The sequence below is a fragment of the Desulfoluna butyratoxydans genome (genome assembly GCF_900699765.1).
Taxonomy (GTDB): domain Bacteria; phylum Desulfobacterota; class Desulfobacteria; order Desulfobacterales; family Desulfolunaceae; genus Desulfoluna; species Desulfoluna butyratoxydans.
The window spans coordinates 630,737-688,407 of sequence record NZ_CAADHO010000001.1 but is presented as its reverse complement, the minus strand read 5'-3'; the positions used below and the strand labels follow the sequence as shown (position 1 = coordinate 688,407).

44 protein-coding genes, 1 tRNA gene and 1 riboswitch (2 of these 46 running past the window's edge) are annotated in these 57,671 nt (G+C 56.6%); of the genes, 13 read left to right on the top strand and 32 right to left on the bottom strand.

From position 1 onward, the window contains the following. A protein-coding gene (locus tag MSL71_RS03015; RefSeq protein WP_180137181.1) for an aldehyde dehydrogenase crosses the window boundary here: on the bottom strand, positions 1–381 show its start. 1,116 nt of this gene lie to the left of the window's left edge; 381 of the gene's 1,497 nt are visible here — the first part of the coding sequence; the start codon lies at positions 379–381; the stop codon falls past the left edge of the window. Between the two features lie 37 nt (positions 382–418). On the opposite strand from MSL71_RS03015, the gene MSL71_RS03010 reads away from it, so the two are divergent. Continuing rightward, a complete protein-coding gene (locus tag MSL71_RS03010; RefSeq protein WP_180137180.1) occupies positions 419–775 on the top strand; it encodes a hypothetical protein in 357 nt (118 codons plus the stop codon). Here MSL71_RS03010 and MSL71_RS03005 read toward each other — a convergent pair. The 3 genes from MSL71_RS03005 to MSL71_RS02995 form a co-directional block, all read right to left on the bottom strand. Continuing rightward, positions 753–1,994 carry an L-serine ammonia-lyase gene (locus MSL71_RS03005; RefSeq protein ID WP_180137179.1) on the bottom strand — a complete coding sequence of 414 codons (1,242 nt, stop codon included), beginning with the start codon at positions 1,992–1,994 and terminating at the stop codon, positions 753–755. The two genes, MSL71_RS03010 and MSL71_RS03005, sit on opposite strands and share 23 nt — an antisense overlap. Positions 1,995–2,000: 6 nt before the next feature. Next, positions 2,001–3,152: an epoxide hydrolase family protein gene (locus MSL71_RS03000; protein WP_180137178.1), complete on the bottom strand. Its 1,152-nt coding sequence runs from the start codon at positions 3,150–3,152 to the stop codon at positions 2,001–2,003. 162 nt (positions 3,153–3,314) lie between these two features. Then, positions 3,315–4,697: a sodium/glutamate symporter gene (locus tag MSL71_RS02995; protein WP_180137177.1), complete on the bottom strand. Its 1,383-nt coding sequence runs from the start codon at positions 4,695–4,697 to the stop codon at positions 3,315–3,317. Between the two features lie 519 nt (positions 4,698–5,216). On the opposite strand from MSL71_RS02995, the gene MSL71_RS02990 reads away from it, so the two are divergent. Beyond that, positions 5,217–6,701 (top strand): sigma-54 interaction domain-containing protein, encoded by a 1,485-nt coding sequence (locus MSL71_RS02990; RefSeq protein WP_218950933.1) that lies wholly within the window; start codon positions 5,217–5,219, stop codon positions 6,699–6,701. 40 nt (positions 6,702–6,741) lie between these two features. Here MSL71_RS02990 and MSL71_RS02985 read toward each other — a convergent pair whose 3' ends face one another. After that, positions 6,742–7,263 (bottom strand): hypothetical protein, encoded by a 522-nt coding sequence (locus tag MSL71_RS02985; protein WP_180137176.1) that lies wholly within the window; start codon positions 7,261–7,263, stop codon positions 6,742–6,744. Positions 7,264–7,640: 377 nt separating this feature from the next. On the opposite strand from MSL71_RS02985, the gene MSL71_RS02980 reads away from it, so the two are divergent. After that, positions 7,641–8,756 carry an acyltransferase family protein gene (locus MSL71_RS02980; RefSeq protein WP_180137175.1) on the top strand — a complete coding sequence of 372 codons (1,116 nt, stop codon included), beginning with the start codon at positions 7,641–7,643 and terminating at the stop codon, positions 8,754–8,756. A 75-nt stretch (positions 8,757–8,831) separates the two neighbouring features. Here MSL71_RS02980 and MSL71_RS02975 read toward each other — a convergent pair whose 3' ends face one another. Further along, positions 8,832–9,158, bottom strand: coding sequence for a hypothetical protein (locus MSL71_RS02975; RefSeq protein ID WP_180137174.1), 327 nt, complete (start codon positions 9,156–9,158; stop codon positions 8,832–8,834). 1,504 nt (positions 9,159–10,662) lie between these two features. On the opposite strand from MSL71_RS02975, the gene MSL71_RS02970 reads away from it, so the two are divergent. Further along, on the top strand, positions 10,663–11,001 hold the full coding sequence (locus MSL71_RS02970; RefSeq protein ID WP_180137173.1) for a hypothetical protein: 339 nt from the start codon (positions 10,663–10,665) through the stop codon (positions 10,999–11,001). Positions 11,002–11,330: 329 nt separating this feature from the next. Here the strand turns inward: MSL71_RS02970 and MSL71_RS02965 are convergent, their stop codons facing one another. The 6 genes from MSL71_RS02965 to MSL71_RS02940 form a co-directional block, all read right to left on the bottom strand. Further along, positions 11,331–11,759 (bottom strand): very short patch repair endonuclease, encoded by a 429-nt coding sequence (locus MSL71_RS02965; protein WP_180137172.1) that lies wholly within the window; start codon positions 11,757–11,759, stop codon positions 11,331–11,333. Further along, positions 11,752–13,311, bottom strand: coding sequence for a DNA cytosine methyltransferase (locus MSL71_RS02960; protein ID WP_218950931.1), 1,560 nt, complete (start codon positions 13,309–13,311; stop codon positions 11,752–11,754). The genes MSL71_RS02965 and MSL71_RS02960 overlap by 8 nt, the downstream gene beginning before the upstream one ends. A 275-nt stretch (positions 13,312–13,586) precedes the next feature. Continuing rightward, entirely contained in the window at positions 13,587–15,674 is a 2,088-nt protein-coding gene (locus tag MSL71_RS02955; protein WP_180137170.1) for an AIPR family protein, read from the bottom strand. Further along, the gene (locus tag MSL71_RS02950) at positions 15,671–16,636 is read right to left on the bottom strand and encodes a PD-(D/E)XK motif protein (protein WP_180137169.1); all 966 of its coding nucleotides are present in this window, start codon (positions 16,634–16,636) and stop codon (positions 15,671–15,673) included. The genes MSL71_RS02955 and MSL71_RS02950 overlap by 4 nt, the downstream gene beginning before the upstream one ends. Then, positions 16,633–19,305 carry a Z1 domain-containing protein gene (locus MSL71_RS02945; RefSeq protein ID WP_180137168.1) on the bottom strand — a complete coding sequence of 891 codons (2,673 nt, stop codon included), beginning with the start codon at positions 19,303–19,305 and terminating at the stop codon, positions 16,633–16,635. The genes MSL71_RS02950 and MSL71_RS02945 overlap by 4 nt, the downstream gene beginning before the upstream one ends. Further along, positions 19,299–20,750: an ATP-binding protein gene (locus tag MSL71_RS02940; RefSeq protein WP_180137167.1), complete on the bottom strand. Its 1,452-nt coding sequence runs from the start codon at positions 20,748–20,750 to the stop codon at positions 19,299–19,301. The genes MSL71_RS02945 and MSL71_RS02940 overlap by 7 nt, the downstream gene beginning before the upstream one ends. Positions 20,751–21,481: 731 nt before the next feature. Between MSL71_RS02940 and MSL71_RS02935 the strand changes: the two genes are divergently transcribed. Further along, positions 21,482–21,754, top strand: coding sequence for a hypothetical protein (locus MSL71_RS02935; protein WP_180137166.1), 273 nt, complete (start codon positions 21,482–21,484; stop codon positions 21,752–21,754). Between the two features lie 267 nt (positions 21,755–22,021). After that, complete coding sequence (locus MSL71_RS02930) at positions 22,022–22,867, top strand: HNH endonuclease (protein WP_180137165.1); 846 nt, start codon at positions 22,022–22,024, stop codon at positions 22,865–22,867. A 355-nt stretch (positions 22,868–23,222) separates the two neighbouring features. Here MSL71_RS02930 and MSL71_RS02925 read toward each other — a convergent pair whose 3' ends face one another. Then, a complete protein-coding gene (locus MSL71_RS02925) occupies positions 23,223–23,729 on the bottom strand; it encodes a hypothetical protein (protein WP_180137164.1) in 507 nt (168 codons plus the stop codon). A gap of 398 nt (positions 23,730–24,127) precedes the next feature. Here MSL71_RS02925 and MSL71_RS02920 point away from each other — a divergent pair, with 398 nt between their 5' ends. Beyond that, positions 24,128–24,958: an alpha/beta hydrolase gene (locus tag MSL71_RS02920; protein WP_180137163.1), complete on the top strand. Its 831-nt coding sequence runs from the start codon at positions 24,128–24,130 to the stop codon at positions 24,956–24,958. Positions 24,959–25,151: 193 nt separating this feature from the next. On the opposite strand, the gene rnhA is transcribed toward MSL71_RS02920, so the two are convergent. Next, on the bottom strand, positions 25,152–25,859 hold the full coding sequence (gene rnhA / locus MSL71_RS02915; RefSeq protein WP_180137576.1) for a ribonuclease HI: 708 nt from the start codon (positions 25,857–25,859) through the stop codon (positions 25,152–25,154). 317 nt (positions 25,860–26,176) lie between these two features. Between rnhA and MSL71_RS02910 the strand changes: the two genes are divergently transcribed. After that, positions 26,177–26,252, top strand: a tRNA-Thr gene (locus MSL71_RS02910). A 262-nt stretch (positions 26,253–26,514) separates the two neighbouring features. Beyond that, positions 26,515–27,993 carry a rhomboid family intramembrane serine protease gene (locus MSL71_RS02905; RefSeq protein ID WP_180137162.1) on the top strand — a complete coding sequence of 493 codons (1,479 nt, stop codon included), beginning with the start codon at positions 26,515–26,517 and terminating at the stop codon, positions 27,991–27,993. Positions 27,994–28,092: 99 nt separating this feature from the next. On the opposite strand, the gene MSL71_RS02900 is transcribed toward MSL71_RS02905, so the two are convergent. Together MSL71_RS02900 and ribB are read right to left on the bottom strand one after the other, a co-directional pair. Beyond that, a complete protein-coding gene (locus MSL71_RS02900; RefSeq protein ID WP_180137161.1) occupies positions 28,093–29,529 on the bottom strand; it encodes a tetratricopeptide repeat protein in 1,437 nt (478 codons plus the stop codon). A gap of 295 nt (positions 29,530–29,824) precedes the next feature. Beyond that, on the bottom strand, positions 29,825–30,481 hold the full coding sequence (gene ribB / locus MSL71_RS02895; protein ID WP_180137160.1) for a 3,4-dihydroxy-2-butanone-4-phosphate synthase: 657 nt from the start codon (positions 30,479–30,481) through the stop codon (positions 29,825–29,827). Positions 30,482–30,692: 211 nt separating this feature from the next. Then, positions 30,693–30,845, bottom strand: a riboswitch (FMN riboswitch). A 435-nt stretch (positions 30,846–31,280) separates the two neighbouring features. On the opposite strand from ribB, the gene MSL71_RS02890 reads away from it, so the two are divergent. Continuing rightward, positions 31,281–31,949 (top strand): hypothetical protein, encoded by a 669-nt coding sequence (locus tag MSL71_RS02890; RefSeq protein ID WP_180137159.1) that lies wholly within the window; start codon positions 31,281–31,283, stop codon positions 31,947–31,949. A 41-nt stretch (positions 31,950–31,990) separates the two neighbouring features. Here MSL71_RS02890 and MSL71_RS02885 read toward each other — a convergent pair whose 3' ends face one another. From MSL71_RS02885 to MSL71_RS02820, 14 genes are read right to left on the bottom strand one after another with little or no spacing between them, the layout of a single operon-like run. Then, positions 31,991–32,953: a hypothetical protein gene (locus MSL71_RS02885; RefSeq protein WP_180137158.1), complete on the bottom strand. Its 963-nt coding sequence runs from the start codon at positions 32,951–32,953 to the stop codon at positions 31,991–31,993. Further along, on the bottom strand, positions 32,946–33,920 hold the full coding sequence (locus tag MSL71_RS02880) for a PP2C family protein-serine/threonine phosphatase (protein WP_180137157.1): 975 nt from the start codon (positions 33,918–33,920) through the stop codon (positions 32,946–32,948). The genes MSL71_RS02885 and MSL71_RS02880 overlap by 8 nt, the downstream gene beginning before the upstream one ends. After that, positions 33,920–34,753: an oxygen-binding di-iron domain-containing protein gene (locus MSL71_RS02875; protein WP_218950930.1), complete on the bottom strand. Its 834-nt coding sequence runs from the start codon at positions 34,751–34,753 to the stop codon at positions 33,920–33,922. The genes MSL71_RS02880 and MSL71_RS02875 overlap by 1 nt, the downstream gene beginning before the upstream one ends. Then, positions 34,750–36,792, bottom strand: coding sequence for a DUF3131 domain-containing protein (locus tag MSL71_RS02870; protein ID WP_180137156.1), 2,043 nt, complete (start codon positions 36,790–36,792; stop codon positions 34,750–34,752). The genes MSL71_RS02875 and MSL71_RS02870 overlap by 4 nt, the downstream gene beginning before the upstream one ends. Then, on the bottom strand, positions 36,780–38,213 hold the full coding sequence (locus tag MSL71_RS02865) for a DUF3131 domain-containing protein (RefSeq protein ID WP_218950929.1): 1,434 nt from the start codon (positions 38,211–38,213) through the stop codon (positions 36,780–36,782). Before MSL71_RS02865 ends, MSL71_RS02870 begins: the two co-directional genes overlap by 13 nt. 18 nt (positions 38,214–38,231) lie before the next feature. Next, positions 38,232–39,725, bottom strand: a complete 1,494-nt coding sequence (locus MSL71_RS02860; protein WP_218950928.1) for a DUF3131 domain-containing protein — start codon at positions 39,723–39,725, stop codon at positions 38,232–38,234. Next, positions 39,722–41,101, bottom strand: coding sequence for a DUF3131 domain-containing protein (locus MSL71_RS02855; RefSeq protein WP_180137155.1), 1,380 nt, complete (start codon positions 41,099–41,101; stop codon positions 39,722–39,724). Before MSL71_RS02855 ends, MSL71_RS02860 begins: the two co-directional genes overlap by 4 nt. Next, complete coding sequence (locus MSL71_RS02850; protein ID WP_180137154.1) at positions 41,098–42,912, bottom strand: glycosyltransferase family 2 protein; 1,815 nt, start codon at positions 42,910–42,912, stop codon at positions 41,098–41,100. The genes MSL71_RS02855 and MSL71_RS02850 overlap by 4 nt, the downstream gene beginning before the upstream one ends. Then, entirely contained in the window at positions 42,909–44,639 is a 1,731-nt protein-coding gene (locus MSL71_RS02845; protein ID WP_218950927.1) for a glycoside hydrolase family 9 protein, read from the bottom strand. Before MSL71_RS02845 ends, MSL71_RS02850 begins: the two co-directional genes overlap by 4 nt. Then, positions 44,636–46,915, bottom strand: coding sequence for a glycoside hydrolase family 2 protein (locus MSL71_RS02840; protein ID WP_180137153.1), 2,280 nt, complete (start codon positions 46,913–46,915; stop codon positions 44,636–44,638). Before MSL71_RS02840 ends, MSL71_RS02845 begins: the two co-directional genes overlap by 4 nt. Continuing rightward, the gene (locus MSL71_RS02835) at positions 46,912–48,582 is read right to left on the bottom strand and encodes a DUF4301 family protein (RefSeq protein WP_180137152.1); all 1,671 of its coding nucleotides are present in this window, start codon (positions 48,580–48,582) and stop codon (positions 46,912–46,914) included. The genes MSL71_RS02840 and MSL71_RS02835 overlap by 4 nt, the downstream gene beginning before the upstream one ends. A 15-nt stretch (positions 48,583–48,597) precedes the next feature. After that, positions 48,598–49,086, bottom strand: coding sequence for an ATP-binding protein (locus MSL71_RS02830; RefSeq protein ID WP_180137151.1), 489 nt, complete (start codon positions 49,084–49,086; stop codon positions 48,598–48,600). A gap of 20 nt (positions 49,087–49,106) precedes the next feature. After that, the gene (locus MSL71_RS02825) at positions 49,107–49,445 is read right to left on the bottom strand and encodes an STAS domain-containing protein (protein ID WP_180137150.1); all 339 of its coding nucleotides are present in this window, start codon (positions 49,443–49,445) and stop codon (positions 49,107–49,109) included. Positions 49,446–49,484: 39 nt separating this feature from the next. After that, entirely contained in the window at positions 49,485–51,938 is a 2,454-nt protein-coding gene (locus tag MSL71_RS02820; RefSeq protein WP_180137149.1) for a glycogen/starch/alpha-glucan phosphorylase, read from the bottom strand. Between the two features lie 738 nt (positions 51,939–52,676). Between MSL71_RS02820 and MSL71_RS02815 the strand changes: the two genes are divergently transcribed. Beyond that, positions 52,677–52,997, top strand: coding sequence for an RNA recognition motif domain-containing protein (locus MSL71_RS02815; protein ID WP_180137148.1), 321 nt, complete (start codon positions 52,677–52,679; stop codon positions 52,995–52,997). 72 nt (positions 52,998–53,069) lie between these two features. On the opposite strand, the gene arsB is transcribed toward MSL71_RS02815, so the two are convergent. Together arsB and MSL71_RS02805 are read right to left on the bottom strand one after the other, a co-directional pair. Next, entirely contained in the window at positions 53,070–54,254 is a 1,185-nt protein-coding gene (arsB, locus tag MSL71_RS02810) for an ACR3 family arsenite efflux transporter (RefSeq protein WP_180137147.1), read from the bottom strand. 26 nt (positions 54,255–54,280) lie between these two features. After that, the gene (locus tag MSL71_RS02805; RefSeq protein WP_180137146.1) at positions 54,281–54,715 is read right to left on the bottom strand and encodes an arsenate reductase ArsC; all 435 of its coding nucleotides are present in this window, start codon (positions 54,713–54,715) and stop codon (positions 54,281–54,283) included. Between the two features lie 392 nt (positions 54,716–55,107). Here MSL71_RS02805 and MSL71_RS02800 point away from each other — a divergent pair, with 392 nt between their 5' ends. Both MSL71_RS02800 and MSL71_RS02795 read left to right on the top strand, forming a co-directional pair. After that, positions 55,108–57,114 (top strand): methyl-accepting chemotaxis protein, encoded by a 2,007-nt coding sequence (locus MSL71_RS02800; protein ID WP_180137145.1) that lies wholly within the window; start codon positions 55,108–55,110, stop codon positions 57,112–57,114. A gap of 38 nt (positions 57,115–57,152) precedes the next feature. Beyond that, positions 57,153–57,671 carry the 5' portion of a DMT family transporter gene (locus MSL71_RS02795; protein WP_180137144.1) on the top strand. The gene runs 327 nt beyond the window's last position, so only the first 519 of its 846 coding nucleotides appear in the window; it begins with the start codon at positions 57,153–57,155; the stop codon falls past the right edge of the window.

Here is a 57,671-nt window from a genome sequence, read left to right as displayed (position 1 = left end):
GTAGCTGGTGTCGGGCAGGTCAAAGCCGATGCACTCCTTGAGGGGCTTGCCCACGTCCTTGCACTCCAGGGCGGCCAGCTCTTCGGCGTGCTCGTCGATGAGCCGTGCCCACTTCTGGATCACCAGCTTGCGGTCGTAGGGGGACATGCGGGACCAGGTGCCCTTTTCAAAGGTGTCCCGGGCCACGGCCACGGCTTCGTTGACCACTTCTGCGTCGCAGAATTCCACATGGCCGATGACGCTGTTGTCAAAGGGGTTCAAGGTGGGCGTCATGGTTCCCTGGGCGCTTTTCCTGTTGGGGATGATGGCCCTGGCTTCAAGGGTTCCGTTTTTTGCCTGTGCAAAGATATCCTCTTTGGATAACGGTTTGGCGTAGGTCATATTTTTTTCTCCGTTTAACTGTATGTGTGTCAAAAGCATGATTCAAGTGCCTCCGGCGGGTCGCTTTTTGAAAACCTTCCGCCTACGCGCCAATCTGACGACTATTATGTTTGGCTTCGCTAAGCCAGCCGTCATAATCATCGGAAAGGCAAGGGCGCTACGGCGCGACAAGCCGCAAAAACTTTCCGGTTGCATTGCCTTCTGGGCCCCAGAAGGCAGTGGCGATTCGTTTCGTAAAAAAACTTTCATTGTGGCAACGGCTCGCGAATATTCCGAAACCGCCCGGAAAACCTGTTTGTCAAACTTTTCAAAAGTTTGGCCCCCGGCAGGGCCGCCGGAGGCAGAACATGCCTTTATCCTTTCTGATAAAATTACGACTGGCACGGGGGCGTGACTGCCCCTGCGCACGACTGCTTTCCACGATAGACCATGGCCAGGCCGCCCACCGAGGTCTCCCGGTAGAGGGCGGGCAGGTCGTGGCCCGTGAGTTTCATGACGGAGACCACCTCGTCAAAGGAGATGAGGTGGGAGCCGTCGGACAAAATGGACATATGGGCAACGGACAGGGCCCGCGTGGCCGCGCAGGCGTTTCGCTCGATGCAGGGGATCTGCACCAGGCCGTCCACGGGGTCGCAGGTGAGCCCCAGGTGATGCTCAAGGCCCATCTCGGCGGCGTACTCGATCTGGCGCAGGGAGCCTCCCAAAAGTTGACAGGCCGCTGCAGCCGCCATGGCACAGGCCGAGCCCACCTCGCCCTGGCAGCCCACCTCTGCGCCGGAGATGGAGGCGTTGCGCTTGATGACGTTTCCGAACACTCCGGCCGTGGCCAGGGCCTGGACCATGTCTGCGTCGGAGTGGCCCTGGGTTTTTTGCAGGTAATAGAGAACCCCGGGCATCACCCCGCAGGAGCCGCAGGTGGGGGCGGTGACCACGGTGCCTCCCCCTGCGTTTTCTTCTGATACGGCCAGGGCATAGGCGGTGATGAGGCCGGTCTCCTGCATGGCGTCCCCGGCAGAGCGGGTGCGCTGGTACACGGTCCAGGATTTGCGGCCCAGGCCGATGGAGCCGGGCAGCACGCCCCGGGCGGTGAGCCCTTTTTCCACGGCGGCTTTCATGGCCTGCCACACCGCGGCCAGGTGATCAAAGGCGGCGGCGTCTTCGTGTGTCTCCACGTATTCCCAATAGGTGATGCCACGCCCATGGCAATGGTCCATGATCTCCCCGAGGGTTTGGTGGGGATACACGGGTTCCTCTTTGAGCGTCATCTCACCGGGGGTTCGGATGCTGCCCCCGCCCACGCTGAAGACAATTTGCTCTCCGAGCAGCTCCTCTTCATGGGACAAGGCTTCAAACTTCATCCCGTTGGGGTGCTGGGGCAGGCTGTGGTCCGGCTGCCAGGAGACGTCCAGGCGGTCCCGGCCAAACACTTCGTAGAGTGCCTGATCGGTGAGGTGCCCTTTGCCTGTGGCGGCCAGGCTCCCGTACAGGGTGACCCGGAAGCGGCTGGCCCCAGGATACCTGGAGGCAAACTGCTCAGCGGCAAACCTGGGGCCCATGGTGTGGCTCGACGACGGGCCGAGGCCGATGCGGTACAGTGCGCTTAAGCTCTCCATTCAACCTCACCGAAAAGATCGGGCAAAGGCCACGATGTCGTTGATCAGCACGTCGGGCTCCTCCAGGGAGGCGAAATGGCCGCCGTGGGAAAAGGCGGTCCAGCGCTGAATGTTGTAGAGGCGCTCGGCATAGGAGCGGGGGGGCCAGGGAAAGCTCTCGGCAGGGAACATGGCCGCGGCCGTGGGAACCTCCACCCTGGGGCGCTCTTTGGTGCCCAGGATGCGTCCTCCCTCTTCCCTGCGTCCGTAGTAGATCCAGGTGGAGGTGTTGAAGGTCTTGGTCACAAGGTAGACCATGATGTTGGTGAGCATGCCGTCCTTGGTGTGGGCGCTCTCCACGTTGTCGCCGTCGATGTCCGACCAGGCGTGGAATTTTTCCACGATCCAGGCGGCAACACCCACGGGGCTGTCCATCATGGCATAGCTCAAGGTCTGGGGCTTGGTGGCCTGCTGGGTCCGGTAGCCGTTTTGCAGGACCACCCTGGGCAGGGTCTCGCAGGATTTGGCCCAGGCTTCCTCTTCCGGGGTCTGGGGGCCGTCCACGTGTCTCATGGTGGGGAAGTTGATGTGGATGGCCCGGCAGTGATCCGCGTGATCGTAGCCCAGCCAGCTGGAGATGGCGCTGCCCCAGTCCGCGCCGTGGGCGTAGTAGGAGTCGTAGCCCAGCACATCGGTGACCAGGCTGTTGAGGACCCCTGCCATGGCGCGGGGGCCAAAGGGGCGGGGAGGGCGGCCGGAAAACCCGAACCCGGGCAGGGAGGGCACGATAACATCAAAGGCGTCTTCCACGCGCCCGCCGAACCGCTCGGGGTGGGCCAGCTTTTCGATGATGTCCAGGCTCTCCACAAAGGAGCCCGGCCATCCGTGGCTGATGAGCAGGGGCATGGGGTTTTCCCCGCTTCCCTTTTCAAGGATGTAGTGCATCTCGATGCCGTCGACCTCGGCCTTGAAGTGGTCGAAGGCGTTCATTTTTTTTTCTTGGGCGCGCCAGTCGTAGCCCTCAAGCCAGTAGGCGCAAAGCTCTTTCATGTAGTCCAGGTTGGTTCCATGGTCCCACCCTTCGTCCTGGGTCATGTCCTGCCATGGAAAGTCGGCGACCCGTCGGCGAATCTGTTCAAGGGTTTCTTCTGAAATATCAATTGTAAAAGGCGTAACCATACAACATGTCCTTTGCAGTCATGGGCCCCAGGGGAAAAAGGGGCTGCCATGACGTCTGTCTATTTATATCTACGGGGATGACGCAGGCCGACCATGTGTCGGCCTGTGGTCATCCGCTATACGGGGCGGCGTGCGCCGCCCGGAACGTGTGGCAACAAAGGGTTACCACGCGCGTTTTTGAACAAATTTAAAGAAGAACAGGGCAATGGGCATCACCACGATGTAGGCGATGAAAATGGGCAGCATGATGGACCCTTCCGTGGGGATAAAGGGCAGGTTCAGGTACACCAGCTGAATCAGGGGCAGGATGAACACGTTCATCACGGCCAGCTCCACGGCAGCGGGCGATTTGAAATCAGGGTCCACGATGCGGAGCAGCAGGATGCCCGAGGCCACGGTGCCGGTGTAGCACCCCAGGATGGCCAGGCCCCGCTCAAACCCGTACTCGGGCATGCGGCGGGCAAACCAGAGGATGAGGAGGTAGGTCACAATGGCGGCCACGGCAACGGTGCAGAGGAAGGGGACGATGATGGCCTGGATGTCGCTCATGGAGATGCCCATGAACACGGCACAGATCATGTAGTCGATGGTGCTGCTGGTGACGCCGCGGACCGTGGCGTTGTCCAGCACATGGAGGCGGTTGATCTTGTCCAGCACCTTGCGGGTCACAAGGCCCGCGATCATTCCCCAGGTATAGAGGAGACCGAAGCCCAGGCCGTTGATGCCCTTGGGCATGTTCACGGACCAGGCCAGGGCAAAGACGTATCCCACGCCGTAGAGGGCTCCCATGATGGCCAGGTGAAAGGCCAGGTTGTCGATGTTGGCCGGGTGGGTGGTGGTTCGGGTGCACTCGGTGGCCTCGCCTTTGCCCATCATGCCGGTGAGAAGGCTTGTGGGGAGAGACTTGGAGCTCTTGTCCGCAACCCATCCGTTTTTGATGCCCCGGTTGGCCAGGGGAATACCCAGGCAGATGGCGCAGAGGAATCCCATGGCACCGAAGGCAAGGCCCACGCTGCTGGCGCCGTGGACCCCGTAGGTGCTCTCCCAGATGGTGCCGAAGGCCTGGGCCGCCCCCGGAGACTGGGAGAAGCCGGAGCCCACCAGATAGCCGAAGCCGGTGAAGAACTCTCCGCCGGTGATCATCCTGGCGAACTCAAAGATGGATTTGCCGGTGACGCCCTGGACCGCGTAGACCAGGCAGTACATAAAGGCCATCCAAAGGGCGCCGTTCTGCAGCCATGTGGATTTGCCGCTGTCCACTTTTTTGTCCTGCTGCAGCAGGCCGATGCCCACAAAACCAAAGGCAAACAGGTGGAAGACCATCACCCCGAAGACCTTGGATGGAATGGTGACCCAGCCCTCGGGCGTGGGCATTCCGATGAGCCCGGTGTTTAAGAGGACAAATCCGATGACGCCGCCGATGAGGGACGACGGGATCAACCGGTTTTGCAAAAACGAAATCTTGTTACGTAAAAAAGCACCACCAACAAGCAGAATACTGATCCAGATAAAGGCGCCCACATATGGGTAGAATGTCGCTGACAAAAAGACCTCCTCTCGGCCCAGGGGGATGCGGTTCCCTGATCCGATAAAAAATGAATTCCCCGGTGTTACCCCACCGTGCTGCGCTGCCCGTTCAGGGTAACATTCTGCAAACCAACGCCCCGGAAGAATAGCAACAAGGATGCCAACCCCCTGAAAAATGAACAGACCCCCTTTAATCAGTTTGATTTAGGTTGTTTATGAATCCTTGTCATGGATTGCGCGTACCCTCGGCTCTGGCGCTTGTTTGTGCAGGAATGCCCGCATGATTTCACAAATCAATATAATTTAAAAGGGTTGTGGCGATGTGCAGAATTGCACGACGTGCAGAACTGCACAGGGCGCGGAGGGGGGGATTTATTTAACGTTCAACCGGCCCTGCCTCCATGGCCCAGGCCTCGACATTTTGAAGGCGGCGTGGTAACTCCTCATAAATTCAGATGATCGTCGGGCCTCTTTGGAACCGTTCCGGGCACCGGCGTTCCTGACTGCCTTGAAATCCCAAACGGCGCATGGATGGCAATGAGCGAAACAGCATACGAAGTCCCCTATTTTCAGGAAAAATACGGCCACCTCTTCAGCGAGATGGATGCGATATTCAACGTGCTCCACGAAGGGATCTGCATCAGCAACGCCGAGGGAGTGATCCTCAAGATGAACCCCATGTACGAGCGGCTGTGCGGGTTGCCCCCGGAGGCTCTCCTCGGGAAAGAGGTGCGTTTTCTGAACAGCAAGGAGGGGGTGTTTGACGAGGCAGAGCCCCACGCGGATCTGGTGGAGGAGCAGAAAGGGATCTTCATGGGGGCCGTGAGCCCGGTGATCCTGAAATCAAAGCGTCCGGCAAGCTCGGTGCAGCAGACCAGCGGGGGGCGGAAAAACCTGTTGCACGGCTACCCCGTCCTCAATGCCGACGGGGAGGTGGAGCTGGTGGTGACCTTTATTCGGGATATCAGCCACCTGACCCTGTTCAAGGAGCAGATCGAGTACCACAAGCACATCTTCCAGACCTTCTGGAGCAACATCCAGCATGGGGCCCGGGAGGTGTCCGCCCCGGACGCCGTTGTGGTGGAGAGCCCGGCCATGAAGCAGGTGATGGCCCAGGCCCGGAAGGTGGCCGCCACCGACGCCACGGTGCTCATCCTGGGGGACACCGGGGTGGGAAAAGGCGAGGTGGCGCGGTACATCCATTCCCGGAGCGATCGGTCCGGCAGCACCTTTTTCTGCGCGGACTGCACCAGCATTCCGGAGAACCTCATTGAGTCCGAACTGTTCGGGTATGCCCGGGGCGCGTTTTCCGGGGCAAGGCGGGAGGGAAAGCCCGGGTACTTCGATGTCGCGGCAGGCGGCACCATCTTTTTAGACGAGATCGGCGAGCTCTCCCTGAACGTGCAGGCAAAGCTGCTCCGGGTCCTTCAGGACCAGGAGATCATGCAGGTGGGGAGCCTGAAGCCCAAAAAGATCGACACCCGGATCATCGCGGCCACCAACGTGAACCTGGAAGAGGCCGTGGCCAAGGGCACCTTCCGCCAGGACCTCTACTACCGCCTCCAAGTGAGCGTCCTTGACATCCCGCCCCTCAAAGAGAGGCTCGAAGACATCCAGCCCCTGGCCCAGTATTTCCTTGAGCGCTACAACCTGAAGTACCGCAAGCAGTTTTACTTCTCCGACGACGTGATGCCCATGCTGTTGCGACACGGCTGGGCAGGCAATGTCCGGGAGCTTCAGAACATGATCCAGGGCATTGTCATCACCCTGGACAAGCGCGTCATCGAGCCCGAAGATTTTCCACGGCTCATGCCCAAAGAGGCCGTCCGGGGCTCCCGATCCTACGTACCGGTCCAGGGGCAGGGGGGAAGGCCCCTGAAGGAGATCATGGCCGAGATCGAGTACGACATCCTCAGCAAAGCCATGGAGGGTTGCCACTCCATGGAACAGGTGGCGGAGATGTTCCAGGTGAACCGCACCACCGTGTCCCGCAAACTCAAGGCAGGGAAGAAACAGGGATAAAGGCCCGCCACGCGGGCCGTGTTCTCAAGACATATCCAGGCTAATCGTCCATGCCGGACTCGGCCTTGATCATCTCCCACCCCTCATCCACCACACAGGTTGGGGCTTCCATGAAGAGCAGCTCCTTTGTGTTGAACAGCAGCTCCTCCCCTTCACTGTTCAGAAAACCCGCAAAAAAACCGGAAACATCCGGGCCGAGGTCAAGGGACGAGAAGAATTCGTGGAGCTCATCCGGGGAGTCTGTGTAGCTTTCCATGGGGTCTTTGCGGTTTCTCAGAAAGATGGTGATGGGGCCGTCGCTAAGTGCCTGGTCTTTGTCGGAGGTGGCGGGTTCCCACAGGACATTTACGGCCTGGATGTTGGAGAGGTTGATGGCGATGGTTTTGCCGTCAACGGTGTCGCTGACGAAAAAGCCCTCTGTCTCAACGCCTTCGCCGAACTGGAGGAGGGTGGAGGTGAATCGGTCTTTCTCTTCTTTGTGAAGGCTGACGAAGATGGGCTCGTCCACCGTGGCCAGATACAGTCTCAGGATGAAGGTGTTGGTCTGTTGGATGTCGTTCACGGTGAAGGCCTCCTGTTTTACCAATATGAGTGGGTACGTTCGAGTTGCAGGCCCACGATACGTGATGTGTTTTGTTTCAGCAATAACTCATTGGCCTGGCTGCCCACTGTTTTGTCGGTGGCATTTCCCCCTTGATTCACACGGGTGTTCCCCGATGGCGGATCCTCCTGTTTTATTTTGACTATCCATGGAATTTGAGTTGAAAACGCCCCGAGATTGGCGTAGGCAAAGCAAAAGGGGCGCTTTTAAGACGCCCCTTGTCATACAGGGGCGACGAGCCCTGAGGAAGATCGCGTTTCCGCCGCAATTCCCCGGCCGATGGTCCGCCGCCCCATGCCTTTGTGTGTTAATCCCCCCAGACCCTGTGTGGAGTGATCATGGACAACCCAAACCGACTTTATTTCATGGACAATTTAAGGAGCCTTACCATCATCCTGGTGGTGGCCCTTCATACATCCCTTTGCTACATGGCCTTTGCCCCGGAGTGGTGGTATGTGCTGGATCCCCAGCGCAGCCTCTTTTTCACCGCCGTGGTCATCGTGCTGGATGTCTTTATCATGCCCGTCATGTTCTATATTTCGGGGTATTTTCTCTTTGCCTCCTTAAGAAAACACGGCACCGGGCGCTTTCTTAAGGGCAAATCCATGCGCATCGCCCTGCCCTGGGTGGTGGGGGTGTTTGTCCTGGCCCCGCCCCTTGCCTACATGATCTACTTTTCGCGCCAGATCCCCGTCTCCTACATCGACTTTTTCACCCATGACTTCTGGGGCAAAGCCTATCAGCAGGCACACTACTGGTTCATCGGGGTGCTTATGGGGTTTGTTCTGGTGACAACAGCCCTGGCATCGGTTTTTCCCTCCCTTGTGAAAAAGCCCGATCACCAGAAAGCTCCCGGGCCTCTGTTTCATGTGGGCTTTGTGGCCCTCACTACCCTGATTTTCCTCGTCGCTTCCCTGTCTTTCCCCCTGGACAGCTGGATCCACCCCGGCTACGTGTTCGTGTTCCAGCCCGTGCGCATCGGCGGTCTGTTTCTCTTTTTTCTCCTGGGTATTTACTGTGAGCAAAACGGCTGGTTCACCCAGGGCGGTTATGAACCCAAAGCCCTTCCCTGGGGTGTTCTCGCATTGATCTCCGGGGCCCTGTACCTTTACATGAAGCTTGTCTTCCCCGAACCGAAGCTCACCACCCTGCTTCTCAAAGGGGCCAACGCCGCGCTTTTCAATCTATTCTGCTACACCTGCATCATCTGGCTCCTGGCCCTGTGCAAGACCTGCTTCAACCGCACCGGCACCGTGCTCAGGCACTTCTCCGATAACTCCTACGGCAGCTACTACGTGCATCAGTTCTTCGTGTTCGGGGTCTCCTACGGCCTCACCAAGGTGCAGCTTCCCATATTCCTTAAATTCGCGCTGACCCTCACCCTGGCCGTGACCCTCTCCTGGGGCACCTCGGCCCTGATGCGCAGCAGCGCTGCCATGCGCCGGGTGTTTTAACCCTCCCGATGTCCAGTGCCGGGGCCTGCCACAGGCCGTGCCCCGGCACCAGGCAACACGCGTCTCGGTGTCGTCTCATTGCCGCAGCACCGGATGCCCCTCCACTGGCCGCGGCCCCCGTCCTTCCGACATCTTCTCCTGTTCCTGTCTGTAAATCGCCACAATTCGATCGAGTTTTTCATACTGCCGGGCCAGCAAATCCTCGGCGATGGTCCGCACGCCCCACCGCTTGAAATCCACCTGAAGCCCGTTGCCCCCCGGAGCCTCAGCCCCGTCCAGCTCCACAAGAAAATCCCCCACCGACGCCAGCAACCGGTGAATGTCCTTAATGGCCTCACACAACTCCGTGATCTCCGACCCCGCAAAAATCCCGGGCTCGCTGCACGTTCCTGATCGTGTCATGATGGACTCCTTTTTTTTGTGAATGGCAAAAGGCAAAAGGCAAAAGGCAAATGGTAAAAGGTGAAAGGTGAATAGTGAATAGGGAATAGGGAATAGAAAAAGAGCATTCCCGCTATGCCGTGCCGTCCGGGGTACCTGCAACGCCCAAGCTCCGTGGCCCGTAGGGTGCGTCCCACGCACCGAAACCGAAGCGTGGCGTTCCCCGGCAACACCCCAAAAGCGGAAGCCTTTGGCACGCGATTATCTATCCCCCATGACCTATGACCTTTATCGCGTCCCACGCACCGAAACCGGAACGTAACGTTCCCCGGTAACATCCCAAGAACGAGACCCTTAGGGTCACCCCTGTTTCCTATCCCCTATGACCTATCACCTGTATCGCGTCCCACGCACCAGAACCGAAGCGTGGCGTTCCCCGGCAACACCCCAAAAGCGGAAGCCTTTGGGACCCGCTTACTTCCCCCCCCCCCTATGCCAAAGACCCAAGCTACCTCCAACGCCCGAAGATCCGTGGCCCGTAGGGTGCGTCCCACGCACCGAAACCGATGCGTGGCGTTCCCCGGCAACACCCCAAAAGTGGAAGCCTTTGGCACGCGATTATCTATCCCCCATGACCTATCACCTGTATCGCGTCCCACGCACCGAAACCGATGCGTGGCGTTCCCCGACACCACCTCGAAAACGAAACCCTTTGGGACACGATTTTCTATCCCCTATGATTTATAACCTGATATCTCGTCCCACATACCGAAACCCAATCATGGCGCTCCTCGACGCCCCGACATCATTCGCATGGTTTCATTGTCGGCCAACACCCAAGCGTACCAACAGCAACACCAAACACGGTTTTTATTCACAGCTTACTGAAAGAGGAAAATTTTTCAGGACCAGCCATGCCTCAAAAAAGAAAATTGGCCGTTCCCTGAAAGGGAAAAGGGAAGGCGCGACTCCGTCAAACACAGGTCGCGAAGAATGGGCGCATCGCTAAGAATACCAGGGCTGATAGAGCACGCGCAGAGACCCGGTGAAGCGCCTTCCCGGTCGTTAATCAGGGAAGCACGCGTGCATGGGCCATTTGGCACAGCAATAGCGTTTGTAAAAGGGGATTCGTGTACTGGGGATTAAGGAAAAATCGCCTTGAAAAGGAGAGGGGAGTGGTGTAAAAAACCGTTTAGCCATGATGACCTCTCTGGAAGGTTGTTTTGGTCAGGCCTGGCAGGATGTTAGCCGCATCCTGTCGGGTCGCATCATGTATCGATAATAACTAGTTATCGTCTCCCACCATAATTTCATCTTTTTTGCCTGTCAAGATTTTTATCCGAAAAATTCAACTGTTATTCATTTTGAGAGATATGGAATGATGCCGTGGGGCTTGTATGGTGGGGGGGGGATATCAGGCTTGTGAACCATCAGAACAGAGAGATATTTGCTGTTGAGCAGGCGTCAGACATCTGCTGATCATGAAATCGTAAAACGAAAACGAAAACGAAAAGGAGGATCTCCCTTGAGCCGTGATATAGCTGAGGAGGATTGGAAACTGCTCCGTGATTTGCAAGAGCTCTCCTTGAATACCGCCTGCGACAGGGTGCTGCAACGGGTTGCAGAACTTGTGGCTTCGCGAGGTGCTGAAAATCACACATACTATCAGACGCTGTGGACACTTATGCAGGATGAAGATGAGCAGATATCCCTCATGTTTGATAGCTTCAAGCGAAGCACCGCTGTGAACAAGGTTGCCATGTGGCGGAAAAACGGCCTGCTGTCCGAGGAAGTGTTCGGAAAGCTGACGAAGGAGACGCAAGAGCAACTTCTGGCGTATGAAAGCCTGTGGAAGCAGGGGTGAAACGATGGCCTGCCCGGTTGGTACGGGAGCGGTTCGTGGTGCTATTTTTGCGCGTAAAGCAATTCCCTCTCTCACAAAACTATCACAAAAGCCTATATCGCACATAAAACCGCTAAAGGGTAGGGTGCAGCTCAATCACAATTTATATTTGCATGCTATTGTAACAAGTAAGGAGTGATTTCGAATAATGCACTACGATGTTTTTGAGGCTCAGAAGAGATTAAAAGTATGTAGGTATGATAATCGAAAACAGAAAGTTGAGAAACTCAGTATAGCAGGTAAAGTGTCAAGAATAGCTATGTACGTTCAAATTCGGGATGAAAAGTATGTTATTGCTTTTGTGTATCTTTGCTATCAAATAACTTTTGTAAAGATTTTTTTAAAGAATTCTCGTCTTTTGTATTACATTCCCAGACAGTTATTACTGTCCATTGCATGCGTTTCAATGCTTCTTTAGCAGTTTTATCTCGTTGAATGTTTTTGCGGAACTTTTCTTCCCAAAAAGCAATTCTAGTTTTTGGTTTATAAGCATACTTGCAGTTTTTGTGCTGATGCCAAAAGCAGCCATGGACAAACACAACCGTTTTGTATTTTGCAAGAACGATATCAGGTTTCCCGGGAAGGCATTTAACATGCAATCGAAACCGAAAACCATTTTTATGAAGAAATGAACGAACACGCAGTTCAGGCTTAGTGTCTTTGGATCCTATGCGCGACATGTTCCAGCTTCGTTTATTTTTAGTAAGAGTGTCAACCAAAGTTGCTTTTTCCCTGAGTCAATACCTCTTTAACAATACAAGAAATTTTTGCAGCTAAAAGTGGCGGGACAGCATTTCCAACCTGTACGTACTGTTCTGTTCTATTACCGCAGAAGAAGTAATTGTCTGGAAAAGTTTGAAGCCTTGCTGCTTCCCGTACTGTTAGGCTTCTGCATTGACGAGCTTCATAGTGAATATAGTAGTGCCCATCTTTTGCAATGTGACTAGTGATGGTTGAGGACGGCTGATCTGCAAGTTGGACTCTGAACCTGTCATTGAAATGACCGGAATTATGATTTTTGTGATTAGGTTTTAAGAACTCAGGAAATTCATGCATTCTGGGAGAATGCTCATTTATTTCAGCAAAGCATGCAGCGTAAAAGTATCTGTGCAGATCTGCTCTCATATGAGTTCTTGATGAATGGTTCAATACCCCGTTGATTTTATAGTCTAAAAACCAGTTCCGAAGTTGTTTATTCATAGCACGATACATTGTCGAATTGACAAAGTTTCCACCCATATCATTAGGGGGCGTTGAGATATTATCCAACTTTTGTTTTATAGTTTCAGTAACATCCTTGCCCGCTATCTCAGATATTGTATCGATATTATCGGCCAATGGGAATGAGCGTATAGCTTCTTCCCAATCATTAGAAGTATAACTTCCCCGTGAAATACCACTTCTCAAAGGCGGAAGGTTTAGCACATCGGACACACTTAGTTTATTTTGTTCGACAAGAGTAGGCGGCACATATCCTTTGGGGCATAAATCCTCGCGTATCCCCAATAAAATTACCCTGTGCCGTGACTGTGGTATTCCGTATTTTTCTGATTTAATGATGAAATCTGTGTCTGAAAATACAGGATTACCATCTTTGTCGAATTCTTTAGCCTTTTTTGTAAGAGAAAAAATTCTATACTTACAGTCGTTGTTTTTCGATGGGTTGGTTAAATCTTTTCTAATTTTAGAAAAAATAGCACTGCCGTTTATTTTAGAAGAAAGAATCCCTTTAACATTTTCCATTACAAACACAGATGGTCTGTGAACATCGATAATTCTGAGATATTCCTGATATAAAAAATGTCGTTCGTCAGATTCTGGTCTATATCCTTTTATGCCTTTATTTCTGGATCTTCCAACCAGAGAGTACGCTTGGCATGGCGGTCCGCCAATAAGAACCCAGCACTTCTTTCCCTGTAACGCTTTCGTGATTTTCTCATCAAGTTTAATGTGGAATGACTTGTCTTGCCTGAGGGTTTCCATCCACGTTTCTTCTTCAGCCCGTCTACTTTGTTGTTCGTACTTTGGAAGCGTGTAAAGTTTTTCCGGATTTTCGTTGTTTTGTAAAAATGTGTAATATTCATCAGGGAAATCATTGTACCTAAACTGTCTTAAAAAACTGCGTAGTTTTAATGTTCGGAATGCAGGATAACTTTTTTCAACAGATAAGCAGATACGGAAAAAGGGGTTGCCTTCTTTCCAACCCTGTTGGCTGAATCCTTCACCGAGACCACCAGGGCCTGCAAAAATATCAATAATTGGTATGGACATGAATATGTTACGCATTTTTATAGTGTTGTTGACATCATTAAAAAACGGTTAGCAGCGTGGTAAAATAGATGATTAAGCACGGTAATGTCAATCAATCTTTTTTTGCTGGCTTTTTATCATGAAAATAAGGGGTTGAATGAAAGTGCCAAACATGAACCTAATTATAGATACACACGGCAGAGTATTTTTTAAATATGACACTTAAATCTATATTTTTAAGTGCTAAAGCCAATCATGTCATTATATGCTTAGGTGAAAATTCAAACTCGATATGATCAATTTTTTTTGCCAGAATAAAAGAAACCCTCTTCTTGCGCTCGATTCTCTGCATTGATTAGAATTAATGCCTGCTTTTCCGAGGGGATTTTTCTGGGAACCGAACAGGCGATATTTAAGATGCTCAACTCTTTGGGGCTAAGTTTTTTATTCGCCCTGTTCCATTCTCGAAATTGTTTCCAGTAATCTGTCCCTTTCTGAATAACATAGGTTTGATTATGAATTGTATCCTCTATTGCTTGATTACTTTTTCCGGATCTCTCTTTTTCTATCTGTGCTTCTTTAGTAATAAGTAATGGCCTTACATCATCATTAAGCTCAATATCGATTTTTTTTACCTCACTCCAACAAAATTCTTTTTTTGCCCATTCGCTTGTGTTTGATGTCATACCAACTGGCGGAAAACACAAAATTTCATTAACTTTTTTCGCTATTATTTTGAACTGATTTACTATTTGATAAGGTAAACATTGCTTTTCCCATACTGTACAATAATCAATTTCGAGCCCAGATTTTCTGACCATATTTGCAAATTTTGAAAGAGTATAGGTCACTATGTTTGCTTTATAACCGGAATACCATTCACTTTTGTATACTAATCGGTCAACTTCTTTGAAAAAGATTGCCTTAGAAATAGCTTCTTTAAACCATGTTTCGTTGAAATCAAGGCCATTATTTTTGTCCCATTTGGATGCAACTCTCCCTACCAGGCCTGTAGTCCGTGGGGTCCCTGAAAACGCTTTTTGTGCACCAAGGCTGACTTCGTGTGGTGCTTCTTCGAAAGAAAGCAGAAATTTAGCTAAGTCAGTTTTAGTGATCATTTGTCTGCGAGGGTTTTGCACTAAAAATTTGCGCTTTTCTTGTGTTGTGAGTCTTGCTTGCTGGTTGGCAAATTGACCTCTGGCTCGTTCATAAAACCAGTGTGTTTGTTTTAGGCTTCCTTCTTGTGATGGGGCCCAAAGGCGTCTTGAGAATTCTTCCATTCTCAAGTGAAAAGGATGGTTTGAGAAAAAATCGGCTGCATTGACTTTATTTTGAGTGTTTGAGTATTCTGAAATTTTTGGTACTACTTCTTCGATAAGTTCTGGATCAATAACTGATAACTTAATCTGAACATAGATTTTGTCTAAGGCGGCTTTATCTTTTTTGTGTGCCGTGAAAATTGATGCGGTAGTCTGGCCTCCATTGACTATTTGAAAGTTTTTTATTCTAAGAACCCTGCTTCCATTGTGATTGGTTTCTACGGCTTCCGCAGTAGCTGAAAGTCCGTTGTTATAAGAAAAAAACATGTGAGGTTCGTTGATAATGGTGTTTCTGATTCCTTTGTTGATCTTGCCTCTGAACTGAAGGAAGGTCCGTACGTTTTGTTCTAACAGGCGGTCTTTATGGGTATCATAAAGGTCGGCAAGTGTTTTTCCTGACATGATGAGGATATATGATTTAAGTGCTTCTGTGCCTGTGTATGCAGGAAGTGACGGAAGGCCTCCTCCCTCCAACTGATCAAATTCTAATACCATTTCTTCCCGGGCTTTGCCGGATGATTCGATTCTGTATAATCTTTCGAAATCTACGACATCATAGGTAGTCGGATAACCACATGCATTTTCGTTGGGAAGATCTTCAACTTGAGAACTTATCTTAGCGTTAGAAACTAGTATTAGATGAATTTTTTCGGTCTCATTTTTGGACTTGCCTATCAGCCAAGCCAACTCTGTAACTGGATTTGATTCTTCAATGGTTTTCGAAAAAGAAGGATTTATAGCGGCTTTGAAAAAGTTTCTTAACCTTTTAAACTCATTCGCTATGTGGGTTTTTGTGAGAGACTCTATAGTATCTGATACTCGATAATCGGCTAAGATTAAAGTGAGGCAAGATCTCTCATCATCAAAGGACCATGCATCAACCGCTTGGCTATTTCTTCCTATTGATATTTTATGTTCCGTGATATCGTATCCGTTAATATATCCTTCATTTTCTAAAAAAGAACACATGTACTCTATGTAAATTGATCTTTTGAAATTTTCTTCTGTTCCTGAGCGTGCAACGATATCTTGAGTGAAATCTACATAAAACTCCTCTTCTGTCATAAAAGTTCCCTCCACCAGTTAGGTATTGCTTCAAATGGTTTGCAGGCTTCCAATTTTAGAGAATAGGTTACATGTTCGACACCGAGTGGTATTGATGAAAGAGAGATTCTGGGAAAATTATCTCTAATTTCAAAACATTTAATTGCAATCTGTTTGAAAAGGGTCTCATCATACTCCTCTCGCCATATGTATCCAGTCATAAATAGTAATTCTTCAAAACGTTCGTAGGCACTCTCTGAGGACTGTTCGATTTTTTTTCTGATTCGTATTACCAAATCATTTAAAGAAAAACCTGATATATCGTCATTCTCAGTTGTTGCTATTGTGTAAACGACAAGATAACCCTCAGGTAATTGTGGAGTCAATTGCTCTGCGGAAGTTATTTTGATTGTTGGCTTAGTCCCACCCGTCTGACACTTAACTTCTATAGCTGTTTCATGAACTGTAAAGTCTTGAGGTGCATTTTCTGGCCCTTTCCACGATATAATGGCTTCATTCCATCCAAACACTGGAGCAACGTATTTTTCTATGAAAAGTAATTCTCCGATAAGTCCTTTTATGGCCTCTGGCGAAAGCAACCCAAGCCGCTTTTTTTTTAATAATTCTTGCCATCGTATGAGCCGTCTTAAGAAAATGTTTGCAGCATAACTCAAGTTGTTAAGGCTTGATGTGGCCCTGATTAGGTCAGTACATAATGAAAAAAAAATTTCCCAGTTTGATGTATCATTGAGCCTCAGAACAAGTTTGTCATGGTTTTGCTCTCGTGAAATCCCCACTGATATTCCTGTAAGCTTCGGCAATGATTTTTTTTCAGGAGTATCATTCGTCATTATTTTGTAAACAAAGAGGTATCTTCCTTGGTTGTCTCGCGCCCAGTAAAGTGAAAGAGGGTGTGATTCGGAAACCAGTCGGACGTTCAAGTCGATATTGGGCTGGTCAATATTTTGCCAAGGATTTTTCATTCTTCTTCGTCCTCTTCTTCTTGATCCACAAGATAGTTCTTTCTCCACCAGACAGTGTTGACTCTGTACTGCACGGTTCTTTCGGGTCTTCGACCAGAAGCGGGGTTGCCGGGGAGGCTCAAGCCAAAACAGGGTACCAAGGTGCTCTTACTATTATCTTTTGCCGTTGCTTCAATAAAGTTGATCATGAATAGTGGCGGATGTCCTTGATCCCACTTGTACTTTCTATACTCACGGTCTGGAACATTTTTGCCGGCAAAATCGCTCTGAATTTTGAGTACTTCATCATAGGGGATTCCAACTTTCTCGTCACCTTTTGACGCAACACGTCTCTTGCTGAATTCAATTTTAGAATTATTAAAAACGGCAACCGTTCGTTTCGGAGTATTGATTATCAATTCGTTATTGATAGTATGTGGTTTAGAGTCTTTACTCTTTACAGAGCGCAACAATATATCGCAAGTATCCATTCCTTCGGTTGATAGTTTTTCCAAGTATCCGATCAAGGGCTCTGAATACGTCAGCATACATTCTGGATGATTTTCATAGTTTTCAATGGCAGACTTGACAATGTCGGACGGTACACTTCTCCATAAGAAACCTAAGTCAGTTGGCTGTCTTGCTGTGTATTTTTCTGCGGAAAGGATTGTTTTTTCGAGAACTTTTTGGTTGTGCTGAATGATTTTATCATCAGCATAAACAACGCTAGTTTCTGCCAGACGGCCTTCAAGAGATATGTTTACTGGGACGTCCTTGCTGCATCGCATTTTATTCCTCGCAGTGACTATCAATGCAGTTGGGTGTGATCTGACCCGTAAGCCAAATTCTAATGGCGTGAGTTTGGCCTTCTCCATGGACCAGAAGTCGCTCCGTAGTTCCTCCGTAGATTCTGCAATGTGAGCATACCAAGCTTTAGCTTCGTCGGTCATGAATATCCTACAGATATCTGCGTAACCATCTCGATAACCAAACCACCTACCCATTTGCATGAGTGTATCATACATGATGGAGTTTCTTAGAAAATAACTGACCATCAATCCTTCCAATGTCAGCCCTCTAGAAAGTCCTAATCCACCAATGGCAATAAGCGAACGTCCGTTTGGATATTGGTCAGGGCTGTAATCTAACACATCCTTTGAAACAGAGTTTATGCTGATGACTTCAATTGGATTTATCGCTTTTTTTAAGTAAGTCTGGATTATATTCCATTCAGGAACAGCGTCTCTATATTCTTCATACCAAGTATCATACAGGCTCTTTAGAACTTTGTTGAGAACAGCTTGTTCGGGACTCAATGCAGCGTAATTTTTAACAGCGTGCCGTATTTCTTTGACATGTTCAGAAACGATTCCTTTTAAGATGTTTTGAACATCAGTGAAACGGCTGGCGTTGATCATCATTGAATGGTGTTTACGCTCCTGGCCTCTAAGCAAACGTATTGCACGGGCAAGTATAAAACAATTTACAGCTTTTTTTAGCGAACTTGGTAGTATATCGGGTATAAAGTCAATTTTATGTTTGGCTGGAAGAAGATCCTCATTATCGCTGATGGATCTTATGCAGTCTATATCTGCGTCGTCGACGAAGATACGGTGAGGGCCTATGTAGTTGTCCGGCGGCTCTAAGCTAAGGATGAAGTCTCTGGGAAAAAGGTCTTTGTAGTTTTCTCCATTTTCCATTTCATGGTCGTTATCTGGATCAATAAATATGTTTGCGAAAGGAGTGGCAGTGTACCCAACAAATGAGCTACGGCTGAATAACGATAATAGATCTCTGATGGCTTTATTTATGGTTGTTGGTTTTTTGTCCTCTTTGTTTGTGTTTACAGATGCATGATCAGCTTCGTCGTCAATCATGAGCATCGAAAATTCACGAAGGTTATGCTTGTTGTGTTCAGAAAGCCAGCCATAAAGATTTTCTAAAGTTGATTTGTTCTTTTTTAAAACGAACAATACAGGCTCATTCAGGGCATCTAAATTCATGGCTGTGCTGTTTGCGGTTGCTTTTTTGAAGTCTTCAACGCTTGAGGTGAAACATACGGGGCGCCTTCCGGTTCCAAACCTTGAAACACCTACAAGGTCTTTCACTCTTGTACACCATCCCATGAAGTCGGAATCGAGGCGTTCTTGAGTCTGGTTGCGCAAGGAATTCAGAAGGCCAGCGAGTACTATTATTACTTGATATCCGGCATCGGCAGCCTTGCATACTAAGCCAGTATAGTTTGCTGTTTTCCCCGACTGAACATGTCCGACGACCATTCCTCGTTTTGCCCATTCTCCTTTCTTGTGTGGGTCCTCAAGGCGGTCTAAGATATTGTCCGTTGTCGTGTCAAGAGTTCTTACAACACGTGGTGAGAAACCTTTCGTAACAGAAAGGTGTTTTCTGTATCTTTCCCAATAATACCAGTCAATGTCACCTTGTCTTTCAGCTAACCAAGGCCTGTATTCTTCTGACTCGAAAAGTGCACCCATAGGCATTCTATGAACAAACCTTGCTTGAAGGGATCTCACCGCCTGGGTAATAATATTATCGTTAAAATTTTCACCATCAGTCATGCTTATTACCATTGCCTGTGCTTTGGTAATTTCGAAGAGGGCTTCATCTGTTGGGGGGTCGTGTTTTTCAAGAATGAGTGCAACAGCATCAATCAATTTGTCAATTCCTAACATAATCTGTCCTCTGGTCGAATGAGTTTGTCAATTAGTTGTTCTGTCGCTCCGGGTATTTCCGTTTCGATTAATTTTTTTCTCAGCTCGTCCCCTATGATACCGCAGGACTTCATCGCAGCAATCATTTCTGTGCAAAGGTGTATTGTCGCTTTCGGGTCATTCTCTTGATAGAAATCGACCTCATCGTTTGCTGCATCATTATAATGAATGTCATGAGGGAAGCTTTCGGCAATCATGCGATAAGAGTTTTCAATTTTAACTCGAAATTCAGGGGGTATTTTGTTCAGAATATCTGATAGTAGAGGGTGATTAGAATTGATAGAGTATTTTATTTTGCCATTTTTAATCTCTCTGTTCCAGACAACTATTTTTCCTTTAGGCCGAAGTTGAGCCGCTTTCCGTTTGAAAACATTTTTTCCGCGACCGGAAATCCGATTGATGATACTTTTTAGCTGCTTCCTTACGACTTCCGGGGGGGTAACCTGAGATTTGTTGACATTTATTCCCCATATGTGATCAAGAGTGTTTGGAATGTCAATTTTTACTCTTATTAATTTGTTTAATTCATCTTTTTTGATGAGTCTGAACCAAGTTGACTTTACAATAAGCCGTCGGTTTCTGTATACGTAGAAACCTTGATTTTGGAGGTACCCTCCTTCACCAGCATACCGGTCATAATCCTCACGGCTTACCTTGTTTCGATGTGGAAGGACAAACGGCTGGATGTTAATGAGTTCGCTGTTAATGCATATTGACTCAACAGGCAGCTCTTGTCTGGCAGGAATGGCTGGTCCAAAGGGATTGAATGCAATGAGAGGAGATTGGTTAAAGTCGATTCGAATCATTTTGTGACCTGGGTCGGGGGCGAGGAATCGGTGAAAGACCAATTCAAGATGAGACCGTGCGTTATCCATTATTTCACTGAATTTTCGTTCACTATCTATTTTTTCAGTACCTGCTAAAGCTTTGTCAAGTCCTCTCCATAGTACTATTGTTCCGCTGTTTTTATTTACCAGAAGCTCTTCGACTATTGATGAAAGTTGAAGATCCTCTTTTATAGCTGCTTCATTAATAATACCAAGAAGCCACCCCGATGGGTCATTGCTCGATATTCGGTTCAGATCCCATTCGCATGCAGACAGATTGCCCGCACTTTTAGAACAGACGGTTACAACTTGACACTGCGAAATGGATGCTGTTTTCATTCCGAGCCCGAATCGACCAAGATCACATCTTGTACGCTGGGTAGAGGGTGAGGTGGATCCAAAGCGCATTGCAGCTTTAAGGCTTTCGCTGTTCATACCGCAGCCATCATCTATAACAGCCACCCATGGATCTCCATCGTTCCATAAAAATCTAACTGTAATATTCTTAGCTGAAGCAGTTATACTGTTATCAATAATATCAGCAAGAGCACTATCAATCCTATATCCGATGTTTCGCAAGGATTCTACCAATGCTGAAGGCAAAGGTGGCATCGGGATTTCATTTCTATGGGTAATTTGGACTGAGCGCATGAATTGTTACCTGTTTATAGTTTAAGCTTAGTAGAGTGTTTTTTAATTTTACTATAAAATGAATTTAGTCTTTCGGCCCCTTAGTGAACCAAATAACTCAGGCAAATCATAATTGTTCAATTGAACATGTTGGATCTTCATCTGATCTGATGTTGACCCATACTAAACTTATTAAGGAAATAGTTCTTAATCGCTTTTGATTAAATCCTTTGCTGGTTGTCAATTTATATCGCAATGCAACCCGTTTTTATCTGTTTTGATAATTGATCATATCAATGTTGCTATATCGCTTTTCATGAATTTAAATATCTATGATTAATACCCAATTAAGTGTAAGAATTAATAGTCCTCTTGAGGATAAAGGTCAAGGCGGTTGGATAAATTCATTATATTAGTTTGTTGGGGTTTCTTTAGCGGTAACGAAATTGGTCATTTAGATCTTTAAGAATTGAGGCGTTTATGACTTGATATGTGTCTGTACTGTATTTATTATGCTAAGATAGTTTGGTGATTGTATCGATTGGGGAAAGCGTAACTTAAAATTATTGAAGTTTGAGGTGTTATGTAAAATCTTACCTTTTGGATGTTAAATGTGCAAATAGGCAGTTCGGGCGGACGTGCCATTTAATTTATCTGATGATATTAACTCAGGGGGGGATATGAGATTTGATTTGCATCCAAACGCTACCGTTCAAGATGTCGAAAGATGGATCAAGAAAACTATCAAACTAATCGGTCCAGGGTTTCATTTTGATACACCTGCCTCTGAGTATGTAAAAAGTGATACTGGCGAACGTTCTTTTAGTGATGAAGAGTGTGTTTCTTTGAATAATGGTATTCAGCGTGCTTTTCAGCTTTTAGATGATCCGTATGAGGTTGGTTGGGATGTTTTGATGAGCTTTTTTGACAATGGTGAATGCGATGGACATTAGAATGTATACAGCGACATATCTTCAAATATATTAGCGTACATACTGTGGTGGATCTATCTCAATATTGAATCTGACCGTATTTAAAGTGTTTTAAGGGCGCTTGCCTTGTCTCTTAAGGCCATTGCTATTGCTCTAAAGATCTTGGTGCCCATGCTCTCTTACTGGAAACATAAACTCACAAAACTACGCACCGATAAGAATCCCAACCGATGGGATGCATTCACGGCTCATCAGGCCCCCCACAAACCTTTCCTGCTTCTTTCCATCATGGATCTTATGGAGGCCGGGCGTATTACCGAGAATCGCATCGAGCCCTCCCTCGACCTGGTGGATTCCTTTACCGGGTACTGGCGTAAGCTGTTTCCCGAAGGCAAAACAACGACCATGGCCTATCCCTTTCCCCGCCTTCAAAGTGACGGGGTTCTGGCCCTGGCTCCTCTTCCTGGCGTTACCCGGCTCATTCCGCCCGGTGAGATTCATTCCCTTCATAAACTTCGGAGCTGCTACAGCCATGCCTGCCTTGATGATAATCTCTATGTTCTGCTGCAGGGGGCTCAGAGTCGCGAAGCGTTGAGACATACCGTTGTGAACCATTACTTTGCTCTGGACATTCGTGCTTTGGTCCAGAGTGAGTCCAGAATTAACAGGCTTTCTGCAAAATATACACATTACCTGTTGGACGAAGGGGCCCTTACCCCCGATGAAATCAAGGAAGTGACGGTCACGCGTATTGTCAGGGATCGAGGGTTTCGGGGGGCTCTTCTTCCAGAATACGATCACCGGTGCGCCATGTGCAAAATAAGGGTGAGAACCCCGGAGGAACACCATGTGGTGGATGCCGCCCATATCGTTCCCTTTGCCGAGACCCGCAACAACAAACTTACCAACGGCCTTTCCCTGTGCAAACTCTGCCACTGGGCCTTTGACGAGGGAATGCTTGGGATTGACAAGCATCACAGAATTCTTGTCTCCAGCCACATGAGGGCGGCGGGAAACTCTGCGTCCAACTTGCTTGATTTAGAACATCAGCCCATCGTGGAGCCGAAGAATCCCATGTATTCACCGGGGGAAGAGAATCTGGCAAAGCACCGGAGAAGCGTGTTTATGAGGTAGGGTAGTGAACAGGGAATGGTGGGTGGGAAACAGATTATTTTAGATAAGAATGTGGGGGGATGGGAATGGAGAGCCGCCTTTGCGATTTCGGGGCCGTTCCGGCCCATGAATGCCGCACGGGAGTGCGGCGCTCCATGGGTGCTCTTTGTGGCGGGCTGCGGGCGTGGGCAAGGAGGCCAACCAGCAGCCTTTGACTCCGCTGATAAGAATCAGGGTATGCAAGCTGGCCTTGCCGGTGTACGCCCGCCTCAGCCCTCAGCCCTCAGCCCTCAGCCCTCAGCCCTCAGCCCTCAGCCCTCAGCCCTCAGCCCTCAGCCCTCACCCCTTCAGCCCTTAGCCTTTCAGCCTTTCTTCCTTAGCTTATATTCAACGCCGCCCGCACTTTGGCGTAAGCCTCTTCCCGTCTCGTCCTGTTGCTTGAAAACCCGACAGTGACCCTGGGGGCGTCGAAGTCTTTGGTGTTGAGGTGGATGAGGTACTTCATGTGGTTTCCCATGGCATAATCTTCCCATTCGATGCTTGAGACGTCGCTGAACTCAAGGACCTTGCCTTTGCCGATTCTTCCGGCGAAGATTTTTCCGCTGGTTCTGTCGATGGCAATGCCGTTTTCGCCGTAGCTTGCCACGTATTCGGGGGTGATGTTCAGTGAGGTGACGTGATTTATGAAACGGTCTTTTTCCCGTTTGCCGTCCCAGATCAGGTAGGCAAGGGAGGCGATGACCGAGACAAGGATGGGAATCCACAGGTTCTGGCTTGCAGAGTAGGATACCTGGGCGAGGATGATGGCTGTGGCCTTGAAGCTTGCCACGGCAACAAGGGGCAGGACGACAATCACTTTAAGCAGAGTCTTGAGGATAAACATGTTTTTCCTTACGTGGTTATAAATAAGCCCCGTTACGCGGGGGGATCAACAGCATGTCCGGGGGGTGGAAGGCCCCTGGAAGGGAACAGATACCTGTGAAAGGGAACCTGTGTCAAGGCAGATGTTGCCCTGCAGGAAAAGAAGTACTGTCAAGCCCTTCGGCGTGTGACATACCCCACACCAGGGGGCTTTTTTTTGAAAAAAGGCAAGGCGTCTCCGGAAGGAAAAAATGTGGGTGGCAAAGCCAGGCAATGCCGATAAAAATAAGAGACATGTACGGAAGGTTCCCAGGGACATCCGGGCTGGGATGTTTGACTTTTTTCGAAAAAGGAGTAGGAACATAAGGGGCCCGGGTGACGGGGCCGTGATTACCATCTCAAACCGAAGGAGCTCGCCTTATGCCAAGTGATACCGTCGAAACAACGATACCGTCCAGCACCCCGGGTGTGGATTTGTTTGTGGCCGTCAATCGGATCGAAGCCGCCAGGGCTGTGGTGGTCATCGTTCACGGCCTGGCAGAGCACCTGGGCCGGTACGACCTGGTGACCAGCGAGCTCAACGAGGCGGGGTGTTCGGTGTACCGGTTCGACAACCAGGGCCACGGGCGCTCCGGGGGCGAGCGGGGCTACCTGGACAATTTTCAGTCGTTTATCGACGATGCGGATCTGCTTGTTGAAAAAGCACGAGAGGAAAACCCGGGCCTTCCCGTGTTTATGCTGGGGCACAGCATGGGCGGGTTCATCACGGCGGCTTATGGGGTGAAATACCCGGGCAAGCTCAAGGGCCAGGTGCTCTCCGGGGCGGCGGTGATCCAGCTGCCATTGTTTGAGGCCTTCAAGGATGTCGATTTTGAGAAAGAGCCCCGGGTGAAGGTTCCCAACGCCCTGTCCGAACTCATCTGCCGGGACAAGGCCGTGGTGACGGCCTACGACGAAGATCCCCTTGTGCTCAAGGAGACCTGCCAGAAGCTTCTGGGGGAGGTGTTCATCAACGGCGCCGGGTGGCTGACGGACAAACTGCCGGAGTACGCGTATCCTTGCCTGATTCTCCACGGCGACGACGATCAGATTGTCACACCGGATGCCTCCCGCTACATGGCGGACCATATCGCTTCACAGGACAAAACCCTCAAGATGTACCCCGGTTTTTTCCATGAGATTTTAAACGAAAACGGACGAGACGAGGTGGTGGCGGATATTACCGAGTGGATCTGGGCGCGCCTGGGCTAACCCGTAAGGTGACCGCGACCGGTCTGCCCGCTTTGTTGATTTTCTGTTGATAGAGATGCCGCGCGAATCAGCTTTCCCCTTGCAGCCGGGGGAATCGAAAAAGGCCCTTCGGATACGAATCCGGGGGGCCTTTTTTTGTGGATGAAACAGAGGGAGGTGGAACAGGGGGCCTCGAAGGCGTGTGGTGCAGGATCTACAGGTTTTTGACGTAGCCCACGTCCAGTTCGAGGTTTTTGCCGTTTCTGGCGGTGGTGTTGGCAAGGGTGTCGCAGCGTTCGTTTTCCGGGTGGCCGGCATGGCCCTTGACCCACTGGAAGCGGACGGCAAGGGGGGCGCAGAGATCGAGGAGCTTGGCCCAGAGGTCGGTGTTGACGGCGGGCTTGCCGTCGGATTTTTTCCAGCCCCTTTTTCGCCAGCCTTCGGCCCAGCCTTTGGAGATGCCGTTGACCACATAGGAGGAGTCGGTGGTGATGATGAGGGGGCGTTTGGTGGAACCGATGTGTTCCAGGGCCTTGATGCAGCCCATGAGCTCCATGCGGTTGTTGGTGGTGTAGCCGTAGCCGCCCTGGAGTTCCGTGCGCTTTTTGCCGTCTACGATGACCACGCCGTAGCCACCGGGGCCGGGGTTGCCGATGGCGCCGCCGTCACTGTAGATATGCAGGGTTTTTCCGTCGCCTTTGGGCCGGGGTGCCACCGTTTTTTTAACGGGGGCCTCCTTGGGTTTGCAGCGCTTGCGCACCACGGTGTTGTAGGAGGGTTTCTTGCACCAGTTTTCGGCCTCTTCCCGGGTTGTGAAGCTTTTATACATGGCCCCTTCAAACCCAGAAACCTGGGATTGAGCGTCTGGCCAATTGGTGTAAATGCCGGGCACACGGCCTACTGCGACGGCATAAAATTTCATTGATGCCACGTGATAATCCTTTCGTCGCAACGAAACAGGCGACGGTGGGTTTTTTTAGAATTCAATGGCCGGTACGGCCGCGTCTGGCAGGGATCTCTGCCGAGGAAGAAGATTGCTCCGAGAAGAGCGCTTTTTCCTTTTATCCCCGTTGAACCCAGAAGTCCAGAAATATGGTGCGTGTTTTTGAGGCGAATCGCGGATTTCGAAGAACAGTTCCCTCAGGACTGTGTTTTGGCCTTCCCTAAGGGCTGGTTTTTGGCGGATGCGGAATTCCTCTTGACGGCTTCACTGGTTTTCGCCTATTTTGGGCCCGTCGAGCCAATGTAGCTCAGTTGGCAGAGCAGCTCACTCGTAATGAGCAGGCCCGCGGTTCGAATCCGCGCATTGGCTCCACACCACGAAACATCCCAAGCCCGAAGATCCCCACAGAGGATCATCGGGCTTTTTTTGTGGTGGAAATCCCCCGCCCCACTGGTTGACAGCCCTTGTTTTGAACGATATCACATTGTAAGCTTTTTCCGCCGGTTTGGGAAAAGAAATCGCCCCGGATGTCCCTTTGATCCGCCGCCCTTGTCCCTCCGGCCCGTAGTGCCCTGACCCGTTTGCCCGTTGATCCGGTATTTACCTTCATCTGCGCTGTCGCCCGGAGGCACCCATGCTCGTCGTTCCACTGACCGGAAAGCTGACCCTCAAGAACCTGCCGGTGGTCACCATCTCACTGATCGTGCTGAACTGCGCGGTCTTTTTTTTTACCAACCAGGCCGACCAGGACGCGTATAACGCCGCCATGGCGCACTACGAGGCGTCGGGCCTTTATCAGACCGAGGTGACAGCCTACCGCGAGTACCTGGGGGGCGACGAAGGGGAGAGTGGGCCATGCCGACATGCCGTGGACCCGGAGTCCCAGGCGTTTCCGGAATGCTACAGCCAGATGGTGAAGGATGACGCGTTCCAGCGGGAGCTTACAGCTAACCGGGTGATCTCCCCGGGTATGGACGGCTACAGGCGCTGGCGCCTGAACAGGGACATTTATGAGGACTCCCTGAACAAGATGACCTCGCGGCGGTGGGGTCTGATCCCGGACAAGCCCAGGGCCCTGACCTGGGTAACCTATATGTTTCTCCACGGAGGCCTGGCCCATCTTGTGGGCAACATGATTTTTCTGTGGCTGGTGGGGTGCGCCCTGGAGCTGGGCATCGGCAGCGTGGCCTACGGCATCGGGTATGTGGTGACGGGCGTCTGTTCAGCCGTTCTTTTCGGGCTGGTGTACAGCACGAGCACCACGCCCCTGGTGGGGGCCTCCGGGGCCATTGCCGGGCTCATGGGGGCGTTCTCCCTTCTGTTCGGCAGGCGCAAAATCCGGGTGTTCTATTCTCTGGGATTTTATTTCAACACGGTGTGGGCCCATGCCTGGCTTCTGTTTCCCGTGTGGGTGGCCTGCGAGGTGGGGCAGCTGGTCTTCGGAGGTGTGTCTCATGTGGCGTATATGGCCCACATCGGCGGGCTGATTTCCGGGGGACTGTGCGCCCTTTTCTTTATCCATGTGCTCAAGGGGCAGGTCAAGGAGGTGTTTGACACGGAGCCGGAAGAGGACCGGGTTACCGTGTTGATGGACGAAGCCCTGGCCTGCATGGCACAGCTTGATGTGGCCGGTGCGAAAACGGCCCTGGAGTCGGTGCTCGCCCTGGAACCCGGGCATCCCAAGGCCCTGGAACAGCTCTACACCCTTGCCCGGAATACCCCCAACGACCCTGCCTACCATCAGACGGCCGTGGCGGTGCTCACGGCCATGCTCCGTCACAACGCCCTGCCCGAGGCCGTGCTCAGTACCTATGACGATTACGTGGAACGGGCTCCGTCCGTGAAATTTCCTCCCTCCCTCTACCTTGCCCTTGCCGGGTTCTTCCCCGGCCACGGGCGGGAAGCCGACGCCGATCGGTTTCTCATGATGCTCACCCGCAAAGCCCCGAACCTTGCGGGTCTTCCCGATGCCCTCCTGCGGCACGCCACCCACTTCAAGCAAAAGGGGGACGACGCACATTGCAGACGCTTCCTTGCCGTGCTCCGGGAACAGTTTCCCGACTCCGCCGAAACCGCCCTGGTTCAGAGAACCATGGGGGAGCTGGTGACGTAAGGCTAACTCGAATCTTGTGGGCGAGCTCGCACAAACAACCAGGGCAATCTGCTTTCGAGGTGGCTCACCCCGCCGCCGGAGGCAGGCTTTAACTTTACATCACATAACCGAAAGGTAGTTCCGCACCTGGGGGGCGATGTCGTGCTCCGGGAATTTTTTGAGGATGCCGTTGAGCAGCTTCAGCGCTTTGTCGTGCTGGTGAAGCCGGTCGTTTAAAATGCGGGCGGCCCGGAACCAGATGGCGGGCAGCATGGGGTCGTCCGGGTGGTTTCGGATGGCCCGCTGGAGGATGGCGATGGCCTGTTCCGGGGAGACCCGGTCACTGGTCCAGGTGCCGATGTGGTAGAGGATGCCTGCCGAGGGGACAAAGTCCGGGTCCGCTTCCATGCAGGCGGCATAGGCGGCTAAGGCCTCCTCTTTTTTTCCTGCGGTGATGAGCTCGTCAAGGTGGGTGTGGCCGTGGGCCGTCAGCTTTTCGGTGTGTCCCAGCATGTTCAGCAGGCTGAAGTATTTTTCCGAGAGCTCCGGTGTGGGCAACTCTCCTTTCTGTGCCTTGATCTCCCCGATATATGCCAGGGCGTCCTCCAGTCGGCCTTCCCGCAGCAGGAAGGTGACCTGCTTGAGCTGCGGGTCTTCCACGATTTTTTCTTCTGCGGCCTTCATGGGTGTGGCGGCGGCCTTGAAGTTTTCCTGTGCCACGTCGTACCCGATGGATTCATGGTACTGGAGGGTGACGTAGCCCATGAGGTGGTAGGAGACCAGGCTGTAGTACCCGCTGATGACGCAGGTGAGGGCACTCAGAAAGTTGGGAGAGACATGGGGGGCCAGGCGGCCGACCACCAGGGCAGGGGCACCCCAGAGGATGGTGAGGAGACCGAACATGCCCAGGTACCCCTTGCCGATGCGGGTGGCCAGGCGGATAAAGGCATTGGGGTTCACCGCGTGGAGTACCCGGTTGGAGGTGGCCAGCAGGATAATGATGGCCGGGACGCAGAGGATGATCAGGACCAGCAGAAGGTAGCCGGCGGTCTGCCCTGCGATGGTAACGACAAAGGCGTAGGGCACGATGAGGAGAAAGGCCACCAGCCCCTGTTTCAGCACAATGACGATGCTGCTGCCCAAAGGAATACCGTCCATGGGCGGCGGGGTCAGGTCTCCGCTGCTCGTGGTGGTCAGGGCAAGGTATGCGTACCGGAGGACCAGGGCCGAACTGGAGATGCTCACGAGCATTCCCGGGAGGCTTTCCGGGTCAAATATGTAGTGAAGCAGGCCCAGCACCCCCAGAAAGAGGAGGATCTTTGCGGTCAGGGGGTAGAGGAAAAAGTGGGGCAGCCTCTCCCAGTATGGGACGATGGCGTTCTGGGCACCTATCCAGTCCATCTCCCGGTTGCACCTCGGGCAGAGGGTGATCTGGCGGTCGACGGTGAGGGTGCGATGGGTGCTGGTTTTTACGCAGGCATTGCAGAAGGTGCCTCCGCAGAGGGGGCAGCTCCAGTGGGCAGGGTCGTGGGGGTGGTGGAGACAGTAAGTGGTCATGGGCCCTTGCTCGGTCTGATGTCGTGGTCCGGTTGGCGATACGTACTGTTCTTGGATGGTTGATGTTATTGGTCATAGCACAGGTATTTGCGCAGGGTAAACACTGTATGGGAAAGATGCGGTTGTTTTGAGGCTGGGGGAGAAGGGGGCGGTTCGGTGTGCTGAAGGGGGAAAGCAAAAAGGGGACGCTGTCGGGAGGAGGGACAGCGCCCCTTTTTATTCGGGTTGTCATAGGTCAGGTGATGTCATCGTGACAAGGTGCGGCGTTGAGCCGGCCCCGGACGAAGGGCTTGGATCAGGCCACCTGCCTGGACTCCACAGTCCGGCGGTAGTGGACAATGTCCTCCACCGTAAGGACCGGGAACCCGTGTTTCTTTCCGAAGTCCACCAGGTCGGGAAGGCGGGCCATGGTGCCGTCTTCCTTGGTCAGTTCGCAGAGGACGCCCGTGGGCTTGAGCCCTGCCAGGCGGCAGAGGTCCACGGTGGCCTCGGTGTGGCCCCCGCGTTCCAGCACGCCCCCTTTCCTGGCTTTCAAGGGGAAGACGTGGCCGGGCCGGTTGAGGTCGTCGGGGTGGGCGCCGTCTGCGATGGCAGCCTTGATGGTGGTGACGCGGTCTTTGGCGGAGACACCGGTGGTGACCCCTTTGGCAGCTTCAATGGTGAGGGTGAAGGCGGTGCCGTACTGGGAGCTGTTGGCCGGAACCATCTGGGGAAGGTCCAGCTGGTAGGTCATCTCCGGGGTGAGGCAGAGGCAGACAATGCCGGAGCACTCCCGGATCATCAGGGCCATCTGGGCATCGGTGATCATTTCGGCGGAAAAGATCAGGTCGCCTTCGTTTTCACGGTCTTCGTCGTCGGCAACAAGGATACCGTTGCCGTTTCGAAGGGCTTCAAGGGCCTTTTCAACCCGTTCAATGGGGTTGCCAAACTGTTCGAGAAGATTCTGATTCATGGAAAAACCTCCAGATAATGTTTAACCCGACTCCTAAAGGCACGCATGGGACCAGACGAAAAATCATGCACCAGGGTCGAGGATTTCCAGAATCAGGGCTAACGGAAGGGGTGTGGGCAAAAGGACCATCCTTATGCCGCACGCGTCGAAAGGCATCACGAAACAGGGCACAACGAAAAAATCAATTTCGTTCAGGCCCCGTATGGGGACATCCTATCCTCTTCCATCCGGACTGTAACCGTCGGCTCCGGAATCTCACCGGATCTGCTGTCCCCTCGCCGGTGTTGAACCGGAAAGAGCGCTCGCGGGCTTGCCATTGAGGCTTACCGCCGGTGGGGAATTTCACCCCGCCCTGAGAATAAGTGGCACCCATTAAACGCCTGATTGACCCCTTTGTCAATGGGTATTCTGACGCTCCGGTTGCCAAACGTATTGAAAAAATATATAATTGTTGCATATATCCCATTGAAAACAGGTTTCTTTTTTCTCTTCCCGGGGCGGTGCGCCGCCTTGCTCTCCACGACCCTGTTTGCGCCTGCTCCCAGCCCTTTCGGGCTCTGTTCCAGCGACCTGCACAAGCGATTCTTTCCCTTTCCCATTCCTGCCCGGGCCCTGTGCCCGCCTTGAACCTGGTGCGATTGGCAACCGGCCGGACCGACGCGCCGCGGTCCGCCGACACCTCCGGGCTGACACCCGCTGGGGAGACCGACCTCTTCGGTTCTGCCCGTGTCACGGCCCCGGACCCTTACCGGAATATACCTACGATCCCTATGAAAACGGGATGAATTGGAGGCAAACCATGAACCACGACATGCAGGAGACTCTGACCAAACTCATCGGTGGCAAGGCAGAAAGCCTCGTCCATCATGCCGACGCCTTTCTGGACTTCTGGTCCGTCCTTGAGCCCGATGACCGCCAGGTGGCGCTGAAGGACCTCATGACCCGTTACCGGCTACCCGCCTTTCGGACCGAAGACCCCATCTACGGGGGCGGCTTGTCCCAGGAGCGGATGAAAGAGCTCACCAGCAAGGTGGGGAGCATGGTGGATGCCACTTTGGGCTGCATCCTCTCCAACCGCATGGAGCCGGACTCAGCCGCCCAAGAGGTGCAAAAGCTCCTGGAAGGCCGGGAAGACAAGGACGAGCAGGTGTTCTGCCTGGCCGGGATCCTCTCCTCCAATGTGGTCCCCTACGCCGTGGTGCCGGAGTTCAAGACCCAGCTCACCAACGAGATGTACCAGGCGCTGCTCAAGGAGCTCTCCGAAGGGGTCTCCCGTATCCGTATCGCCTCCGGGGTTTCCAAGAACGCCGCAGAGATGGCGGACCTCGTGCTTTCGGTGCTGGACCAGGAGATGGACTGGGAGAAGAAGGTGGCGCTTCTGGCCTACTTTATCGTGCTTCGTGAGCGCACGGTGATGGCGGGCAAGGGGGCTCGTTCAGGCAACGGCGGCAAAGCGGGTGCGGAGTAAGGACGCGGTCCGTGGGGCTCCCTGGATTCGGGCTCCACGGGTCACCACACCCAGGACCAGAGAACGGAGATGCTTCCGTACTTGAAGCTGCCGGTATCCTCCGGGGATTCGTTCCAGGGGTACCGGTTGCCCGAGTAGTTGTTGTACTGAACGGAGACGGTGCCGGGGTGCCAGTCAAAGTAGCCGAACCCGTAGGTGTAGTCCGGGTCCCAGGGCTGCTGCTGGTCCGGGCGGGGGTAGTAATAGCAGGTGATGGTGGCGTACCACCATTTGTAGATGGTGTATTTGAGGGTTAAAGAGAGGCTTTGTTTCCAGCTTTTCTCCTCACCGGAGGCCAGGTCGGAGTAGGTGGGGGTGAGGTTGTAGTTGATGCCGCCACCCAGGCCGCCGGTGGGGTGGACGATGAAGAGCTCTTCAATGCTGCGGGGGATGAGGAATTTCCAGCCAAGGGAGTAGGTGCCGCTTGAAAAGTCGGTGACCTTCTCCCCTTTTTCTTTGTCCGGGTTGAGCCGGTTGCCTCCGTAGTTGGCGTAGGTGAGGCTGAAGGTGTAAGGGTGCCAGTCGTCGTAGCCGAAGACGTAGGAAAAATCCGGGTCCCAGGGAGCTCTACAGTCCGGGCACCAGGGGTTGCTCTCATCGAAGTTCAGGTACCCGTAAAAGGTCACCGAAGCAAACCAGTAGCTGAGGGGGTTGTATTTGAAGGTGGCCGATACCGTGGCCTTTCGAAAGCCCGATTCGGTCTGGGTGCCGTCCGGCCCCCGGGACTCTTCCACGGTGTCGGCAAGGGGGTAGTTGAAGGCGACGTTGCCGCTGAATCCGGAAAAGAGGTTGCGCCACTCCGAGTCGTGCTCTTTTTCCATGAGGTCGTTCAAGGGCATGGAAAAGGAACTCAAGGCCGCATGGTAAATCTCCTGGGCTGTTTCGCCCCGGCAGGGCACATGGAGCAGCAGGACGAGAAGCAGGGCGGCTGGCGCGACGGCCCATGGGAGACGGGGGCTACACAAACTCAACTCCCAGCATGGTGACGTCGTCCCCCAGGGGTTCGTTCTCCCCGAAGTTCATCATGTCCTCGTGGGTGCGGGTGAGCAGCTCGTCGATGGGCAGGTGTTTGTGGGCGTCCAGGGTATCCTGGAGGCGCTGGTCTCCGTAGAACTCCCCCAGAAGGTTGCGGGATTCGGTCATGCCGTCGGTGTAGAGGATGAGCTTGTTGCCCGGGCGGAGGCGGATGGTCTCCTCTTCAAAGGGGATGATGCCCCCCATGCCCACGATGGTTCCCCCTTCGGTGAGAAGGGTCGGGGGACCATCCGGGTGGAGGAGGATGGGGGCGGGGTGGGCCGCGTTGCTGTAGGTCAGGTGGCCGGTTTTGAAGTTGATGATGAGGTAGACCGCCGTAAAGTACTTGTCGAACCGCTCCATGGGGTACTCTTCGTCCAGGGCCTGGAGCACCTCCGACGGGGAGGTGAGGCTGTAGCGGGGCGGGTCGTCCTGCTTTTTTTTCACCAGCATGCCGCTCTGGGCGTTGAGGCGCTGGGACACCGAGACCGTCACCAGGGCAGACGGCACCCCGTGGCCGCTGACATCCAGGATGTAGAGCCCCATGTGGTCCTCGTCCAGGCGAAAGACGTTGAAGATGTCGCCGCCGATGCTCTGGCAGGGGATAAATTTCCAGGCAAAGTTTAACCCCTCGACGTTGGGTGCGGACTGGGGAAGCAGGCTCTCCTGGATCCCGGCGGCTGCCTTCAGGTCGGTCTCCAGCTCCTGCTGGGAAGCCAGAAGCTTGCGGTTGAGGGCGGCGAGCTGTCGCTGGGACTGGGAGAAGTGCAGGATGATGGTTTTGAGCACCCGGTTGTTGAGGTCGTGGTCTTTTTTCTCCGTACGGTAGCGCACGGCGGCCTTGTAGACGTTGTAGGCCATGTCCCGTTTGAGCTTGAACCCGCTGAGTTCCGGGAAGCCCAGCTCTTCCATGTTCATCAGGTGTCTCCTTCGTCTGTAATGATCCTGTCGATGCCCACCCCGTCAAGGTTGATGAGTCTCTCTCCGATGGCCCGGAAGTCCTGTTCCATGGGAATCACGCTGCCGTGCTGGGGAGCCACCATGCCTGCGGGGGTCTTCAAAATCTGCCGGATGGCGTGCCTCAAAGCCTTGCCCGAGGGCATGATCATCTGGTGGAAGGTGAGAATGTCGGTGATGGGGCAGTAGTCCCTGCCCTGGGGACAGTCCTCCAGGTGGTTGCAGGTCCTGCATGCGTCGTCCAAACCGATGAAGAGCTCCCATTGCCGGGCGTAGCTGCCGAACAGATCGCTGGTAAAGGCCACGCCGCTCAACTCGTCGTAGGTGATGAAGCTGCCTGCGCTGTGGGCATACGGGGTTCGGATGAACTCCAGCACGCGTCCCGACGAAAAAGTGAATCGGTCGTTGTAGTCTGCGATGTCCACAAGGGTGGAGGACGGGCCGTAGTGCCGGATGAAGAAGTTGTTCTCCAAAGCCGACATGATGCGCAGGTCATCCCGTTCGATGATGTCTTCGTAATCGGAGACGCTGCCGCAGAGATCCGGATCGTAGTGGTGGTAGATGAGCCCCCGGATGGCCGAGGGGTTGGTGCCGGTTTTAAGGATCTTGGTCATGACCGTGGGAAAATCGGGACGGCTGCCTCCGTCGATGACCACGGCTTCGTCGCCGTCCACGATGAGGTAGGGGTTGCAGTGCAGCCCGGTTTCCTCATCGTAAAAGCCTACCCAGTAGATGCTTTCGGCGATTTTAATGGGGTCGTCGTAGTTGAGGTTGAGGTTGATGGTGTTGATCATGGAAAGACTCCTTGTGTTAAAAATGGGGTGGACCCTCGTTTCATGTAAAGCATCGCCTCAAGAATGACGGCGTTGGTGTTGATGTTGCGGGAGGTGTTGATGGTGCCGTCCGGGTACCTCCCCGCATAGAATCCGTAGCGGGGGTGCTTCAGGCCCACGACGGCCTGGCGAAGGGCCGTGGCGTAGGCGTCGTCAAAAAGGACGCTCCAGCCCAGGGCCGCCTTGGTGGAGAGGGAGAAAAAGGCATCGGCCGGGGCACCATCGTGGGTGACGCAGGCCCAGGGGGTGCCCTCGTAATAGACATTGTTGTAGACAAACCAGGGTGCCTTGTTCACGGCGTCTTCGTTCACCGCCGTCACCTCTTCGCTCTTGAGCCAGCGTCTTCGCTGGATGTCGTAGACCTTACGGGTGAGGTCCGAAAAGGTGTCGTCGATGGGACCCAGCTCCATGGCGGCCATGACAAAGGGGTCGCTGGTGAAAAATGCCTTGTTCCGGGTGTCGTGGAGAACTTTCTTCTCCAGAATGGTGACCGTGTCCGTTTCTTTGTAATCCAGGGCCTTTCGCACATCCAGGTCGAAGAGGGCCACCCCCGTGGCTGCGTATTGCTCGTAACCCAGGCGTCCTTCCTGCCGAAGCCACTCTTTTTCTCCGTTAAAAAGCATGCCGTTGAGTTCCCGGTATTGAACCAGGCGGTCAAAGGTCCACCGGTCCAACACCTTGTCCACCATGGGGGCAAAGTCCGGGTACCAGGCCGCGGTGATCTTGAGCCAGATGAGGAGCCTGCCGATGTCCAGGGCCGACCATCCGCTGCCCACGCTGCTGGGCCTGCTGCCTAAATCTGTCATCTCACCGGTTCGCGTCATGTATTCCCGGTTGGGGAGTTCGTTGTTGTAGAGCTCCACAACCTGGAGGGTCTCTAAAAACCGGGTGATCTTCTCCTTGCCTTCGGCAGGCCCGATGATGCCGAGCTGCATGGCACAGGCAAAGGCGGCCAGGGTGCTCCCCAGGTCCCAGAGGGTGGCGTAGGGGTAGTTGTGGACGGAGTTCACCAGGCCGGTGTTGGTCTGGTAGTTTTCCACCACATAGCGCCAGGCCGTGCGGGAGATCTCCAGCTCCTCGGCGGTGAATCCCTCGGCTTCCTGGATGTTGCCCCGGGTGGTGAGGGGCATGGGGGACGCCTTGGGGGCTGCTTCAATGGCGGTGGCCGTCGCTTCCGGGACCCCGGGGGCCGGTGGTACGGCAAGGGGTTCTTCGTTTACGGACGGCGGCAGGGGCGGAGGCGGGGCCCCTGCAGATGGCGTATCGGTGCCCGGGGGCGGAATCATCCCCTTGCCCGGCAGGCCCTCTGTCTTGGGTTGTGCCGCAGCTTGAGCCTCAGCGTCCAGGGAGCCGTGGCGGGCCCCTTTTTGTACCGCCGGGGCCTGTGTCTCGCGGACGGCCAGGGCCTGGGGCCTCGGAAAGTAATTCCGGGTGACACGGATCTCGGGCTCGTCGTCGGCCACGTCCCGTACCTGGAGCCCTGCTTTGGGGCCGCTGTAGGTCAAAAGGCCCAGGGCCTCCACCATGTCCATGAGCCGCCGCTGGGGATCGTTTCCAGACAGGGGCAGGCTGCCCGTGAGGCCCGCCTTCAGCCGGGTGTCGATGGCGTGGGCCTCCTGGCGGAGGGCCTCCTGCTGGGCCTCCCAGGAGGTGTTGCTCTCCAGGAAGTAGCGCACGGCAGCCGACCAGGTGACGTAGGCCCTGGCGTTGTCTGCCTTTTCAAAGGCGATGGTGGCGAACACGTTGAAACAGGCGGTCCGGCGAAGGGTTTCCTGGTCCCGGGACCGCTTGAGGAGGGTCTCTCCGTCTGCCACCCAGGTCTGGGCCGCACGCTCCCAGGCCTCTTCTTCGGCATGGCGGAAGCCGTCTTCAAAGAGAGACGGGTCGGAGAGGGGACCGGCCGCAGCGGTCCAGGCCCACAGGAGCAGGCACAGCCCAAGGAGCCACGGGCCCGGGCGGTTTGGGCCGCCATGGGGGCGTGCTTGGGTTACGGGACGCATCCTGTTCGCTCCAGGGGCAGGCATTTGCCCTCCTCGGTAAAGGGGTTTTCCACGTTCAGGTCGTAGTAGGGCCTGGGAAAGGCATCATTGGGGTCGACGCAGGCAGAGAGCTTTCCGTCGGCCTTGTAAAACAGGGTCTCCAGCACCGCGGCGTTGGTGCCTGCGGTGATGAGTTTCATGTGGCTCCCGGTGTTCTCCATGCGGCCTTCGTACCACCCTTTTTCCGGGTCGTTGAGGCAGTGGAGCAGCTCCATGAGCCGGTCGGTGTACGGCGTCTCCCAGAGGCCCCACATGGCAAAGGCGGCCCGTGTGGAGACCAGGGCCTGCTCCTTGTGGTAGGTGCCGCTGTCCGAGATGACGTTCCACGGGTACCCGGCGGCAAAGATGGAGTCGTAGACAAAGTAGGGCGGCCCGGCCACCTGGTGATCGGTGCGGGCGGTGAAGACGTGGTCGTTTTCAAACCGCGCCTCCTGGACCCGGTAGATGGCGTCGGCGATGGTCGCCATGTCCGTGTCGCTGTGGATGCTGTCCCATCCCTGCCGCTGGTCGGTGCGGTCCCAGTTGAACTCCAGGCCGTCTAAAAGGTAGCCCATGCTCAGCACCGGGGCGTAGGTGCCGGTCTCCCGGACGTCCCGGCTGTCGTAGGGAAACTCGATCCCGTACAGGGTGGCCTTTTCATAGGGCTCGATGCGGGAGGCCTGGGTGGTGTCAAACCCCCAGAGCTGATAGCCCCTGGCACAGTATTCCTCGTAACCCAGGCGCCCTTCCTGGAAGGTGTTGGCGGCGTTGTGCACCTTGAGGCCGCCGTAGAGGGTCCCGCAGTTGTCCACCACCCGGCAGAAGGTCCAGCGGAGCACGGCTTTGTCGATGTACTCCGAGTAGATGGGGTAGCGGCACTTGACGATGTAGAGCCAGGACAGAAGCCTGCCCAGGTCCATGGCCGACCAGCCCACCTCCCCGGGCTGGTTGGTGTAGTCCACCATGGCCCCGGTCTGGGTGTTGTAGACCTTGTTGGGGAGCTCGTTAAAGCACAGGGGCATGGTGTTGAAAAAGTGCATCAGGCGGCTGAGCCGCTCGTCAAACTCGCACGGGGTGATGATGTCGAGCTCCCGGGCCGAGACCATGGCCCCCAGGTAGTCCGCTGTGTGCCACATGGTGGTGGCCGGGTAGCGGTCCACGGAGTTGACAAGCCCCGTCTTGGGGTTGTGGTTGTTCTCAAAGTACCGCCAGGCGATTTTGGCCCAGGTCTCTTCCTGTTCTGTGAGTTCCCCGTGGCGCCCCTGGTGGAACAGGTCGGAGTTGGCCGTGGCCGAGACCCCCCGGTCCACCCCGCGGACGATAACCCCGCAGCCCGTCATGGCTCCCGGCATGAGCAGGAGCAGGCCGAGCAGCATGGGGCCAAAAAAGGGTACGCGGGCCATGGGCTCTCCCGTCATGGGTCAGGGCACCTTCTCTTTTACAAAGGGGCCGCAGCTCTCGCGATGGCCGGGGTAGCACTTGTCGGATCCTGAAAACTCGTCGGCGATGACCTTGTCCCACTTGCTCGGGTGGTCCCCGAACTTCAGGAGCTTGCCCTGGACCTTGTGGAGCAGGGTCTCCAGGATGATGCCGTTGTTGTTGGCGGTAAAGGTGTTGATGAGGCCGCCGTTGACCTCGTAGCGCCCTTCGTAAAATCCCTTTTCCGGGTCGTAAAGACCGGAGACCGCGTCGTAGAGCAGATCCGTGTACGGAGTCTCCCAGAGGGTCCAGAGGCCGAAGGCCCCTTTCAGGGCAATGGCCGAAAACTGGGGCACGTAGGTGCCGTCCTCGGTGATGGTGTTCCAGGTGTAGCCGTCGGTGTAGATGGTGTCGTAGACAAAGTACGGGGGGCCGTCGAGCTGGTGCTCGGTGCGGGCCGTGAGGATCCCTTTCATGCGGTACCTTGCCTCCTGCACCGCGTAGATCCGCTGGGCAAAATCTTCGGAGACCGTGTCGGAGTGGGAGCGGTCGTTGTCGTCCCTGTCCGTGGTGAGGTCCCAGTTGAGCTCGATGCCGTCCAGCACGTAGCTCTCGCACACCACGTAGTTGTGGGCCACCAGCTCCCGGGGGTCCCGGGTGTCGTAGGGGACGTCCACGTCAAACATCAGGATGTAGGCAAAGGGCTCGGCCTTGGAGGCCCGGGTGGTGTCAAAGCCCCAGAGCTGGAACCCCTTGGCCGCATACTCTTCGTATCCCAGGCGTCCCTCCTGGAGGTACTGGGGCTGGCCGTCCTTGAGGATGGCCCCGTACATGGTGCCGCATCGGTCCAGCACCTGGCAGAAGTCCCAGCGCAGGATAAAGCTGTCGATGGCGTTGCTGTGCTCTGGGTAGCGCTCCTTGATGATGCGCAGCCAGATAAGCAGGCGGCCAAGGTCCAGGGCCGAGTAGCCGATTTCCCCGGGCTGGTTGGCGTAGTTCACCTTCTGGGCGGTCTGGGTGTTGTACGCCTTGTTGGGCAGCTCCCCCCTGAAAAAGTCCAGCTCGTTGAAGGTCTTTAAGATGGCCGTGAGGCGCATGTTGAGCTCGTTTTTGTCGACGATGCCCAGCTCATAGGCGGAGACGAGGCCCCCAAGGTAGGAGCCGGTGTCCCACATGGTGGTGGAGGGGTAGGCGTTGACCGCGTTCACCAGGCCGGTTCCCGGGTTGTAGTTGTTCTCGAAGTAGACCCAGGCCACCCTTGCCAGGGCCATCTCCTCTTCGGTGAGGGCACCGTTACGCCCCACATGGCGCGGACCGTCCCGGGGCGGTTCGGGCTTTTTGTCGATGGCAATGGCCTCGATGCGGTCCTCCTCGCCGTCGTCGTAGGAGGGGATGAACCGGTAGCCGTCCGGGGAGCAGGCGCCGAGGATGAGCAGGAGCATCCCGGCAGCGGCACCGAACAACACCGTGCGTCGGGCTGGGGTCGGAGTGGTCATGGGGTCTCTCCTTCGGGATGGAGCCGCACAGCGGTCTGCGGCTCGGACTCTTTGGCCTTGCTGGTGCCGTGGATGGCGACGAGTTTTCCTGTTTGCTTCCTGCAGAGGCTCTCCAGGACAATGGCGTTGGTGTTGCAGGTGATGGCCTTGTTGGGGGATCCGCTTTTTTCGTAGAGGCCGGAGTACCAGCCCTTGGCCGGATCGTTGAGTCCGGCCACGGCGGTCATGAGGCGGCGGGTGTAGTCGGTGTCGAAGATGCAGTGCCAGCCGAAGGCCGCCTTGGTGCTGAGGCTCTTGAAGGCCGAGGCGTCCTCTCCGGCCTCGGTGATGCAGTTCCAGATCTTTCCGTCGGTGAAGACCGTGTTGTAGACGAACCAGGGGGCGGTGTCGATGTTGTCCTCGCTCACCGCCGTCAAGGTGCCTGTGGCCTCAAACCTGCGCTGCTGGGCCGTAAAGACCCGGTAGGCGAACTCCCGGGAGGTTTCATCCCAGCCGTATTCCAGGGCATCCAGGATATAGGGCTCGCTGACCACGTAGTTGTGGGCGTGGTAGATCTCCGGGTCCCGGCTGTCGTGGGGCACCATCACTCCGAAGACATCCACGAAGTCGAGGAAGGCCGTGTAAGAGAGGGCCCGGGTCACGTCCAGGCCCATGAGGGCAAGGGACTTGGCCGCGTATTGCTCGTAGCCGACTCTTCCCTCCTGGAGCAGGAGGATCTCTTCGTCGTCGTCCAGGGCCGCCCCGTAGAGGCTTCCATCCTGAATAAGGGCCTCAAAGTCCCAGGCCGAGAGGATGGCTGCCACGCGCTGGGTGTGGCGGGGGTGGTTCCAGACCAGGATGTTCATGGGGGTGAGGATCCGCCCGATGTCGATGGCCGACCAGCCGATGCCACGTTCCGTGGGCCGGTTGTTGTAATCCACCATGGCGCCGGTGACGGTGTTGTAGGACTTGTTGGGGAGCTTGCCGTCAAACAGGGGCAGGGTTTCCAGGGTGTCAAGGAGCGTGCCCATGCGGCCGTGGAAGGTCCCGTCGTCGATGAGCCCCAGGCGCCGTGCCGAGATGAGGCCCATCATGTAGGAGGCGGTGTCCCAGAGGGTGGTGGCGGTGTAGCCGTCCACGGAGTTGACGAGGCCGTTTTCCTGGAGGTTGTTCTCAAAGTAAGTCCAGGCGATGCGGGCCCAGGCCATCTCCGTCTGGGACAGGGGCGACGGGGCCCCCATGGCCAGGTCGGCGGTCTCTTCGATGACAAGGGCCGGGGCCTCAGTCTGTTGGAACTCGGCCCGTTCCAGGGCGATGACCGTGCCGAAGGCGGCGACGAGCCCCAGGAGGAAGACGATGTGACTGCGTGCCCTGAGCAGGCCTTGGGTAAAGGTCATGGTGTCTCTCCTTCATCGTTCGGATCAGGTTTCCAGAAGGCGGCGGCCACGATGCCCCACATGGCCAGGATGTTGTTTGCACCCCAGAAGGCGTTGGTGAGCAGGCCGTTGACATTGTCGAACCGGCCTGCCCAGGCCATGAGGCCCGCATAGACAAGGCCTGCGGCGGTGAGGACCATCACCAGGATCTGGGGGACCACCAGGTGGGCGAAGTTTCCCTCCTGCCGGGTCTTGGGGGTCACGGGAAAGGAGATCTTTTTTCCCCTGAGCACGGTGGTCAGTGCCCGGAAGTTGATGGGGAAAAACGAGAGGTAAAAGGACTGGCCGGACCAGGCCGCCACTCCCCAGGTGCCCACCATGGTGGCCAGGGTGTTTAAAAAGAGGAAGGGGAGCACGTGCTTGTAAAAGTCCATGGAGTAGGCGGCCACCGGGGCGATGCCCGTAAACAGGTAGATGATGGGGGCCGCAAGGAAGATGACGTTCCAGATGCACCCCAGGTATGACCAGAAGGTGGAGGCGTACATGAGCTTCTGGGGAATGGTCATGCCCCGCCTGAACAGGGGGTTGTCGTTCAAGGCCACGTCGATGGTGCCCCCGGCGTACTTGAACCGCTGGACCGCCCAGCTTACCAGGTCCTGGGTGGAGAGCATCTTGGACTCTATGGGGGGGTGGAACACCGACTTCCACTGCCGGTCCGGGTCGGAGTGGAGGATGATGGAGGTGTACATGTCTTCAGAGACGTGGAACTTGTACGGCGTCAGCTCGGTCTCCAGGGCCAGCTCCCGCTGCATGGCCTCGGTGAGGTCGGACTTCAGGGAGAGGTCCTTGATGTCCCGGGTGATGTTTCCGATGAAGCGGTCCATGGCCGTGGAGTAGGATTTCAGGGCCGCTTCCATCACCGCCTCACGCCGGTGGATGGAGCCCGCCCCGCAGCAGAAGGAGGCGTTGGCCCAGTTCCTGCGCCGCTGGATCACGTCGTAGAACATCTGGGGGCTGTTGCAGAACGGGTCTTCCCCCACCATGACCGGGCCCACGATTTTTTCGATGCCCCGGCCGAGGAGGTGGCCCGGGGTGCCGAGCCTTCTCTTCATCACCTGGGCAAGGGGGGTGCCCGGGGGAAGCTCAAAGAACCACTGGGGGGTCTGGACCCAGGCCACGTCCGGGTCCCGGAAGTAGCCCAGGGTGCGCCGGAGCATGGTGGGAAAGGGGCGGGTGTCGGCATCGCAGATGACGATGAAGTCTCCGAAGGTCTGCTCCATGGCGTTTCGCAGGTTGCCCGCCTTGAACCCGATGTTGGAGTCCCGGGTGATGTAGTTGACCCCTTCCTGCCGGGCCACCTCTGCCATGGCCGGGCGCTTGCCGTCGTCCAGCACATGGATGGTGAGGGACAGGGGATGGGGGTAGTCCATGGCCTTGGCGTCCAGGATGCTGAGCCTTACCAGCTCCGGGTCTTCGTCGTAGGTGGGGAAAAAGATGTCCACCTGCAGGGGCCGGTCCTCAAAGGCGTCCGGTTCGGAGACGCACTGGCGGATGGAGGAGGGGGGCTCCTTCATGGGGATGTCCCGTACGGCCCAGAGGTTGATGACAAAGAGGATGAGCCCCACATAGGCAAAGGTCTCGGCCGTTGCCAGGGGCACTGCAAACCAGAGGGCCTCGGGGTTCAGGGAGTCGGTCCATCGCCAGGCAATGTACCAGAATCCCACCCCCAGGCTCATGGTGGCCAGGAACTGCCAGAGAAGCTCCCGGGGGATGGAGTGGGGGATGGGCTCCGGGGGCAGGACCGATTCGTATTTTTCGAAATAGGCGGTCATAAGGCGGTCTCCAGGGCCCTTAAACGGACCATCAGGCCGATGAGGGCTGCGTTGTAGTCGATGGCGTACTCGTTGGTGGCGTAGGAGGTCTCGTTGTCGATGTAGCTCCTGAGCCCCTTGTCCTTGGGGGCGACGCCGTCTTCGGCGTTGACGTTGGGCCCGCCCACCAGAAGTCCCGGGATGTTGATGCCCACGGCCCTGCCGTAGAGGTGGTTGACGTGGTTCACCGAGGTCTCCCCCAGGCCTGTGACGTAACTTATGCCAAAGGGGTTGATCCCCAGAAGGTAGTTGAGCTGGCTGACGGCCGCCGACACATGGGCGGGGTTTTTGGTCTTCTCGGCCGCCAGGGCCAGGGTGATGCCCTCTTCGGCGATCATTTTATTGGATCCCCAGATGATGCGGGGGTTGGCCGTCATCCAGGGGCTTTTTCGCACATTGGCAAGGAGGCTGTCCGCCCGGCGAAGGAGCTTGGCCTCAAGGGCTGCGGTGACCTTGCCCGGTGTGTTTTTGTGGCGCAGGAGGTTGGCCATGCCCAGGGCCGAGGGGTCTTTCCACTCAAAGAGTCCCCAGGGGAGCAGGGGCAGGATGCGCTGCACCTCTGCAAGGAAGGGGGCCTCTCCCGTGGTGATGTAGAGCTCTGCCGCAGCCCAGAACCGGTCGTCCAGGTCCGTGGTGAGGGTGGCCTCCCGGTCGATGGGACCGGCAAGGTAGGGGCCGGAGCCCGTGTCGTCCCCTTTATGGACATCCACCACCATCTCCGGGGTGGCGTTAAGAAAACCCCAGCCGCGCCGGGCTGCCTTAAGGCAGGTCTCGGCAAAGGCGGGGTCCTCTTTTTGGTAGACCCGGGCCGCCATGGCAAGGGCGGCTGCGGCCTTGGCGGTTTCCGGGGAGGAGATGCCGTAGAGGTAGCGGATCTGCAAATCCGCGTCCGGCGGGATGGCCGCGGGCCAGGATGCCCCGGAGAGCTTTCGGTAAAAGGCGCCGTCGCTTCGCTGCATGCGCAGCATCCAGTCAAGGCCCACCCGGACCTCCGCAAGGGTATCGCACAAAGGGCTTTTCTCTTTGTGGGGCAGGGAGAGGTCCAGGCTTTCAAAGAACTCCGGTGCCTCTTCCCGGGCGGCGAGGAGTCTGCCCGCCGTGACGGCGGTGGTGGCCACGTATTTTCCGAAGTCTCCGGCATCGTGCCATCCGCCCCGGGCGTCCACGGTAGAACCTGTGGCGGCAAAGGGATCTTCATGGGCCACCACCCCGTCCCGCGTGTGGCAGGGGCCGTGGACCAGTCCGGTGACAGGGTCGTTCAGGGCCGTGCCGCAGCGTTGCAGAGTGTAGGAGCGCATCAACAGGGCCAGGCCGTCATGGAAGGCCTTGGGGCTGATCTCAAAGGAAACCGAGCGAACCCCCTGCCAGGTGATGCGGTAGCGGCCCGGCCGGGTAAGCCTGGAGAAATCCAGAACCCTCAGGGCGGTGCCGTGGGGCTCTTCCCGGTACGGAGTTCCCGGGGCGATTTCAAGGACGGGGGTGCCGGTGTTCTCATCCACGAGGGTGGCCCGGGCATCCCGTGCGCCCCTGGGCTCTCCGGTGAGCAGGGCGAGTTTGGGCAGGTGGGGCAGGTACCCCACCTGATTGACCAGGATGCGCGTGGGCTCGGACCCCGGGTGCAATGCATTGCCGAGGCTCGCCGCGGGCAGGGCGGCAACCATGAGGGCAAGGATCAGGACACGGGTCACGGTCTGTCTCCTTTCTCCACCCTGAAATCCAGGGCGTTTGTGGCCAGGACCCCGCCGTCGGGGGCGAGGAGGGCGGCTTCCACGCGGTAGGCCCCTGCGCTCAGCCCGGATCTGGAGAGGTGGGTGACTTCCCGGGCGCTGTCTGCATCAACGGCAACGGGCGCCCGTGTTTCGGTGAGAATTTTGTCACCCTGGATGAGGGCCAGGGTCAAGGTGGCCCCGGGGACCCCCTCGGGTCGGTCGTTGATGACCCAGATCCGGGCGGTGACGGTTTCGCTTTCTGTCCAGGTCTCCTTTTCCATCTCAATGCTGGGCAGCAGGGGCTGGTAGGCCCGTTTCAGGGCCTCGTAGCCCGGTTTCGGGTGCCTGAGGTAGTCCACGATGGCCCAGTTCATGGAGGGCCAGCCCTCCACAAACATGAACTGGAAGATGCCCCCCACCGGGGCAAAACGCTGGCGCCTGTACGACTCCGCCGCAAGCTGGGTGAGTTTGGCCTGGTAGGTCTGGGTGGCGTGGATCAGCTCGTCGATGGACTCTCCCCGGGGGATCTTGGCGATTTCAAAACTCTCCCTTTCCTGGAAGTTGTGGTAGGCCCAGAGGTCCCAGGCCTCGCGGGTCCGGGGCCAGAGAGCGTCCGGGGGCAGAAAGCTCTCCAGGGTCTTGCGTGCGGGCAGGGCCTGGGCCCCGTACTCCGAGATCAGGGCCCTGTCCGTGGGCCGGGCATAATCCCGCCAGTGTCCCGAGTACCACCCCAGCCAGGGGTGGTCGGCGGTGGGGGAAATTTTCTGTACGGGCCGGGTGGCGTCGGCTTTGGCCAGGGCCCGCCCCACCGTTTCGCCCAGCAGGCGGTTCTGGCCCGGGGTGTAATTGGGGTATTTCCACTTCATCCACGTGGCATCCCAGGGGGGCTCGTTGTGGCCGCACCAGGTGAAGATGCCGGGGTGGTTGTAGAGAGAGGCCACCATCTCCCCTGCCTGCCGGGCGGCCTCGGCGGCAACCTCCCTGTCGTCTGAGTAGCCCCACTGCAGGGGCATATCCTGCCAGACCAGAAGGCCCATCTCGTCGCAGAGGCGGTAAAAGGCCTTGGGTTCCACGTGGGCATGGACGCGGATGGCGTTGATGTGGGCCTCTTTCATCAGCTGAAGATCTGTTGCCAGGCGCTCTTCGGTCATCTCCGAGAGCCACTGGGAGGCGATGTAGTTGGTGCCCCGCAGAAAGATTCGTCTGCCGTTGATGAACCAGGTGCCGGAGTCAGGGTCCCTTTGGATTTCCCGGAACCCCATGGTCTCCGTGCGTGTGTCCAGAATCGTGTCACCCTGGCGAACCGTGGCCGTGAGGCGGTAAAGGGCCGGTTCACCCAGGTCCCAAGGCCACCAGAGGCTGGCCTCCGGCACCGAAAGGACCATGTGGCCCGTAAGGGCGGGGCCCGTGCAGGGGAACTCCGCCCGGGTGGTGACGGTTTGCTTTGGCTGGCCCTCTGCCGTGTGGGGCGTGATCCCGAGGAGGACCTCCACGGTCTCCCCTTCCATGTCCGGTGTGGCCAGGGCAATGGCCACCCGGGCCTCTGCCCCGCTGCCCGTAAGCTTCGGGGTGACGGCAAGGCGCGTGATGGCAGCCTTTTGGGTGATCCGAAGGGTCACCGGCGCCCAGATCCCTCCGCAGTTTTTCTCCTGCCCCCGGTGGGACCAGGCCCCGCCGGGGCGGGTGTCGTGGTGGTTCAGCACCCCTTTGATGAGGCGCTTGTTCAGGCTCCACTGCCTGCCGTACTCCTCGTTGGGGCTGTTGACCCGCACGGCGATGAGGTTTTCTCCTTGTGTAAGCCGGTCCGTGACATCAAAGGCAAAGGGGGCGAAATAACCCTGGTGGTGGCCCACCCAGGTGCCGTTGATCCAGACGTCGCAGGCATAGTCCACGCCCTCAAAGTGGAGCCGGACCAGGGCGTCTTTCGGCAGGTCAAGGGTCACGGTTTTCCGGAACCAGACCACCCCGGCGTGGTCCAGGCCGCGGAGGTACCAGTTGGCCGGGAGATCCATGAGGGCCCAGTCCCCATGGGAGAGGGCCGGGTCAAAGAGGTTCTCAGGGCCCAGGCCCCCTGTTTTGTAGTGCCAGGGGCCGTCCAGGGAGAGCTCCTGCACGGCATGGCTTTCCGGCGTTTCGCCGGGAGGTGCCTGGGGGGTGATGCAGGCGATACACCCAATTACCATGGCCAGGAAGGCGGCGACCCAGGCCCCTGTGCGTGCTTGGTCCTTGGACGGTATGGGGCGCTCCGGTTTCATGAGGGGGGCTCTCCGTCGGGGGGCGTTGTGGCCGGCGGGCGTTGCCCGCAGGCGGCGCCTCCATACAGGTCCCAGGGACGTGAGGGGTCCTGATACGCGGGGGTGGACCGGTGCTCGTCCCGCAGGAGATCCAGAACGGTTTTTACCGGGGCGAAGGTTTCGGGGGGCACCTCCACGAACACGGTGTTCCACCGGGCCATGCCGCCGTTCCAGAGCCCGGGGTGTTCCAGGGCCTTGAGGTCTCGCCCGGCCTTGGTCTTGCTGGAGATAAAGACCGCCTCCGGGTCCGTGAATTGGGTGAGGTCAAAGGCCCGGCCTTGAAAGTCCCGGAGCCCCAGGACCAGGTCCACGGGGTTGAAGTGGGTGGCGGACTTCAAATATTCCTGCTGACGGGACGAGGAGGGGTCCACGGACGATGCCTCCACGATCTGCAGGGAGGGGCATTCGTCCTGGCCCACCCAGAAGGGACCTCCACCGGCTTCTCCGTGGTTTTCCACCACGCCGCAGACGCGCAAGGGACGATGCAGCCTGTCGATGATCCAGGTGCGGCGGTGTGAGGGCGAGGCCCGGCGAATGGCTTCGGGGATCTTGATGTTGAGGCAGCTTTGGGCGAATTCCATGGCTTCGTCGGCCATGGTGGGCGGCCCGGGCACGCTCAAGAGCTTGAGCCATCTGAAGGTGTCTGCCTGGAGGGTGAGCAGCAGCCCTGCCAGCGCCTTTTTGAAGCGTGTGGTGGGGGGCTTCAAGGGATCGGGGACCACGTTGTCGATGTTCTTGATAAAGACGATGTCCCCTTTCAGGCGGTTCAGGTTGTCCAGAAGGGCTCCGTGGCCGCCGGGGCGGAAGAGAAGGGAGCCGTCGTCCTGTCGGAAGGGGTTGCCGGAGAGGTCCAGGGCCAGGGTGTCGGTGCTGCTCTTCTGGTTAGAAAAGTGCAGGTCGAAACGGACACCGAGGCGGGACTCGTAACCCTGGCGCACATGGTTGAACAGGGCTTCGAACCGGGGCTGGTGATCCATGGAGACCGTGAAGTGGAGCCTGCAGATATCGCTTCTCCCCCTGGCGTAGTGGGCCGCCTCCACCAGATGCTCCTCAAAGGCGGTGCGGGGGCCTTCCGGGGCATGGTGAAAGAGGATGAGGCCCTTGGGGCGCCGGGAGTAATTCAGGCCCACGGGGTGAAGGAGGTAGCGCAGGATCCGTAGGTGGTGGCTGCGGTCCCGGAGGCGGGACAGGGGGATCCCTTCGTGGGCGGACAGCACGGAAAGGGCCTCGTAAAACGCGAACTTGTCCAGGTTGGCCATAAAGGTGACCAGGGCCTTGCTGGCGGCGTCCCCTTTGTCGGCTTTTTTCTGGATCCAGTCCGGCTCCACAAAGGCATCGTCTTTTTCCATGCGGATCAGGTCCTGAAACATGCGGGTGGCCGCCCCCGAGGCCGGGGTGAACTTGGTGATGTCCCGCCTCGGGGCCTCCCGCTCGTATCGGGCGATGCACTCCCGGATGGTGTCCGGGGAGAGCCGGATGATGCCGTCGTCAATGGTGCAGGGCCTGTCCAGGGTGAGGTAGGGGACCCCCTGTTGAAGGATCCTGAGCTGCTCTGTCGCCTGCTCCTCGGAGAGGCCCCGCGCGGCTAAGGCCTCACGGTCTGCCTGTGTAAAGGAAGGTGTCTTCATGGTGCTCCTTTTCCCTTACTTTGGGGGTGGGGATGCAGAGGGCGCCTGATGGGGATCCGGGTAACCGTCCAAGAGGGGATGGGGCCCGAAGTTCTTGGTCATCTCAAGGGTGTTTTTTCCATCGGCCGTGCGATAGGCCACCTGGTCCATGACCTGATGGATAATGAACAGGCCCATGCCGCCTTCGGGCAGCTTGTCCAGGTCCTCGGGGTCAAAGTCCAGGGAGGGGCTGACGGCCGGGTCCATGCTCACCCCGGTGTCGCTGACCTTGAAGGCGATGCGGTCCAGGTAGAGGTCCACGTCCACCTCCACGCGATGGCCCGTGGTGTGCTTGTAGGCGTGTTCAATGGTGTTGTTGATGGCCTCCACCACGCAGGCTTCGATCTGGTAGACCTCCACGTCCGACAAAGGGATCTGGGAACAGATTTTGTTGATGGACAGGCCGATGAGGGAGACGTCCCTCAGGTTGCTGTCGATGGCAAAGGTGATTTTTTTTGAATCCATGGTGGGCTCCTCCTGAGGGGTCAGCTGGAAAGGGCCTGGACCGCTTCGGTCTCCGTATCGAACATCCGGAATACCCGGTCCATGCGCGTGAGCTTGAACATGCTCAGGACGGTTTCGTCGGCTTCGGCAATGACGAAGGCGCCGTCCCGGCCAACCTGCTTGAGGCAGGAGACGATGGCACCCAGCCCGCTGCTGTCGATGAAGTTGAGGCCCCCCACATTGAGGACGATGCGTGTGTTGCCGTCGTCGATGTAGCGGGCCATGTCCGTGCGAAAATCTACGGCCACCTTGGCGTCCATTCTGTTTTCAAGGGAACGGACGATGAAGACCTCTCCCTCTTTGCGTGTCTCTAAACGCATGTGCTGCCTCCTTAAGGTATGGCGATTATGCCCTCCGGGTCAGACCTGGGGCGTTGCGTTCCAAATGTCCTTTGCGTATTCCATGATGGTGCGATCGCTGGAAAACTTGCCCATGCGGGCCACGTTGAGGATCGCCTTTTCCATCCAGATATCGGGGGTGGCGTAACAGGCTTCCACCTGCTCCTGGGCCGTGATGTAGGCCGAAAGGTCCGCCAGGTGCAGGTAGGGGTCGTATTTGCTGAGCAGGCTCTCGCAGACCGGGATGAACCGTCCCGGGGCGTCCGGGCTGAACCGGCCGGTGCCCAGGGCGTCCAGGACCCGTTTGATGGCCGGGTTGGTCTCGGCGATCTCCCAGGGGCGGTAGTTGTGGGAAGCCCGGATGGCCTGCACCTCCCCTGCGGTGAGGCCGAAGATGAAGATGTTCTCCTCCCCCACCTCTTCCATGATCTCGATGTTGGCCCCGTCCAGGGTGCCGATGGTCAGGGCCCCGTTCATGGCAAACTTCATGTTGCCCGTGCCCGAGGCCTCTTTGCCTGCCGTGGAGATCTGCACGCTCAGGTCGGCTGCCGGGATGATCTTTTCGGCCAGGGAGACCCGGTAGTCCGGAATAAAGGCCACCTTGAGGGCGTCGCCCACGCGCTCATCGCTGTTGACGGTCTCGGCCACGCTGTTGATGAGCTTGATGATGCGCTTGGCCGCCTCGTAGCCCGGGGCGGCTTTGCCTGCGAAGATGTAGGTGCGGGGGACCTCGGGGGTCTTGCCGCCCTCTGCGATCTCCAGGTACTGGTGGATGATGTGGAGCAGGCAGAGAAGCTGCCGCTTGTACTCGTGGATGCGCTTGGCGTGGATGGTAAACAGGGAGTCCGGGGAGACGGTGAGGCGGCATGTGTCCCAGATGGTCTGGGCCAGCACCTCCTTGTTGGCCCGCTTCACCGCGGCAAATTCATCCTGGAACGCCGCATCGCGGCTCAAGGGAGCCAGGTCGGCGATGCGGTCCATCTGGGTGACCCATGAATCACCGATGTGCCTGGTGATCAGGGAGGTCAGGTCCGGGTTGGCCTTGTAGAGCCAGCGCCGGGGCGTCACCCCGTTGGTTTTGTTGTTGAACCGTTTGGGGTAGAGGGCATAGAAGTCGGGCAGGAGCTCGGTCTTGACCAGCTCGGAGTGCAGGGCGGCCACCCCGTTGACCGAATGGCTGCCGATGATGGCCAGGTGGGCCATGCGCACCTGGCGGGGGTGGGACTCTTCGATGATGCTCATGGCGGCCAGTCGGCCCGTGTCTCCGGGCCACTTGGCTTTCACCTCGTCCAGGAATCGGTGGTTGATTTCAAAGATGATCTGCATGTGCCGGGGCAGCACATACTCCATGAGGCCCACGGGCCATTTTTCCAGGGCTTCGGGGAGCAGGGTGTGGTTGGTGTAGGCAAAGGTGGCGCGGGTAATGGTCCAGGCCCGGTCCCAGGAGAGGGCATGCTCGTCCACCAGCAGGCGCATGAGTTCGGCAACGGCCAGGGCCGGGTGGGTGTCGTTGAGCTGGATGGCCACCCGGTCGGCAAAGGTGTTGAAGGTTTTGTAGTTTTTTAGGTGGCGGTTCACGATGTCGCGGATGGCACAGGCCACGAAAAAGTACTCCTGGACCAGTCGCAGTTCCCTGCCGGACTCCATGGCGTCGGAGGGGTAGAGCACCTTGGAGACGGTCTCGGAGGTCATCTTCTGCTCCACGGCCCTTAAGTAGTCGCCGGTGTTGAAGATGTCCATGTCGAAATCGTCGGAGGACTTGGCCGCGTAGAGCCTGAGGGTGTTCACCGTGTTGCCCCCGTACCCGGCCACGGGCATGTCGTGGGGGACCCCGATGAGGGTCTTCCAGTCCATCCACATGGGGTTGTAGTTGCCGTCGCGGTCCTTGGCGTGGACGATGCGTCCGTACACCGGGATGATGCACTGCTCCTGGGGGCGCGTGATCTGCCAGGGGGTGCCGTCCCCCAGCCAGTTGTCGGGCTTCTCTTTCTGGTAGCCGTTGTCGATCTCCTGCTTGAACAGGCCGAACTCATAATTGATGCCGTACCCATACCCGGCCAGGCCCAGGGTGGCCATGGAGTCCAGAAAACAGGCGGCGAGCCTGCCCAGGCCACCGTTTCCCAGGGCGGCATCGTGCTCCTGGGCGCGGACTTCGTCGATGTCGGCCCCCATGTCTGTCAGGCTTTGGGCAAAGTCTTCGAAGAGCCCCAGGTTGTACAGGTTGTTCCCAAGGGATCTCCCCATGAGGAATTCAAGGGAGAGGTAGTAAACACGCTTTGCCTTTTTTTTCTCATACCGGGCTTCGGTCTCCATCATCTTGTCGATGAGGTGGTCGCGCACGGCCAGGGCCGTGGCTTCGTAGAGGCTCGGGAGCGTTGCATGTTTCTCCGGGGTTCCCAAGGAGTACCTCAGGTGTTGGGAAATAGACTGGCGATGGGGCGCTGACGGCTTGGCAGGCTTGGCTTTGGCTTTCATTCAGTCCTCCGGGATGGGGTGGGGCCTTCTGTGAGTCGCATCGCATCGGGGTGCGAGCAGGGCCGTGTTGACGTCGACACCTTTGATGAGCAGGGTCGAGGGGCTTACGGGTCGAGGTTGCGGCGTCTGCCTTGTTCCCCGGGGAGGCATCACGTGGGTCGGGAGGGGCATTGTCTTGCCGTGGCGGCAGATGCCATGGTCCGTGGGACCGTTATCTGGTGCGTCGGGTTGGCGGCGATGGGGTGAGACTCCGGCGAAGGGGCCTTCGTGCGTGGAACCATGGGGGCTGGGCGCCATGGATATGAAAGGCGAGTATTACTTATAATTGGTTATAATTACTAATTAATTGCATGGTTTGGGTTGCCGTGTCAAGGGAGAAATCCCAGGGCCCGGATCCGGGGCGGAAGGGGACGCAAGGTCCCCGGGGGCTCCGGCGTGTGGAAAACACGTGAAAAGATCCGCAGGGCCAGGGGTTTGAAAAAATAACCACCGGTCACTATTCGTGTTGACAGCCTTGGTGTTGATCTGTAATCTTTTAGGTATTCCAATGACTAAGTGTACTGTATCGATATGGCGCCGAACGTGGGGAGGCCGTGACACAGGATATCCAGGTCTGATGGTACCGGCAAAATGGAAAAAGCCCGGATGACGTATCCCGGGTATCGAAGTTTGTCTGCGTTCGCCATGGGGTAAATTTCGATGATGACATGGAACCAATGGCGATGAGGAAAAGCGCAGATGAACATATATGTCGGCAATATTGCCTACAGTATGTCCGATGATGAGCTCAGGACAGTGTTTGAGAATTTTGGTGAGGTGGATTCAGCACGCATTATCACCGATCGTGACACCGGCCGTTCCAAAGGGTTCGGGTTTGTGGAGATGCCTGATTCGGATCAGGCTGCCGCAGCCCTGGAAGCGCTCAACGGCTCCGAGATCATGGGCCGGACCCTGACCGTTAACGAAGCACGGCCGAGAAAACCCCGCTCGGACTACGGCGGTGGCCGTCGAGGCGGTTACAACAACGGCGGAGACGGCGGAGGGTACGACCGTTACTAAACGGTGCCTGCCCCCTTTGACGTAAAATGAAGAAAAAGCCCCATGCACCGACCGGCTGCATGGGGCTTTTTTTTATGGGGCAAACCAGTGGCGGGTCCGGGTGCAGACCTTCACCAGCATGAGCATCACCGGCACCTCGATGAGGACCCCCACCACCGTGGCCAGGGCAGCCCCGGACGAGAGACCGAAGAGCATGGTGGCCGTGGCGATGGCCACTTCAAAGTGGTTGGAGGCCCCGATCATGGCCGCGGGGGCCGCATCTTCGTAGGAAAGCTTCAGGGCCCGTGCAGCGGCGTAGCCCAGGGTGAAGATGAGGATGGTCTGGAGAAAGAGGGGTACGGCGATCCAGACGATGGTCAGGGGGTTGGCAAGGATCACCTCGCCCTTGAAGCTGAAGAGAAGCACCAGGGTGGTGAGCAGGGCGGTGATAGTCACCGGGGTGAGCAGGTGGAGAAAGGTCTCTTCAAACCAGGCGCGCCCCCTGGCCTTGATCAGCCACCGCCGGGAGAGGTAGCCCGCCACCAGGGGCAGGGCCACATAAACGGCAATGGAGAGAAAAAGGGCCTCCCAGGGCACGGGGAGGCGGCCGATCCCCAGCAGGAACCCGCCCAGTACCCCGTAGAGAAGCAGCATGGTCAGGGAGTTGATGGCCACCATGACCAGGGTGAGGCCGTCGTTGCCCCGGGCCAGGTATCCCCAGACCAGCACCATGGCCGTGCACGGGGCGATACCCAGGAGGATGCAGCCTGCCAGGTAGCTTCGCCACAGGGGAACTTCGAGCATCCTTATGCCGCCGGAGATCACCACGGTGCCTGCCCCGTGGGCGGCACCTTCGGGAAGGTCCAGGCCAAAGGGCATCTTGACGAGGTCCGTGGCCTCGGGGCCGATGAAGCCCCGGAAGAGGACCCCCAGGAAGAGCATCCCGATGGCGTACATGGTAAAGGGCTTGATCATCCAGTTGAGCACCAGGGTCAGGGTCACCGGCTTTCCGCTTTTCCCCGCCTTGACCACCTCGGCAAAGTCGATTTTTACCATGATGGGGTACATCATGAAAAAGAGGCACACCGCGATGGGGATGGAGACCACAGGGGCGCCGTTGACCCGGATGCTGATGCCGTCCAGGGTCCTGGCCAGCTCCGGGGCGATTTTTCCGAGGAGAATGCCCCCCGCAATGCAGAGGCCCACCCAGACCGTCAGGTATCGCTCAAAGGGGTTTTTCATTTCGCGATGGTCGCCGTCGGGGCGTGGGGTGCTCATGGGGTCTCCTTGTATTGTCTGGCGGGTTATTCGGTGATGGCGTCGGGCAGCGTCTCCACAAAGGCTTTGATCTCATCGCGTACCTTTCGGTAGCAGTCCAGCTCCCCTTCGCGGCTCGTTGCGTCCCGGGCCAGGCGGGGGGGATCGTCAAAGCCCACGTGAACCACCCTGGCTCCGCCGGGGAAGAGGGGACAGGTCTCGTGGGCATGGTCGCAGACCGTGACCACCACATCGATTTTTGTCTCCATGAAGTCGGTAATGTTCTGGGAACGCTGGCCGGAGATGTCCACCCCGGCTTCGGCCATGACGGACACGGCGTCGGGGTTTAACCCGTGGGTCTCGATGCCCGCGGAGCAGGCGGTGATGACATCGCCCTTCAGGTGGCGTGTCCAGCCTTCGGCCATCTGGCTTCGGCAGGAGTTGCCGGTGCAGAGAAAGAGAAGGGTGAGTTTCTGGGGCATGGGGGGCTCTCCTTATGATGAAACGTGAGTTCTGTATTTGTTGATTTTGACGGGTGTGCGCTGAAGGAACATGGGCTGTCAGCTTTCAGGAAACCTCATTCCAGTGTTACATCGGCACCCATTGTATCGTATGGCTGATTTTTACGGCAACTTATTTTCGCCTGCGGGGTCCTGAACGGTGTGCTGTTTCGGGGCAAAACCGGATATTTTTTTATCCCCATGAGAAAAAGAAAGTAAAGAAAATGTCATTCTACGCGAAGACAAGGGGTGTATACGAACGACTCCCTTCTCTGTTCTGGAGAGCGAGTCCGCTGCCATCTCCTCACACAGGCAGGGCAACCCGTACCGGCAGGTACACCCCGGGTGCCGCCCCAGTCGAAAGGCCATAGAACATGACGTTTTCAATCAAACAGAAACTGGTGATCGCTTTTACATGCGTTGCCGTTGTCCCCATCGCCATTATCATGGGAGCGGTGGCCCTTCAATTAAAGCAGCTGTCCATGGACGGGTTTGTGGGGTCCACCACCCGGGAGCTCGCCCAGGTGGACAACGCCATGAACCTATTTCTGGACGGGATCGCCAGCCACGTGACCCAGCTGGCCTCCGACCCTTTGCTCAAAGGGGTGGAGGACAAGGTCACCTCCTATGTGCACACAACGGAAAAGACCCGGGTCACTCCCCTTGAAGACGGAGGCGTCAACGCAGACCTTTACCGTCTTTTCAAGAGGGTTCACGAATCCAGCCCCTCCTATTGCGAGATCTACATGGGCACCGAGGCCGGCGGGTTGCTCACCTCCCTTCCTGCGGTGAAAAAACCGGGGTACGACCCCCGCAAGAGGAGCTGGTACCGTAAGCCCGCCGAGGCAGGCAAGCTGGTGATGACCCCGGCGTATCTCTCCGGCGGTAACGGGCTGACGGTTGTGGGGCTGGTGGCCCCGGTGACCGGGCCCGACGGCAGGCGCACCGGGGTGGTGGGCATCGATGTCTCCCTGTCGCGCTTAACCGATATGATCCACGGCATCCGCATCGGCGAAAGCGGGTTTGCCATCCTGGTCCAGGGAGACGGAACCATCCTGGCCAACCCCCATGATCCTGACACAAACTTCAAAAAAATGACGGAGCTGGATTCGCCTGCCTATGCCACCCTCAACGAAATCGCTTCGGGCCACGTGGCCGTGGAGATGGGCGGGGTGGATTGCCTGGCCGATGTCTACACCTCTCCCACCCTGGGCTGGAAGCTCATCGGCGTCATTGAGACCCGGGAAGTGATGGGGCCGACCCGGCGCCTGACCCTGATGATCCTGGGAGTCAGCGGCGTGCTTTTTCTTCTGGCCGCAGGGGCGGCCCTTGGCCTGGCCCGGGTGGTGACGCACCCCATTGTCAACACCGCCGAGATGCTGCGGGATATCGCCGAAGGGGAGGGCGACCTCACACGTCGCCTTGAGTCAGACACAGCCGATGAGGTGGGGGCCCTTGCCACCTGGTTCAACGCCTTTATCGAGAAAGTCCACGGGGTGATCCGCACCCTTGCGGAGAACGCCGAGGCCGTGAAGGACTCCGGGGGAGAGCTTTCCCGTCTCTCGGTGACCATGTCCGACGGGGCAGCCGAGATGAACGACCGCGCGGGGACGGTGGCGGCTTCTGCCGAAGAGACCAACCGCGTCATGGCCGATGTTGCCGCTTCCACCGAGCAGGCCGCCTCCAACGTGAACATGGTGGCCGCGGCCACCGAGGAGATGCGCGCCACCATCGAAGAGATCGCCGGGAATTCCGAAAGGGCCCGGGGCGTCACCACGGAGATGGTGCACCAGGCCAAAGAGGTGCGCGTCATCATGGATGCCCTGGGGGCTGCGGCCGGGGACATCGGCAAGGTCACCGAGGCCATCTCCGAGATCTCGGAGCAGACCAACCTGCTGGCACTGAACGCCACCATCGAGGCGGCCAGGGCCGGTGAGGCGGGTAAAGGCTTTGCCGTGGTTGCCGGAGAGATCAAGGCCCTTGCCGGGCAGACCGCCGAGGCCACCGGCGAGATCCGGCAGCGCATCGACGGGGTCCGGGACTCCTCCACCCGATCCGTGGAGGGGATCGGCCGGATCTCTGCCGTCATTGATGAGGTCAGCGAGCTGGTGGGTGCCATCGCCGCTGCCGTGGAGCAGCAATCCGGCTCCACCGGCGAAATCGCCGAGAACCTTGCCCAGGCCTCCCGGGGCCTGGAGGAGGTCTCCGGTCAGGTGGCCCAGTGTGCCGGGGTCTCAGGGGAGATCGCCGAGGAGATGGCCGGGGTGAACCGGTCCGCAGGCCGCTTCACCGAAAGCAGCACCGCGGTCCACGGGCGCTCCGAAAAATTGGCGGGCCTGGCCCAAGGCCTTAATGAGGTGGTGGGGCAGTTCAAGATCTGATGGATTAAGGCTGCCCCTACCCGTACAGGAGTTTTCTGATGTCTTTTACCGTTATGATCGTTGTGTTGCTTGCGGCTCTTTTGCACGCAACCTGGAATTTCCTGGTGAAAAACACCCCGGACAAGCACGTGAGCATGACCGCCGTGGTGCTGGGGCACACGCCCTTTGCCCTGGGCGCCCTTCTGGTGGCGCCCCTGCCATCCCTTGACGCCTGGCCCTACCTGGTGGCAGGGGCCCTGCTCCATGTGGGGTACCAGCTCTTTTTGCTGGCCTCCTACCGCATCGGGGACTTAAGCCAGGTCTATCCCCTGGCCCGCGGGGTGGCCCCCATGATCGTGGCCGGTGTGTCTGTGGGGCTTCTGGGGGTGGAACTCTCCTTCAGTGAGCTGGCCGCCATCGGGATCATCGGCACCGGGATCATGAGCCTGACCCTGGTGCGCAAAAGCGACGGGCTCCGCAACGGCCAGGCCGCGTTTCTCTCCATTGTGACGGGGTGTTTCATCGCCTCCTACTCCCTGGTGGACGGCATGGGGGCCCGGGTGGCGGGCACGGCCCTA

Coding starts and splice junctions, on each gene's coding strand:
- MSL71_RS02945 (WP_180137168.1), bottom strand. CDS start 19,305: ATGTTAGGAATTGACAAATTGATTGATGCTGTTGCACTCATTCTTGAA.
- MSL71_RS02825 (WP_180137150.1), bottom strand. CDS start 49,445: ATGCGTTTAGAGACACGCAAAGAGGGAGAGGTCTTCATCGTCCGTTCC.
- MSL71_RS02955 (WP_180137170.1), bottom strand. CDS start 15,674: ATGACAGAAGAGGAGTTTTATGTAGATTTCACTCAAGATATCGTTGCA.
- MSL71_RS02840 (WP_180137153.1), bottom strand. CDS start 46,915: ATGAAACCGGAGCGCCCCATACCGTCCAAGGACCAAGCACGCACAGGG.
- MSL71_RS03000 (WP_180137178.1), bottom strand. CDS start 3,152: ATGGTTACGCCTTTTACAATTGATATTTCAGAAGAAACCCTTGAACAG.
- MSL71_RS02920 (WP_180137163.1), top strand. CDS start 24,128: ATGCCAAGTGATACCGTCGAAACAACGATACCGTCCAGCACCCCGGGT.
- arsB (WP_180137147.1), bottom strand. CDS start 54,254: ATGAGCACCCCACGCCCCGACGGCGACCATCGCGAAATGAAAAACCCC.
- MSL71_RS03005 (WP_180137179.1), bottom strand. CDS start 1,994: ATGGAGAGCTTAAGCGCACTGTACCGCATCGGCCTCGGCCCGTCGTCG.
- MSL71_RS02990 (WP_218950933.1), top strand. CDS start 5,217: ATGAGCGAAACAGCATACGAAGTCCCCTATTTTCAGGAAAAATACGGC.
- ribB (WP_180137160.1), bottom strand. CDS start 30,481: ATGAATCAGAATCTTCTCGAACAGTTTGGCAACCCCATTGAACGGGTT.
- MSL71_RS02830 (WP_180137151.1), bottom strand. CDS start 49,086: ATGGATTCAAAAAAAATCACCTTTGCCATCGACAGCAACCTGAGGGAC.
- MSL71_RS02820 (WP_180137149.1), bottom strand. CDS start 51,938: ATGAAAGCCAAAGCCAAGCCTGCCAAGCCGTCAGCGCCCCATCGCCAG.
- MSL71_RS02950 (WP_180137169.1), bottom strand. CDS start 16,636: ATGAAAAATCCTTGGCAAAATATTGACCAGCCCAATATCGACTTGAAC.
- MSL71_RS02905 (WP_180137162.1), top strand. CDS start 26,515: ATGCTCGTCGTTCCACTGACCGGAAAGCTGACCCTCAAGAACCTGCCG.
- MSL71_RS02870 (WP_180137156.1), bottom strand. CDS start 36,792: ATGCGTCCCGTAACCCAAGCACGCCCCCATGGCGGCCCAAACCGCCCG.
- MSL71_RS02935 (WP_180137166.1), top strand. CDS start 21,482: ATGAGATTTGATTTGCATCCAAACGCTACCGTTCAAGATGTCGAAAGA.
- MSL71_RS03010 (WP_180137180.1), top strand. CDS start 419: ATGATTCAAGTGCCTCCGGCGGGTCGCTTTTTGAAAACCTTCCGCCTA.
- MSL71_RS02900 (WP_180137161.1), bottom strand. CDS start 29,529: ATGACCACTTACTGTCTCCACCACCCCCACGACCCTGCCCACTGGAGC.
- MSL71_RS02875 (WP_218950930.1), bottom strand. CDS start 34,753: ATGATCAACACCATCAACCTCAACCTCAACTACGACGACCCCATTAAA.
- MSL71_RS02925 (WP_180137164.1), bottom strand. CDS start 23,729: ATGTTTATCCTCAAGACTCTGCTTAAAGTGATTGTCGTCCTGCCCCTT.
- MSL71_RS02930 (WP_180137165.1), top strand. CDS start 22,022: ATGGATCTTATGGAGGCCGGGCGTATTACCGAGAATCGCATCGAGCCC.
- MSL71_RS02880 (WP_180137157.1), bottom strand. CDS start 33,920: ATGAACATGGAAGAGCTGGGCTTCCCGGAACTCAGCGGGTTCAAGCTC.
- MSL71_RS02980 (WP_180137175.1), top strand. CDS start 7,641: ATGGACAACCCAAACCGACTTTATTTCATGGACAATTTAAGGAGCCTT.
- MSL71_RS02865 (WP_218950929.1), bottom strand. CDS start 38,213: ATGGCCCGCGTACCCTTTTTTGGCCCCATGCTGCTCGGCCTGCTCCTG.
- MSL71_RS02800 (WP_180137145.1), top strand. CDS start 55,108: ATGACGTTTTCAATCAAACAGAAACTGGTGATCGCTTTTACATGCGTT.
- MSL71_RS02805 (WP_180137146.1), bottom strand. CDS start 54,715: ATGCCCCAGAAACTCACCCTTCTCTTTCTCTGCACCGGCAACTCCTGC.
- MSL71_RS02835 (WP_180137152.1), bottom strand. CDS start 48,582: ATGAAGACACCTTCCTTTACACAGGCAGACCGTGAGGCCTTAGCCGCG.
- MSL71_RS02890 (WP_180137159.1), top strand. CDS start 31,281: ATGAACCACGACATGCAGGAGACTCTGACCAAACTCATCGGTGGCAAG.
- MSL71_RS02860 (WP_218950928.1), bottom strand. CDS start 39,725: ATGACCACTCCGACCCCAGCCCGACGCACGGTGTTGTTCGGTGCCGCT.
- MSL71_RS02960 (WP_218950931.1), bottom strand. CDS start 13,311: ATGTCCATACCAATTATTGATATTTTTGCAGGCCCTGGTGGTCTCGGT.
- MSL71_RS02975 (WP_180137174.1), bottom strand. CDS start 9,158: ATGACACGATCAGGAACGTGCAGCGAGCCCGGGATTTTTGCGGGGTCG.
- MSL71_RS02855 (WP_180137155.1), bottom strand. CDS start 41,101: ATGACCTTTACCCAAGGCCTGCTCAGGGCACGCAGTCACATCGTCTTC.
- MSL71_RS02850 (WP_180137154.1), bottom strand. CDS start 42,912: ATGACCGCCTATTTCGAAAAATACGAATCGGTCCTGCCCCCGGAGCCC.
- rnhA (WP_180137576.1), bottom strand. CDS start 25,859: ATGAAATTTTATGCCGTCGCAGTAGGCCGTGTGCCCGGCATTTACACC.
- MSL71_RS02815 (WP_180137148.1), top strand. CDS start 52,677: ATGAACATATATGTCGGCAATATTGCCTACAGTATGTCCGATGATGAG.